At 71.1% G+C, this 55,800-nt stretch carries 56 protein-coding genes (2 of these 56 cut by a window edge); 37 read left to right on the top strand and 19 right to left on the bottom strand.

Going from position 1 to position 55,800, the window contains the following annotated elements; translation table 11 throughout:
• The 4 genes from ACZ7L0_RS34905 to ACZ7L0_RS34890 all read left to right on the top strand — a co-directional run.
• Window positions 1–132: the 3' portion of a helix-turn-helix domain-containing protein gene (locus ACZ7L0_RS34905; protein WP_004984898.1), read on the top strand. The gene continues 81 nt to the left of window position 1, outside the view; the window shows 132 of its 213 coding nt (coding positions 82–213); the start codon falls outside the window, past its left edge; the stop codon is at window positions 130–132.
• Window positions 133–266: 134 nt separating this feature from the next.
• Window positions 267–365, top strand: coding sequence for a 30S ribosomal protein bS22 (locus ACZ7L0_RS34900; protein WP_003948845.1), 99 nt, complete (start codon window positions 267–269; stop codon window positions 363–365).
• A gap of 183 nt (window positions 366–548) precedes the next feature.
• Entirely contained in the window at window positions 549–1,610 is a 1,062-nt protein-coding gene (locus ACZ7L0_RS34895) for an NAD-dependent epimerase/dehydratase family protein (protein ID WP_471246557.1), read from the top strand.
• 14 nt (window positions 1,611–1,624) lie between these two features.
• A complete protein-coding gene (locus ACZ7L0_RS34890) occupies window positions 1,625–2,686 on the top strand; it encodes a lysophospholipid acyltransferase family protein (RefSeq protein ID WP_471246556.1) in 1,062 nt (353 codons plus the stop codon).
• Between the two features lie 250 nt (window positions 2,687–2,936).
• Here the strand turns inward: ACZ7L0_RS34890 and ACZ7L0_RS34885 are convergent, their stop codons facing one another.
• The 3 genes from ACZ7L0_RS34885 to ACZ7L0_RS34875 form a co-directional block, all read right to left on the bottom strand.
• Complete coding sequence (locus ACZ7L0_RS34885) at window positions 2,937–4,163, bottom strand: DUF5667 domain-containing protein (protein ID WP_471246555.1); 1,227 nt, start codon at window positions 4,161–4,163, stop codon at window positions 2,937–2,939.
• A gap of 230 nt (window positions 4,164–4,393) precedes the next feature.
• Complete coding sequence (locus ACZ7L0_RS34880) at window positions 4,394–5,227, bottom strand: ECF subfamily RNA polymerase sigma factor, BldN family (RefSeq protein WP_471246554.1); 834 nt, start codon at window positions 5,225–5,227, stop codon at window positions 4,394–4,396.
• Window positions 5,228–5,477: 250 nt separating this feature from the next.
• Complete coding sequence (locus ACZ7L0_RS34875; RefSeq protein ID WP_471246553.1) at window positions 5,478–6,401, bottom strand: HAD family hydrolase; 924 nt, start codon at window positions 6,399–6,401, stop codon at window positions 5,478–5,480.
• Between the two features lie 94 nt (window positions 6,402–6,495).
• Here ACZ7L0_RS34875 and ACZ7L0_RS34870 point away from each other — a divergent pair, with 94 nt between their 5' ends.
• From ACZ7L0_RS34870 to hemB, 6 genes are all read left to right on the top strand, one after another.
• Window positions 6,496–6,777 (top strand): glutaredoxin family protein, encoded by a 282-nt coding sequence (locus ACZ7L0_RS34870; RefSeq protein WP_471246552.1) that lies wholly within the window; start codon window positions 6,496–6,498, stop codon window positions 6,775–6,777.
• A 236-nt stretch (window positions 6,778–7,013) separates the two neighbouring features.
• The gene (locus ACZ7L0_RS34865) at window positions 7,014–7,778 is read left to right on the top strand and encodes a redox-sensing transcriptional repressor Rex (RefSeq protein ID WP_471246551.1); all 765 of its coding nucleotides are present in this window, start codon (window positions 7,014–7,016) and stop codon (window positions 7,776–7,778) included.
• The gene (locus tag ACZ7L0_RS34860) at window positions 7,775–9,487 is read left to right on the top strand and encodes a glutamyl-tRNA reductase (RefSeq protein WP_471246550.1); all 1,713 of its coding nucleotides are present in this window, start codon (window positions 7,775–7,777) and stop codon (window positions 9,485–9,487) included. Before ACZ7L0_RS34865 ends, ACZ7L0_RS34860 begins: the two co-directional genes overlap by 4 nt.
• Window positions 9,484–10,446, top strand: a complete 963-nt coding sequence (hemC, locus tag ACZ7L0_RS34855) for a hydroxymethylbilane synthase (RefSeq protein ID WP_471246549.1) — start codon at window positions 9,484–9,486, stop codon at window positions 10,444–10,446. Before ACZ7L0_RS34860 ends, hemC begins: the two co-directional genes overlap by 4 nt.
• Entirely contained in the window at window positions 10,443–12,149 is a 1,707-nt protein-coding gene (locus ACZ7L0_RS34850; RefSeq protein ID WP_471246548.1) for a bifunctional uroporphyrinogen-III C-methyltransferase/uroporphyrinogen-III synthase, read from the top strand. The genes hemC and ACZ7L0_RS34850 overlap by 4 nt, the downstream gene beginning before the upstream one ends.
• Before the next feature lie 127 nt (window positions 12,150–12,276).
• Window positions 12,277–13,278 carry a porphobilinogen synthase gene (gene hemB / locus ACZ7L0_RS34845; protein ID WP_471246547.1) on the top strand — a complete coding sequence of 334 codons (1,002 nt, stop codon included), beginning with the start codon at window positions 12,277–12,279 and terminating at the stop codon, window positions 13,276–13,278.
• A gap of 18 nt (window positions 13,279–13,296) precedes the next feature.
• Here hemB and ACZ7L0_RS34840 read toward each other — a convergent pair whose 3' ends face one another.
• Window positions 13,297–13,980 carry a DUF4232 domain-containing protein gene (locus ACZ7L0_RS34840; protein WP_471246546.1) on the bottom strand — a complete coding sequence of 228 codons (684 nt, stop codon included), beginning with the start codon at window positions 13,978–13,980 and terminating at the stop codon, window positions 13,297–13,299.
• 213 nt (window positions 13,981–14,193) lie between these two features.
• Between ACZ7L0_RS34840 and ACZ7L0_RS34835 the strand changes: the two genes are divergently transcribed.
• Entirely contained in the window at window positions 14,194–15,492 is a 1,299-nt protein-coding gene (locus ACZ7L0_RS34835) for a helix-turn-helix domain-containing protein (RefSeq protein WP_471246545.1), read from the top strand.
• Between the two features lie 67 nt (window positions 15,493–15,559).
• Here the strand turns inward: ACZ7L0_RS34835 and argS are convergent, their stop codons facing one another.
• Window positions 15,560–17,326: an arginine--tRNA ligase gene (gene argS, locus ACZ7L0_RS34830; protein WP_471246544.1), complete on the bottom strand. Its 1,767-nt coding sequence runs from the start codon at window positions 17,324–17,326 to the stop codon at window positions 15,560–15,562.
• A gap of 145 nt (window positions 17,327–17,471) precedes the next feature.
• Between argS and lysS the strand changes: the two genes are divergently transcribed.
• On the top strand, window positions 17,472–19,220 hold the full coding sequence (gene lysS, locus ACZ7L0_RS34825) for a lysine--tRNA ligase (protein ID WP_471246543.1): 1,749 nt from the start codon (window positions 17,472–17,474) through the stop codon (window positions 19,218–19,220).
• A gap of 80 nt (window positions 19,221–19,300) precedes the next feature.
• Here the strand turns inward: lysS and ACZ7L0_RS34820 are convergent, their stop codons facing one another.
• From ACZ7L0_RS34820 to ACZ7L0_RS34810, 3 genes are all read right to left on the bottom strand, one after another.
• Complete coding sequence (locus tag ACZ7L0_RS34820) at window positions 19,301–20,641, bottom strand: DUF2637 domain-containing protein (RefSeq protein WP_471246542.1); 1,341 nt, start codon at window positions 20,639–20,641, stop codon at window positions 19,301–19,303.
• 72 nt (window positions 20,642–20,713) lie between these two features.
• Complete coding sequence (locus ACZ7L0_RS34815) at window positions 20,714–21,649, bottom strand: DUF3558 domain-containing protein (protein WP_471246541.1); 936 nt, start codon at window positions 21,647–21,649, stop codon at window positions 20,714–20,716.
• A 118-nt stretch (window positions 21,650–21,767) separates the two neighbouring features.
• Window positions 21,768–22,610 carry a DUF3558 domain-containing protein gene (locus ACZ7L0_RS34810; RefSeq protein ID WP_471246540.1) on the bottom strand — a complete coding sequence of 281 codons (843 nt, stop codon included), beginning with the start codon at window positions 22,608–22,610 and terminating at the stop codon, window positions 21,768–21,770.
• A gap of 205 nt (window positions 22,611–22,815) precedes the next feature.
• Between ACZ7L0_RS34810 and ACZ7L0_RS34805 the strand changes: the two genes are divergently transcribed.
• The gene (locus tag ACZ7L0_RS34805) at window positions 22,816–24,009 is read left to right on the top strand and encodes an RtcB family protein (RefSeq protein WP_471246539.1); all 1,194 of its coding nucleotides are present in this window, start codon (window positions 22,816–22,818) and stop codon (window positions 24,007–24,009) included.
• Between the two features lies 1 nt (window position 24,010).
• Here the strand turns inward: ACZ7L0_RS34805 and ACZ7L0_RS34800 are convergent, their stop codons facing one another.
• The 4 genes from ACZ7L0_RS34800 to ACZ7L0_RS34785 form a co-directional block, all read right to left on the bottom strand.
• Window positions 24,011–25,279 (bottom strand): GNAT family N-acetyltransferase, encoded by a 1,269-nt coding sequence (locus ACZ7L0_RS34800; protein ID WP_471246538.1) that lies wholly within the window; start codon window positions 25,277–25,279, stop codon window positions 24,011–24,013.
• A gap of 22 nt (window positions 25,280–25,301) precedes the next feature.
• The gene (locus ACZ7L0_RS34795; RefSeq protein WP_471246537.1) at window positions 25,302–25,475 is read right to left on the bottom strand and encodes a hypothetical protein; all 174 of its coding nucleotides are present in this window, start codon (window positions 25,473–25,475) and stop codon (window positions 25,302–25,304) included.
• Window positions 25,475–26,251: an SDR family NAD(P)-dependent oxidoreductase gene (locus tag ACZ7L0_RS34790; RefSeq protein WP_471246536.1), complete on the bottom strand. Its 777-nt coding sequence runs from the start codon at window positions 26,249–26,251 to the stop codon at window positions 25,475–25,477. The genes ACZ7L0_RS34795 and ACZ7L0_RS34790 overlap by 1 nt, the downstream gene beginning before the upstream one ends.
• Before the next feature lie 94 nt (window positions 26,252–26,345).
• On the bottom strand, window positions 26,346–26,684 hold the full coding sequence (locus tag ACZ7L0_RS34785) for a YnfA family protein (protein ID WP_471246535.1): 339 nt from the start codon (window positions 26,682–26,684) through the stop codon (window positions 26,346–26,348).
• A 122-nt stretch (window positions 26,685–26,806) separates the two neighbouring features.
• On the opposite strand from ACZ7L0_RS34785, the gene ACZ7L0_RS34780 reads away from it, so the two are divergent.
• On the top strand, window positions 26,807–27,274 hold the full coding sequence (locus ACZ7L0_RS34780) for a hypothetical protein (RefSeq protein WP_471246534.1): 468 nt from the start codon (window positions 26,807–26,809) through the stop codon (window positions 27,272–27,274).
• 73 nt (window positions 27,275–27,347) lie between these two features.
• The gene (locus ACZ7L0_RS34775; protein WP_471246533.1) at window positions 27,348–27,830 is read left to right on the top strand and encodes a MarR family winged helix-turn-helix transcriptional regulator; all 483 of its coding nucleotides are present in this window, start codon (window positions 27,348–27,350) and stop codon (window positions 27,828–27,830) included.
• Here ACZ7L0_RS34775 and ACZ7L0_RS34770 read toward each other — a convergent pair.
• Window positions 27,827–28,234: a winged helix-turn-helix transcriptional regulator gene (locus ACZ7L0_RS34770; RefSeq protein ID WP_471246532.1), complete on the bottom strand. Its 408-nt coding sequence runs from the start codon at window positions 28,232–28,234 to the stop codon at window positions 27,827–27,829. The two genes, ACZ7L0_RS34775 and ACZ7L0_RS34770, sit on opposite strands and share 4 nt — an antisense overlap.
• Before the next feature lie 135 nt (window positions 28,235–28,369).
• Here ACZ7L0_RS34770 and ACZ7L0_RS34765 point away from each other — a divergent pair, with 135 nt between their 5' ends.
• Window positions 28,370–29,260, top strand: a complete 891-nt coding sequence (locus ACZ7L0_RS34765) for an NADP-dependent oxidoreductase (RefSeq protein ID WP_471246531.1) — start codon at window positions 28,370–28,372, stop codon at window positions 29,258–29,260.
• Between the two features lie 4 nt (window positions 29,261–29,264).
• On the opposite strand, the gene ACZ7L0_RS34760 is transcribed toward ACZ7L0_RS34765, so the two are convergent.
• Window positions 29,265–30,695, bottom strand: coding sequence for an MFS transporter (locus tag ACZ7L0_RS34760; protein WP_471246530.1), 1,431 nt, complete (start codon window positions 30,693–30,695; stop codon window positions 29,265–29,267).
• Window positions 30,696–30,804: 109 nt separating this feature from the next.
• Between ACZ7L0_RS34760 and ACZ7L0_RS34755 the strand changes: the two genes are divergently transcribed.
• The 4 genes from ACZ7L0_RS34755 (at window position 30,805) to ACZ7L0_RS34740 (ending at window position 34,863) form a co-directional block, all read left to right on the top strand.
• Window positions 30,805–31,908, top strand: coding sequence for an LLM class flavin-dependent oxidoreductase (locus ACZ7L0_RS34755; protein ID WP_471246529.1), 1,104 nt, complete (start codon window positions 30,805–30,807; stop codon window positions 31,906–31,908).
• Window positions 31,905–32,510, top strand: coding sequence for an FMN reductase (locus ACZ7L0_RS34750; protein WP_471246528.1), 606 nt, complete (start codon window positions 31,905–31,907; stop codon window positions 32,508–32,510). Before ACZ7L0_RS34755 ends, ACZ7L0_RS34750 begins: the two co-directional genes overlap by 4 nt.
• A 199-nt stretch (window positions 32,511–32,709) precedes the next feature.
• Window positions 32,710–33,438 carry a response regulator transcription factor gene (locus ACZ7L0_RS34745; RefSeq protein ID WP_471246569.1) on the top strand — a complete coding sequence of 243 codons (729 nt, stop codon included), beginning with the start codon at window positions 32,710–32,712 and terminating at the stop codon, window positions 33,436–33,438.
• Window positions 33,439–34,863 (top strand): sensor histidine kinase, encoded by a 1,425-nt coding sequence (locus ACZ7L0_RS34740; protein WP_471246527.1) that lies wholly within the window; start codon window positions 33,439–33,441, stop codon window positions 34,861–34,863.
• A 16-nt stretch (window positions 34,864–34,879) separates the two neighbouring features.
• Here the strand turns inward: ACZ7L0_RS34740 and ACZ7L0_RS34735 are convergent, their stop codons facing one another.
• Together ACZ7L0_RS34735 and ACZ7L0_RS34730 are read right to left on the bottom strand one after the other, a co-directional pair.
• Complete coding sequence (locus ACZ7L0_RS34735) at window positions 34,880–36,706, bottom strand: phosphatidylglycerol lysyltransferase domain-containing protein (RefSeq protein WP_471246526.1); 1,827 nt, start codon at window positions 36,704–36,706, stop codon at window positions 34,880–34,882.
• 67 nt (window positions 36,707–36,773) lie between these two features.
• On the bottom strand, window positions 36,774–37,067 hold the full coding sequence (locus ACZ7L0_RS34730) for a hypothetical protein (protein WP_471246525.1): 294 nt from the start codon (window positions 37,065–37,067) through the stop codon (window positions 36,774–36,776).
• A gap of 229 nt (window positions 37,068–37,296) precedes the next feature.
• On the opposite strand from ACZ7L0_RS34730, the gene ACZ7L0_RS34725 reads away from it, so the two are divergent.
• From ACZ7L0_RS34725 to ACZ7L0_RS34710, 4 genes are all read left to right on the top strand, one after another.
• A complete protein-coding gene (locus ACZ7L0_RS34725; protein WP_471246524.1) occupies window positions 37,297–38,910 on the top strand; it encodes a hypothetical protein in 1,614 nt (537 codons plus the stop codon).
• A 226-nt stretch (window positions 38,911–39,136) separates the two neighbouring features.
• On the top strand, window positions 39,137–39,946 hold the full coding sequence (locus ACZ7L0_RS34720) for a hypothetical protein (RefSeq protein WP_471246523.1): 810 nt from the start codon (window positions 39,137–39,139) through the stop codon (window positions 39,944–39,946).
• A gap of 233 nt (window positions 39,947–40,179) precedes the next feature.
• On the top strand, window positions 40,180–40,872 hold the full coding sequence (locus ACZ7L0_RS34715) for a hypothetical protein (RefSeq protein ID WP_471246522.1): 693 nt from the start codon (window positions 40,180–40,182) through the stop codon (window positions 40,870–40,872).
• A gap of 149 nt (window positions 40,873–41,021) precedes the next feature.
• Window positions 41,022–41,621, top strand: coding sequence for a sigma-70 family RNA polymerase sigma factor (locus ACZ7L0_RS34710; RefSeq protein ID WP_471246521.1), 600 nt, complete (start codon window positions 41,022–41,024; stop codon window positions 41,619–41,621).
• An 81-nt stretch (window positions 41,622–41,702) separates the two neighbouring features.
• Here ACZ7L0_RS34710 and ACZ7L0_RS34705 read toward each other — a convergent pair whose 3' ends face one another.
• Window positions 41,703–42,602, bottom strand: a complete 900-nt coding sequence (locus ACZ7L0_RS34705; protein WP_471246568.1) for a LysR family transcriptional regulator — start codon at window positions 42,600–42,602, stop codon at window positions 41,703–41,705.
• A gap of 79 nt (window positions 42,603–42,681) precedes the next feature.
• Between ACZ7L0_RS34705 and ACZ7L0_RS34700 the strand changes: the two genes are divergently transcribed.
• From ACZ7L0_RS34700 to ACZ7L0_RS34690, 3 genes are read left to right on the top strand one after another with little or no spacing between them, the layout of a single operon-like run.
• Window positions 42,682–43,650: an EamA family transporter gene (locus tag ACZ7L0_RS34700; protein WP_471246520.1), complete on the top strand. Its 969-nt coding sequence runs from the start codon at window positions 42,682–42,684 to the stop codon at window positions 43,648–43,650.
• Window positions 43,647–44,336, top strand: a complete 690-nt coding sequence (locus ACZ7L0_RS34695) for an NAD(P)-dependent oxidoreductase (protein ID WP_471246519.1) — start codon at window positions 43,647–43,649, stop codon at window positions 44,334–44,336. The genes ACZ7L0_RS34700 and ACZ7L0_RS34695 overlap by 4 nt, the downstream gene beginning before the upstream one ends.
• A gap of 27 nt (window positions 44,337–44,363) precedes the next feature.
• Window positions 44,364–45,062, top strand: a complete 699-nt coding sequence (locus tag ACZ7L0_RS34690; protein ID WP_471246518.1) for a TetR/AcrR family transcriptional regulator — start codon at window positions 44,364–44,366, stop codon at window positions 45,060–45,062.
• Window positions 45,063–45,069: 7 nt separating this feature from the next.
• Here the strand turns inward: ACZ7L0_RS34690 and ACZ7L0_RS34685 are convergent, their stop codons facing one another.
• On the bottom strand, window positions 45,070–45,708 hold the full coding sequence (locus ACZ7L0_RS34685) for a hypothetical protein (protein WP_471246517.1): 639 nt from the start codon (window positions 45,706–45,708) through the stop codon (window positions 45,070–45,072).
• Window positions 45,709–45,991: 283 nt separating this feature from the next.
• Here ACZ7L0_RS34685 and hemL point away from each other — a divergent pair, with 283 nt between their 5' ends.
• The 10 genes from hemL (at window position 45,992) to ACZ7L0_RS34635 (ending at window position 55,782) form a co-directional block, all read left to right on the top strand.
• Window positions 45,992–47,311, top strand: a complete 1,320-nt coding sequence (gene hemL, locus ACZ7L0_RS34680) for a glutamate-1-semialdehyde 2,1-aminomutase (protein WP_471246567.1) — start codon at window positions 45,992–45,994, stop codon at window positions 47,309–47,311.
• Complete coding sequence (locus ACZ7L0_RS34675) at window positions 47,308–48,027, top strand: histidine phosphatase family protein (protein WP_471246516.1); 720 nt, start codon at window positions 47,308–47,310, stop codon at window positions 48,025–48,027. The genes hemL and ACZ7L0_RS34675 overlap by 4 nt, the downstream gene beginning before the upstream one ends.
• 133 nt (window positions 48,028–48,160) lie before the next feature.
• Window positions 48,161–49,456 carry a polysaccharide deacetylase family protein gene (locus ACZ7L0_RS34670; RefSeq protein ID WP_471246515.1) on the top strand — a complete coding sequence of 432 codons (1,296 nt, stop codon included), beginning with the start codon at window positions 48,161–48,163 and terminating at the stop codon, window positions 49,454–49,456.
• A gap of 78 nt (window positions 49,457–49,534) precedes the next feature.
• A complete protein-coding gene (locus ACZ7L0_RS34665) occupies window positions 49,535–50,122 on the top strand; it encodes a TlpA family protein disulfide reductase (protein WP_471246514.1) in 588 nt (195 codons plus the stop codon).
• Between the two features lies 1 nt (window position 50,123).
• Window positions 50,124–50,897 carry a cytochrome c biogenesis CcdA family protein gene (locus ACZ7L0_RS34660; RefSeq protein WP_471246513.1) on the top strand — a complete coding sequence of 258 codons (774 nt, stop codon included), beginning with the start codon at window positions 50,124–50,126 and terminating at the stop codon, window positions 50,895–50,897.
• A 4-nt stretch (window positions 50,898–50,901) separates the two neighbouring features.
• Window positions 50,902–52,629, top strand: a complete 1,728-nt coding sequence (gene resB / locus ACZ7L0_RS34655) for a cytochrome c biogenesis protein ResB (RefSeq protein ID WP_471246512.1) — start codon at window positions 50,902–50,904, stop codon at window positions 52,627–52,629.
• Window positions 52,626–53,726, top strand: a complete 1,101-nt coding sequence (ccsB, locus tag ACZ7L0_RS34650; protein ID WP_471246511.1) for a c-type cytochrome biogenesis protein CcsB — start codon at window positions 52,626–52,628, stop codon at window positions 53,724–53,726. Before resB ends, ccsB begins: the two co-directional genes overlap by 4 nt.
• A gap of 77 nt (window positions 53,727–53,803) precedes the next feature.
• A complete protein-coding gene (locus ACZ7L0_RS34645) occupies window positions 53,804–54,409 on the top strand; it encodes an RNA polymerase sigma factor (RefSeq protein WP_471246510.1) in 606 nt (201 codons plus the stop codon).
• Entirely contained in the window at window positions 54,406–55,338 is a 933-nt protein-coding gene (locus ACZ7L0_RS34640) for a CU044_5270 family protein (RefSeq protein WP_471246509.1), read from the top strand. Before ACZ7L0_RS34645 ends, ACZ7L0_RS34640 begins: the two co-directional genes overlap by 4 nt.
• A 39-nt stretch (window positions 55,339–55,377) precedes the next feature.
• Window positions 55,378–55,782, top strand: a complete 405-nt coding sequence (locus ACZ7L0_RS34635; protein WP_471246508.1) for an SRPBCC family protein — start codon at window positions 55,378–55,380, stop codon at window positions 55,780–55,782.
• Window positions 55,783–55,789: 7 nt separating this feature from the next.
• Here the strand turns inward: ACZ7L0_RS34635 and ACZ7L0_RS34630 are convergent, their stop codons facing one another.
• Window positions 55,790–55,800: the final stretch of an ABC transporter substrate-binding protein gene (locus ACZ7L0_RS34630; protein WP_471246507.1), read on the bottom strand. The gene runs 1,540 nt beyond the window's last position; only the last 11 of its 1,551 coding nucleotides appear in the window; its start codon lies beyond the right edge, outside the window; it ends in the stop codon at window positions 55,790–55,792.

The raw sequence follows: 55,800 nt of genomic DNA, 5'->3' as shown, positions 1-55,800 counted from the left end.
AAGATGACCGTGTACCGGCTGGTGCACAGCGGTCATCTGCCCGCTATCCGGGTGGGGCGGTCCTTCCGCGTCCCCGAGCAAGCGGTACACGAGTACCTCCGCGAGAGTTATGTGGGGGTGGAAACCGCCTGACGGCTTCCGCCGGAGCGTCCCTCCGGTCTCCTCGATTACAAGCTCGACGCTCGTGCGGGGTAGGCTAGCCCCTCGTAGGTCGTATGGGCCCATGGCGCCCAGCACCGAGTGATGAGAAGTGAGCGAGGGTAGTCGTGGGCTCTGTTATCAAGAAGCGGCGCAAGCGGATGGCCAAGAAGAAGCACCGCAAGCTGCTCAAGCGCACGCGCGTTCAGCGTCGCAACAAGAAGTAAGCGACGCCGAGAGCGTGTCTCGTGGCCCCCCACCCGACGGGTGGGGGGCCACAGTCATATTCCGACGGGGGAATTTCCGTCACCTCGCGCGTCGGGCGGTCATCACAGTGCAACATCGACCCGCTAAGTTGGCCGCAGACGGGGAACGCGGCTGGTGCGAGGTCTGGAAGGAAGGCGCTGATCTTGGGACAGGTCGTGCTCGTGACCGGAGTGGCCCGTCAGCTGGGGGGCCGTTTCGTACGACGTATCCAGCGCGATCCGGAAGTGGACCGGGTCGTCGCCGTGGACGCGGTGCAGCCCGAGCACCACCTGGGCGGAGCCGACTTCATCCAGGCCGACATCCGGCACCCCACCATCGCGCGCGTGCTCGCCGAGACCGGCGCCGACACGGTCGTCCACATGGACGTGACCGGCACCGCGCTGGGCAGCGGCAGCCGGACCACGGTCAAGGAGACCAACGTCATCGGCACCATGCAGCTGCTCGGTGCCTGCCAGAAGTCCCCGAACGTGAAACGGCTGGTGGTGAAGTCCAGCACCAACGTGTACGGGTCCGCGCCCCGCGACCCGGCGGTGTTCACCGAGACCACGCCGCCCAAGTCCCTGCCCAGCGGCGGCTTCGCCAAGGACGCGGTCGAGGTCGAGGGGTACGTACGGGGCTTCGCGCGGCGGCGGCCGGACGTGGCCGTCTGCGTGCTCAGGTTCGCCAACATCCTGGGGCCGACCGCGGACACGCCCCTCGCCTCGTACTTCGCGCTGCCCGTGCTGCCGACCGTGTTCGGCTACGACCCCCGGCTGCAGTTCGTGCACGAGGACGATGTGATCGAGGTCCTCAGGATCGCCTCGCACGAGCCGCGCCGGGGCACGCTCAACAGCGGCACCTTCAACATCGCCGGCGACGGCGTCCTGCTGCTCTCGCAGTGCTCCAGGAGGCTGGGCCGCCCCACGGTGCCGCTGCTGCTGCCCGCGGTCACCTGGGCCGGGTCTTTGGTGCGTACGCTGGGTATGACGGACTTCTCGCCCGAGCAGATCCGGTTGCTCACCCACGGACGGGTGGTGGCCACGGACCAGATGCGCGAGACGCTCGGATTCCAGCCGAAGTACACGACCGCGGAGACGTTCGCGGACTTCGCCCGCAGCCACGGCCCCGGGCTGCTGCCGCCGGAGGCCCTCGCGGGGGCCGTCGACCGGATCGCCGTGCTGTCCCTGAGGGGCACCGGCCACCTCCCGACGCAGAGCGCCAACTGAGGAGCGCATCAACGATGGCGGACGCCAAGGTCATTCCGTTCGACGACGACCGGTCCCGCGGAGGCGCCGTACAGCGGCCGTCGCGGCGCCGGAGCGCGGGGAGCCGGCTCAAGAACGGCGAGGGCGGCGTGGTCCGCGAGGTCCAGCCCCTGCCGAACCGGGCACCCGCGCAGGATGATGTTCCCGTGACCGGTGAGGAGAAGCCGCTCGAGCAGCCCAAGGACGAGGGCGGCCCCGACGGCCTGGAACGGCGCGTCGCGGGCGGTCTCGCCTTCCTGCGCCGCCGCCTCACCGGGGACTACGAGGTCGATGACTTCGGCTACGACGAGGAGCTCACCGACCAGGTCCTGATGTCCCTGCTGCGGCCGGTGTACGAGAAGTACTTCCGGGTCGAGGTGAAGGGCGTCGAGAACATCCCGGCCGAGGGCGGCGCGCTGATCGTCGCCAACCACTCCGGGACGCTGCCGATGGACGGCCTGATGATGCAGGTCGCCGTGCACGACCACCATCCGGCGGGCCGGCACCTGCGGCTGCTCGCCGCCGACCTGGTCTTCGTGCTGCCGGTGGTCAACGAGCTCGCCCGCAAGCTGGGCCACACCCTCGCGTGCGCGGAGGACGCGGAGGCGCTGCTGGCGCAGGGCGAGCTGGTCGGGGTCATGCCGGAGGGCTTCAAGGGCATCGGCAAGCCCTTCAGCGAGCGCTACAAGCTCCAGCGGTTCGGCCGGGGCGGTTTCGTCTCCACGGCCCTGCGCAAGGGCGCTCCGATCATCCCCTGCTCGATCGTCGGGGCCGAGGAGATCTACCCGATGCTCGGCAACGCCAAGACCCTCGCCCGCCTCCTCGGCTTCCCGTACTTCCCGCTCACGCCCACCTTCCCGTGGCTGGGCCCGCTCGGCGCGATCCCCCTCCCGACGAAGTGGACCATCCAGTTCGGCGAGCCCATCCCCACGGACGGCTACCCCCCGGAGGCCGCCGAGGACCCCATGCTGATGTTCAACCTGACCGACCAGGTCCGCGAACAGATCCAGCACACGCTGTACAAGCTGCTGGTGCAGCGGCGGTCGGTGTTCTTCTAGGGGGCGCGGCCCTCGAGGTGGGGGCGCCGCGGGGCGCGGGATTCCGGTGCCCTGAGTCGACGGGCGGAGTCCGGCGCAGCTGTCCGCGGCCTGCGGAGCAGTGCGAGGGCAGCAGACGAGAGGGGCCAAGCTGCTGGTGCAGCGGCGGTCGGTGTTCTTCTAGGGGCTGACTTTCAGTAGTTCTGGTACGGCGATGGGGGCGCCCCCCTTCTGAGAGGGCGCCCCCATCCACGTACTGCTGCCGGTGTGTCTAGTCCGTGTCCTGGCCGTTGATGTTCAGGCCGGGCAGTAGGCCCGGCAGGAGTGGGGGAACGGTGACGTCCGGCTGGGTGGGGAGGGCTTTGCCGGTGGACGGGGAGGCGCTGCCGCTGGTCTTCGGTGGGTCGAGGAGGCCGCCTGTGCTGCCGCCGAGGAGGCCGTCGTTGGCGGTGCCGGAGGCGGAGCCGCTGGGGCTGCTGCTGGACTGGTGGCCGGAGGCGGAGCCGTCGCCGGGGCTGGGTGTGGTCGATCGCTGGGTGCCGGAGGAACCCGTGGGCGCGCTGCCGGTGCTCTGGTGCTTGCCGTCGGTGGGTGCGGTGGGCTGCTGCGGGAGCAGGGACTGCAGCGGGGCGACCTCTTCGTCTATGGCGTCGAACACCGACGAGACCTGCTCACTGACGTCCCCGAGCTGGACGGGCAGCTTGTCGCGGAGCGTGCCCCAGGCCTCGCGGTGGGACCGTGAGAAGGCGGAGAGGGCCTGGATGGGGCCCAGCGAGTCGGGGTCGCGCTGATACGCCGCGTGCAGCAGCCGGTGGCCTTCGGAGACGTCGTGCCGCATGCCGGACAGGGTGCGGCGGATCTCGACGATGGACTCGTGGTCGAGGTCGCCGCCGCGCCCGCGCTCCAGCAGCCGCCGGGCCTCGTTGAGCCGGGTGGAGGCCTGGTCGAGATAGGTCTCGCCGCGTTCGTTGTCCCCGTCGGCCAGGTAGTTGAGCTCGAAGTTCTCGATGCCGCGCTTGAGGCCGTACAGCGAGTCGCCCGGCAGGGCGTCGGAACTCGCGGCGGCGACTCCGCCGAACGCCCCCGCTGCCACGCCCACGCCGAGCCCGCCGGCGGCGAGCCCCTTGGCCAGCCGGGAGCGCGGTCGCAGCCGCCCCAGCGGGCTCGCCCGATGGGCCCCACGCCCTCCGGTCCGCTGTCCGGGCACCGAAGGATCTGCCGCATCGCCCGCGGTGCCCTCCCGCAGCATGGCCTCCATCGCGGCCACCAGCTGAGCCCGCTGGACGACCTTGACGTCGGGGTCGAGCTGCGGCCTGGGCAGTGCGCCGAGATTCGCCACGAGGGCCAACAGCTCGCCCCGCTGGGTCTGTTCCGCGGCGGCCGGGGCCGGCCGCGCCGGTCCTTCGGTCTGCTCGGCCGCCGGGTCCCGGTCGGACTGCTCCTCCAGGTCCTGGGCGAAGGCGTTCGCCCGCCGGTGCGCCGATACGTTCGCGATCACTGGCGGCACCTCCTCTCGTCATGACGGTCGACTCCCCAGGGGGTCCTGAGGGTTGCACGTCCTCGACCACTTCCACACGATCGAGTGACCAGGGTTGGCCAGGACGTGACCACAGGGAGCCTGTATCCCGCACAACGACTGGCGCGGCACTTGGGTTACGGACGACGGACGGCCGGATCGGAAAGGCAACGGACGTTCACGGAACGTGAGTTGAGGGTCGCCCAGCGTCGTCAGCGCGCGTCGTCCGGAAGGAGCCGGGCGAGCGTGCGGACGGCCCGGTACTGGAGGGTCTTGATGGCGCCCTCGTTCTTGCCCATCACGCGCGCGGTCTCGGCGACGGAGAGGCCCTGCAGGAAGCGGAGGGTCACACACTCCTGCTGCTGGGGATTGAGCCGTCGTACGGCGTCCAGGAGGGCGGCGTTGGAGAGGGACTCCAGGACGGAGTCCTCCGGGGAGCGCTCGACCTCGTTGGCGTCGAGCATCTCGCCGGTGGTCACCTCGAGGCGGAAGCGGCTGGACTTGAAGTGGTCGGCGACGAGGTTGCGGGCGATCGTGACCAGCCACGCGCCGAAGTCACGGCCCTGCCAGGTGAAGGTGCCGATCCGGCGCAGGGCGCGCAGAAAGGTCTCGCTGGTGAGGTCCTCGGCGGTGGCCCGGCCGCCCACCCGGTAGTAGATGTACCGGTACACCGTGTCGCTGTACTGGTCGTAGAGCCGGCCGAAGGCCTCGGCCTCGCCGGCCTGGGCGCGCTCCACGAGGTCCATCATCCGGGCGCTGTCGCTGTCCGCGGCCGGCCGGCGCGTGGTCGCCGAGCCGGACGGCCGCCCTCGTCTGCCAACCGCCCGCCCGTCACCCGACCGCCGCCCCTCAACGACGGCGCTGCGCGCCGGCACCTGTTCCATGCCATCGGCGAGTGCGTAGCACGGGCCTACGGGCGCTGCGGTGGCGAAGGCGGGGACGGCGTACGCGGTGGGGACGCAGCCGCGCAACGTCGCTTTGACCGACGCGACTGTCGCGCGCAGCGCAGCCAGGCCCGAGGCGTCAACCCCGACGTGTGGGTACACGGGACTCCCAGAGGCAGAGCTTCCATCACGTGCAGTGCGGAACCGTTCACCCGTCGTAGCGACGGAGGGGTACCGGTTTGCGTCCCAGGAGAATAACGCTTCGTACAGGCGCTGCTACGCCCAGTTGCTCAAATCGTCGATTACGTCGCTTCCGTAACCGATTGACGCCGCTTCAGCTTTCGCAGAGTGACCGCTTACTGATCGAAAAAGTGCGGGTTCCGGCGAAGTGCGGGACGTGTCGAGTGACGGGTCACCGACGGCGCCGGTGCAGCGCGATGGCCGCCGCGGTGCCACCGGCCACCGCGCCCACGCCCGCCGCCGCCGGGATGCCGACCTTCGCCGCCTTGCGGCCGGTGCGGTAGTCCCGCAGCCGCCAGTCCTTGTCGCGGGCGTGCTTGCGCAGCTTGGCGTCGGGGTTGATGGCGTAGGGGTGGCCGACGAGGGAGAGCATCGGGATGTCGTTGTGCGAATCGCTGTAGGCGGCGCAGCGGGTCAGGTCCAGGCCCTCCGCCGCGGCCAGCGCGCGGACCGCCTCCGCCTTGGCCGGCCCGTGCAGCGGCTCGCCGACCAGCTTGCCGGTGTAGACGCCGTCGACCGACTCCGCCACCGTGCCCAGCGCGCCCGTCAGACCCAGGCGGCGCGCGATGACCTGCGCGATCTCCACCGGGGCCGCCGTCACCAGCCACACCTTCTGGCCCGCGTCCAGGTGGGCCTGGGCCAGCGCCCGGGTGCCGGGCCAGATGCGCTCGGCCATGTACTCGTCGTAGATCTCCTCGCCGATCGACTCCAGCTCGGCCACCCGGTGGCCCTTGACGATCGACAGCGCGGAGTCGCGCGCGTCCTGCATGTGCTCGGGGTCCTCGACCCCGGCCAGCCGGAACCAGGCCTGCTGCCAGGCGAACCTGGCCAGGTCGCGGGTCTCGAAGAACTTCCGCTTGTACAGGCCCCGGCCGAAGTGGAACAGCGCGGCGCCCTGCATCACGGTGTTGTCCAGGTCGAAGAAGGCGGCGGCCCGGTCGTCGCCGAGCACCGGGAACTCCGGTTCGGTGACGTCCTTGGTGTCCTGGGCGTCCTGCGAGGACTTGCGCGCAGCCTCCGCCGAGGCCTCGCCTGCCAACACGCTCCGCGCCGTGGCGGAGCGCCTACGGGGAGTGAGCCATCCGAGAGCGGCCATGGCGTGAGCATAGCCAGTCTGTTCGGTGGTTCCGGAGTCGAGAGGTTTGGAGGCTGTGAACTCTCCGCGACCGAGCCGTTAAAGAAGGGCGACAATGGTCGGCATGAGTCCCCTCTTTCGGCGTAAGGCCGCCCCCGGTGACCGGCTCGTCACGCTCATCCGCAAACCCGGCTGCCACCTGTGCGACGACGCGCAGGCCGTGGTCGAGAAGGTGTGCGGCGATCTCGGCGTGCCCTGGGAGCGGAAGGACATCACCCAGGACCGGGCGCTGCACGACGAGTACTGGGAGCAGATTCCGGTCGTTCTCGTCGACGGCCGGCAGCACACCTTCTGGCGGGTGGACGAGGGCCGTCTGCGCAAGGAACTGACCGAGTAGTACAACGGCCTGCGGAAAGTCGCCTAGGATCGACGGCGTCTTGGTCTCGGGGGCGGGAATCACGAGGAGCGTGTGCGGTTTTGCCCCCAGGAGAGAAGCGCGTGACCCCGGTCACGTTGGCCGGGCAAATCGGACACCATCTTTGTGCACGCGTTCACAAAGACATAGCCTGCATTCGACGGGGCGGTCTGGGGACGTATGACCGCCTGCAGCCCCGCGCTACCCGCAGGAGCACCGTGGCAACTGGCCGAACTCACCGACCGGCGACCCGCAGCCGAGGGATTCCCGAGGCCACCGTCGCCAGGCTTCCGCTGTACCTCCGAGCCCTCACGGCACTGTCCGAGCGCTCGGTACCCACGGTCTCCTCCGAGGAGCTGGCCGCCGCCGCGGGAGTCAACTCCGCGAAGCTGCGCAAGGACTTCTCCTACCTGGGCTCCTACGGAACGCGCGGTGTCGGCTACGACGTCGAGTACCTCGTCTACCAGATCTCCCGCGAGCTCGGCCTGACCCAGGACTGGCCCGTCGTCATCGTCGGCATCGGCAACCTCGGCGCCGCCCTGGCCAACTACGGCGGCTTCGCCTCCCGCGGCTTCCGCGTCGCCGCGCTCATCGACGCCGACCCCGCCATGGCCGGCAAGCCCGTCGCGGGCATCCCCGTGCAGCACACCGACGACCTCGAGAAGATCATCGAGGACAACGGCGTCTCCATCGGCGTGATCGCCACCCCCGCGGGCGCCGCCCAGCAGGTCTGCGACCGCCTGGTCGCCGCCGGCGTCACCTCCATCCTGAACTTCGCGCCGACCGTGCTCTCCGTCCCCGACGGCGTCGACGTGCGCAAGGTCGACCTCTCCATCGAGCTGCAGATCCTCGCCTTCCACGAGCAGCGCAAGGCCGGCGAGGAGATGGCCGCCGGCGACGGCGCACTGCCCACCGCCACCGCCCGCGAGAAGTCCACCGACCAGGGACCCGACGGGGACGTACCCGCCGTGATGCCGGCATGAGTCTCCTCGTCGTCGGACTGAGCCACCGCAGCGCCCCGGTCAGCGTCCTGGAACGGGCCGCGCTCACCACGGACGCCCAGATCAAGCTGCTGTACGACACGGTCGCCGCCGAACCGGCCACCGAGGCCGCGGTGCTCGCCACCTGCAACCGCATCGAGCTGTACGCCGACGTGGACAAGTTCCACGCCGGTGTCGCCGAGCTGTCCACGCTGCTCGCCCGGCACAGCGGCGTCGGCCTGGAGGAGCTCACCCCCTATCTCTACGTGCACTACGAGGACCGGGCCGTCCACCACCTCTTCTCGGTGGCCTGCGGACTGGACTCGATGGTCGTCGGCGAGGGCCAGATCCTCGGCCAGATCAAGGATTCCCTGGCCAAGGCGCAGGAGCTGCACACCGCCGGACGCCTGCTGAACGACCTGTTCCAGCAGGCACTCAGGGTCGGCAAGCGCGCCCACTCCGAGACCGGCATCGACCGCGCCGGCCAGTCCCTGGTCACCTTCGGCCTGGAGCAGCTGGCCGTGGGCGCGCCGGTCGACACCTGGGCCCGGGGCAAGAAGGCCCTGGTCATCGGCGCCGGCTCGATGTCCTCGCTGGCCGCGGCCACGCTCGCGCGCGCCGGGGTCGCCGAGGTCGTCATCGCCAACCGCACCCAGGACCGCGCCGAACGCCTCGCACAGATCCTCACCGAGGGCGACGACACCGCCGTACAGGCCCGCGCGGTACCGATGGAAGCGGTCGCGCTGGAACTGACACGTGCCGACATCGCCGTCTCCTGTACCGGCGCGACCGGTCTCGTCCTGACCGCGGAGGCCATCGCGAACGCGGTCGACGGCCGCGTCGCGGAGCCCGGCGACGGCGCTCGTACGCCCACGGACACGGACATACGACCGGCCGCGCTCCCGCCCACCAGCCTCGGCACCGACGACGGCTGCCCGCTCGACCTCTCCGCCGTGCAGGGCGCCACCGGCTTCTCCGTGATGGGCGAGGCCGCCGTGGCCGGCATAGACGCGGCCACCCTGGAGCAGCACGCCGCCTGGGTGGACAACGGCACGGTCGACCGCCGCGAGACCGTCCGCCGCACGCCCGAGGCCGACGCCGAGCTGATCACCGCGCTCGCCGCCACCGCCGCCACCGTCGGCCGCATCCCCGAGCGCCGCAGGCCCGAGCCCGTCGCCGGGATCCCGCGCCCGGCCCCCGCTCTCTTCCTCCTCGACCTGGCCATGCCCCGCGACATCGACGCGGCCGTGCACCGCCTGGCCGGGGTGCGGCTGGTCGACATCGAGTCGCTGGCCGAGGCCTCCGCCGACGCGCCGATGGCCGCCGACGTCGACCAGGTCCGCCGGATCGTCTCCGACGAGGTCGCCGCCTTCGGCGCCGCCCAGCGGGCCTCGCACATCACGCCGACCGTGGTCGCCCTGCGCACCATGGCCGCCGACGTCGTCGCCGGCGAGATCGCCCGGCTCGACGGGCGCCTGCCCGACCTGGACGAACGCCAGCGCGGCGAGATCCGCCAGGCCGTGCACCGCGTCGTCGACAAGCTGCTGCACGCGCCGACCGTCCGGGTCAAGCAACTCGCGGCCGAGCCCGGCGGCGCCGGGTACGCGGACGCGCTGCGCACCCTGTTCGACCTCGACCCCGAGACGGTGGCCGCCGTCTCCCGGGCCGACCACGACTCTGAGAAGAACGGCAAGAACCGAGGGCCAGCATGAGTACCACCAAGGCACTGAGGCTAGGGACCAGGCGGAGCAAACTGGCCATGGCCCAGTCAGGGCAAGTGGCGGACGCCGTGAGCCAGGTGACCGGGCGGCCCGTCGAGCTCGTCGAGATCACCACGTACGGCGACGTCTCCCGCGAGCACCTCGCGCAGATCGGCGGCACCGGCGTCTTCGTCACCGCGCTGCGCGACGCGCTGCTCAAGGGCGAGGTCGACTTCGCGGTGCACTCGCTGAAGGACCTGCCCACCACGCAGCCCGAGGAACTGGCGCTGGCCGCCGTCCCGGTCCGCGAGGACCCGCGCGACGTGATCGTCGCCCGGGACGCGCTGAAGTTCACCGACCTCCCCCGGGGCGCCCGCATCGGCACCGGCTCGCCGCGCCGCATGGCGCAGCTGAACGCGTACGCGCGCGGCCACGGGCTGGACATCGAGACGGTCCCGATCCGCGGCAACGTGGACACGAGGATCGGATACGTCCACGACGGCGCACTGGACGCCGTCGTCCTCGCCGCGGCCGGCCTGAGCCGTATAGGCCGCATCGACGAGGTGACCGACTTCCTGTCGGTCGACACGGTTTTGCCCGCCCCCGGCCAGGGGGCCCTGGCGATCGAGTGTGCCGCGGACCACGCGGACCTGATCGCGGCGCTCGGCGAACTCGACGACCCGCTCACCCGGGCCGCCGTAACGGCCGAGCGATCACTGCTCGCCGCCCTGGAGGCCGGCTGCAGCGCCCCCGTGGGCGCGCTGGCCGACTTGCTGGCCGACGGGCAGTTTGTCAAGGAAATGCGCCTGCGCGGCGTCGTCGGCACGACCGACGGCACCCGCATGGTGCAGCTGTCCACCACCGGTCCCGTGCCCGAGACACACGACCAAGCGCTGGCGCTCGGTCGCGAACTCGCCACCGAGATGCTTGCCCAGGGCGCGGCCGGTCTGATGGGGGAGCGAGCACATTGAGCCCCACCACCCTTCCCGCCGCCGGTCCTGAACACGGGCACGTCACCTTCCTCGGTGCCGGACCCGGGGATCCGGGACTGCTGACTCTGCGCGCCGTCGAGGCGCTGGCGAACGCGGACGTCCTCGTCGCCGAGCACGAGGTGCTCGACGTGGTCCGCGGTCACGCCAGACAAGGCGTCTCCGTAGTGCGTACGGACACGGATCCATCCTCGGACACGTATCCGGGCACAGGCACGCCTCAACTGACGGTCGTTGACGGCACGTCAACAACCGCCGCGGTCCCGGCCTTGCGGGATGCCGTTCATCTTGTCATGGAGGCCGCGCGGAGCGGCAGGCGGGTCGTACGTGCCGTGTCCGGGGACCCCGGGCTCGACACGTACGCCGCCGAGGAGATGCTCGCCTGCGCCGCCGCCGGGGTCCCCTTCGAGGTCGTCCCCGGCATCGCGACCGCCGTCGGCGTGCCCGCGTACGCCGGTGTGCCGCTGCGCGACGCGCAGGGCGCGGACGTCCGCTTCGTGGACGCCCGTACGGCGTCGGACCGCTGCTGGACCGAGGTCGGAGCCTCCGACGGCACGGTCGTCGTCTCCACCACGCTGGACTCCGTGGCCGCCGCCGCGGGCGAACTGGTGGCCGCCGGCCGCAAGCCGGACACGCCCCTGACGGTGACCGTCGCCGGTACGACCACCCGGCAGCGCACCTGGACCGCCACCCTCGGCACCGTCGCGCAGACCCTGAAGCAGGCCAAGGTCCTGCCGTCCCCGGACGGCGGCCGGCCGGTCATAGCCGTGGTCGGTGAGCGTTCCGCCGCCGCCCAGCGCGACCAGCTGTCGTGGTTCGAGTCCAAGCCGCTGTTCGGCTGGAAGGTCCTCGTACCGCGCACGAAGGAGCAGGCGGTCTCGCTCTCCGACCAGCTGCGCTCCTACGGCGCCGTCCCGCACGAGGTCCCGACGATCGCCGTCGAACCGCCGCGCACGCCCCAGCAGATGGAGCGCGCGGTCAAGGGCCTGGTCACCGGCCGCTACGAGTGGATCGCCTTCACCTCGGTCAACGCCGTCAAGGCCGTCCGGGAGAAGTTCGAGGAGTACGGCCTCGACGCCCGCGCCTTCGCGGGGATCAAGGTGGCCGCGGTGGGCGAGCAGACCGCGAAGGCGCTCGTCGCCTTCGGCGTGAAGCCGGACCTGGTGCCGAGCGGCGAGCAGTCGGCCGCGGGCCTGCTGGAGGACTGGCCGCCGTACGACCCGGTCTTCGACCCCATCGACCGCGTCTTCCTGCCCCGCGCCGACATCGCCACGGAGACCCTCGTCGCCGGGCTCATCGAGCTGGGCTGGGAGGTCGACGACGTCACCGCCTACCGCACCGTGCGCGCGTCGCCGCCGCCGGCCGAGACCCGGGAGGCGATCAAGGGCGGCGGCTTCGACGCCGTGCTCTTCACCTCCTCGTCGACGGTCCGGAACCTCGTCGGCATCGCGGGCAAGCCGCACAACGTGACGGTGATCGCGTGCATCGGCCCGGCCACCGCCAAGACGGCGGAGGAACACGGCCTGCGCGTCGACGTCATGGCCCCGGAGCCGTCGGTGCTCAAGCTGGCCGAGGCGCTGGCCGACTTCGGCCTCAGGCGCAGGACCGCCGCCCTGGAGGCCGGGGACCCGGTGACGCGACCGAGCGAGCGCAGGCCGGGGGCGCGCAGGCGCCGTACGACCTAGAGCGGATCGTCTCCTCGAACGCCGGACGGGCTGAATCACTCAGCCCGTCCGGCGTTTCGGGATCGAGGCCGTCCAGCCCGACGGGCCGTCGGCAAAAGGACTCCGGGGCGGGCGTAGCGTAGACGGCATGACGAAGTACGGATCCTTCCCCGGTACGCGTCCCCGGCGCCTGCGGACCACGCCCGTCATGCGCCGTATGGTCGCCGAGACCCGACTCCACCCGGCCGACTTCATCCTGCCCGCCTTCGTGCGGGAGGGCGTCAGCGAGCCGGTGCCGATCACGGCGATGCCGGGGGTCGTGCAGCACACCCGGGACAGCCTGAAGAAGGCCGCGCTGGAGGCGGTGGAGGCCGGAGTCTCCGGGATCATGCTGTTCGGAGTGCCGGAGGAGTCCAAGAAGGACGCGCTCGGCACACCCGGCACCGACCCCGACGGGATCCTCCAGGTCGCCCTCCGCGACGTCCGCGCCGAGGTCGGTGACGACCTGCTCGTCATGTCCGACCTGTGCCTCGACGAGACGATCGACCACGGCCACTGCGGTGTACTGGACGCCGAGGGCCGCGTCGACAACGACGCCACCCTGGAGCGCTACGCCGAGATGGCCCAGGTCCAGGCCGACGCGGGCGCCCACGTCGTGGGCCCCAGCGGCATGATGGACGGCCAGATCGGCGTCATCCGCGACGCCCTCGACCAGATCGGCCGCGAGGACGTGGCGATCCTCGCCTACACCGCCAAGTACTCCTCCGCCTTCTACGGCCCCTTCCGCGAGGCGGTGGGCTCCTCCCTGAAGGGCGACCGGAAGACCTACCAGCAGGACCCCGCCAACTGGCGCGAGTCCCTGCGGGAGCTGGCCCTGGACCTGGAGGAGGGCGCCGACATGGTGATGGTCAAGCCCGCCGGCCCCTACCTCGACATCCTCGCCCGCGTCGCCGACGCCGTGGACGTGCCCGTCGCCGCCTACCAGATCTCCGGCGAGTACTCGATGGTCGAGGCCGCCGCCGAGAAGGGCTGGGTCGACCGCGACCGGGCGATCATGGAGACCCTCACCGGCATCAAGCGGGCGGGTGCGCGCAACATCCTCACCTACTGGGCGACCGAGGCCGCCCAGAAGCTGCGCCGGGGCGACTGACCGAGTCGCCGCTCACCGTCACCAGTTGACGGCGTCGTCCATGTCCCGCTGCCAGTAGGTCACCGCCAGCGAGCTGTCGTAGTACACGCCCTTGGAGGGCAGCGACGGGGTCGCGGACGCGCCACCGCTGCTGTTGGGGGTCGCGCCCTGGAAGGCGACCGTCAGCTTGTGGCCGGTCGTGCCGCCGTCCCCGCTCCCGTCGGCGGCGGACAGCAGCACACCCGCGTAGCCCGACTCACCGGGCGCCAGCGTGGTCACGGCCTGCGGCTTGGTCTCCTCGGCGCCCTGCGGCACCCACTGCATCTCGTCGAAGCGGAGGACGGGGTAGTAGGTCAGGTCGCAGGTCCTGCTGCCGGTGTTCTTCACCGTCAGCAGCATGTGGTTGAGGGGCCGGGACAGCACCTGGGCGGTGACAGTGGTGTTCGAGCCGTTGCACAGGACCCGGGCGGCCGGGGCCTTGGCGGCGGGCGACTTGGCGCTGGAGCCGCTGGACGCCGAGGAGGACGCTGCGGAGGACACCGAGGCTTCTGAGGCGACCGGCGTCGAGGACGTGGCGGGCACCGGAGCGGAGGCGGACGTCGAGGCACCCTCGTCCTTCGTGCCCGTCCCGCCCCCGCACGCCGTGAGGGCGAGCGCGGCGAGGGCGACGCCGGTGACCGCGAGGACGGGCGTGCGGCGGGTACGGGCAGTGCGGATGCGCATGGCGAATTCTCTTCCGTGAAAGTGGAGTTGAGGCAGCCGCTCGACCGTTCGGCGGGAGCGGCGTGCTTGGATGTCCACAGCTTGTGGGGTGCTCCGTCCCGCCCGCCACGCTCGGCGGACGATCAGGGACACGGGAACGCCCACACCGGCTCTGAACTGGGGAAACGACCGTTCCCTGGAACGCGGGTATGGAACACGGGGGATGGAGGAAGCGTGTCGGAAGGTGCTTCGGGGGGCGTTTCGGAAAGCGGTTTCGCCGAGTTGCTGCGGGAGTTGAAGGACCGCTCCGGACTCAGTTACGGGACGCTCGCCAAACGGCTCCACATGAGCACGTCGACGCTGCACCGCTACTGCAATGGGGAAGCCATACCCACGGACTACGCCCCCGTGGAACGTCTGGCCCGCCTCTGCAAGGCGACGCCCGAGGAACTGGTGGAGCTGCACCGGCGATGGGTGCTGGGGGACGCGATGCGAAGGCGGAAGGCCGAGGCGGTCACGCCTCAGCCGGCGGTGGAGAAGGAACAGGCGGACGGAGAAGGGGAACCAGCGCCGGCCGAAGGGACGACAGCGGCCCCGGACGCCCCTGGCCGTACCCGCCGCAACCGCCGTACCGCCGTCGTCACCGGCATAGCGGTGGCCGCAGTCCTCGGGGCCGCCACACTGGCCGTGACGCTTCCCTCCGGCGGCTCGGACGACGGTGACGACAGCCCGGTCACGGCAGCGTCGGCTCAGGGCCGGGCGAGGTCCGGCGGTGATGCCGCTACGGCCACCCCCGGCGCCCGCACCTCACGGTCCGCCTCGCCCAGCGCCTCCGCGTCCCGCTCGGCCACCGCCTCCGCGACTCCCACGGACGAGTCCACCCCGTCGGCCGACGGCGGCGGTCCCAAGGCCCGGGGCACCGTCACCGGACCTGTCCCGCTGACGGTCACCACCCGCCCGTACGCCTGGACAGACCCCTGCTCCCAGCACTACCTGATCGACCGGAAGCCGGACCAGGTCGCCCCGCCGCCCGGCGAGGACTACGCGCCCGCCTGGGTCGCGACCCACGGGGCGATCTCGGCGGAGGAGCAGTTCGTCGCGCTCACCGTGCAGGGCACCGGCAAGGAGACGGTGGTCATCGACAGCCTGGCCGTCGTGCCCGTGGCCAAGCGCTCGCCGCTCGCCTGGAACGACTACGCCATGGGCTACCCCGGGGTCGGCTGCGGCGGCGGCGTACCCACCCGCACCTTCACCGTGGCCCTGGACGCGGCACGACCCGCCGTCATCCCCGTCGCCGGCCACCGGGACTTCCCGTTCAAGGTGAGCGAGTCCGACCCGGAGGTCTTGTACATCAAGGCCGACGCCTCCGCGTACGACGTGAGCTGGAGCCTGGCGCTGAAGTGGTCCAGCGGCTCCCGCCACGGCACGCTCCGGATCGACGACCACGGCCGCCCCTTCCGCACCAGCGGCAACAACGGACGCCCCGCCTACGAGTTCCCGCTGGGTGGTTCGGCGTGGAGGACGGCGGACTGAGCAGCGGCGGGACGGTCCGTGGACCACCACGTTCGACCCGCCCGCGGGGCGACACCTACCGCCCGCCTCAGAGGCGCTCAGGCGTCCGGATTCCCAGCAGGCCCATGCCCTTGTGGAGCGTGCGGGCGGTGAGGTCGACGAGGAAGAGGCGGTTCTCGATCTGTTCCGGGGTCTCGGCCTTCAGGACCGGGCACTGGTCGTAGAAGGAGGTGAGCAGGGTCGCCAGCTGGTAGAGGTATGCGGCGAGTTTGTGGGGCTCGTAGGCCGAGGCCACTTCCAGGACCGTCTCGGCGAAGCGGTCCAGGTGGAGGCCGAGGGCGCGCTCCGCCGGAGCCAGCTCCACCTCCGGGTGGGCCGCCGGTCGGGCCTCGCCGGCCTTGCGGAGGATGGACTGGATGCGGGCGTAGGCGTACTGGAGATAGACGGACGTGTCGCCGTTCAGGGAGACCATCTGGTCGAGGTCGAACTTGTAGTCCCGGACGGCCGACGTCGACAGGTCGGCGTACTTCACGGCGCCGATGCCCACGTACCGGCCGTTCTCCTCGATCTCCTGCTCGGTCAGGCCCACCTTCTCGGCCTTCTCCCGGACGACGGTCGTCGCGCGCTCCACCGCCTCGTCGAGGAGGTCCTCCAGCCTGACCGTCTCGCCCTCACGAGTCTTGAAGGGCTTGCCGTCCTTGCCGAGGACCGTGCCGAAGGCGAGCTGGTGCGCCGTGACGTCGTCGCCGAGCCAGCCCGCCCTGCGCGCCGTCTCGAAGACCATCTTGAAGTGCAGCGACTGGCGGACGTCGACCACGTACAGCAGCGAGTTCGACTTCAGGTTGAAGACGCGGTCGCGGATGGCCGAGAGGTCGGTCGCCGCGTAGCCGTACCCGCCGTCCGACTTCTGGACGATCAGCGGGACCGGGTTGCCGTCCGGGCCCTTGACGTCGTCGAAGAACACGCAGAGGGCGCCCTCGGAGCGGACCGCGACGCCGGACTCCTCCAGGAGACGGCAGGTCTCGGCGAGCATGTCGTTGTAGCCCGACTCGCCGACGATGTCCGGGTCCCGGATCTCCATGTCCAGCTTCTCGAAGACGGAGTAGAAGTAGATCTTCGACTCGTCCACGAACTTCTGCCATGTGGCCAGCGTCTTCGGCTCGCCCGCCTGGAGGTCGACCACCTTGCGACGGGCCCGCGTCTTGAACTCCTCGTCGGAGTCGAAGAGCTTCCGCGCGGCCTTGTAGAGGCGGTTGAGGTTGGACATCGCCTCCTCGCCGGTCACCTCGGTGTCCTTGTGGTCCAGCTCGTGCGGGTGCTCGTCCAGGTACTGGATGAGCATGCCGAACTGGGTGCCCCAGTCGCCGATGTGGTGGCGGCGGACCACGTTCTCGCCGGTGAACTCCAGGAGGTGGACCACCGCGTCGCCGATGACGGCGGAGCGCAGGTGGCCGACGTGCATCTCCTTCGCCACGTTCGGCTGGGCGTAGTCGATGACCGTCGTACCCGGGTTCGCGGCGTACGGGACGCCGAGGCGGCCGGTGTCGTCGGCGTAGCGCGCGGCCAGGTTCCTGGTGATCGCCTGGTCCGCGATCGTGATGTTCAGGAAGCCGGGGCCGGAGACCTCGATGTCCTTGATCACGTCACCGGACTCGACCCGCTCGACGACCTGGGTCGCCAGTTCCCGCGGGTTCGCCTTCGCCTTCTTGGCGAGCGCCAGAATCCCGTTGGCCTGGAAGTCGGCCCGGTCGCTTCGTCGCAGCAGCGGGTCCGCGGAGGCCTCCGGCAGGGCGGCGGAGATGGCGGAGGTGAGGTGCTGCTGGACGATGTCGCTGAGGGACGTGACCGAGGCCATAGGAAGGGGTGCCGTTCTCCTCGTGGGGATGGATAGACACGCCCAGTATCCCATGGGGGGTAAAGCGGTTTTTGGGTCGCGGGCCCGTCTGGGAGTATGGGGGTGCCAGTACTTCATGACTGCCCGAGCTCAAGAACAAGAGGACGTGCCGATCGTGGCTCAGAGCACCGAGACCACCGACTGGGTCTCCCGTTTCGCGGATGAGGTCATCGAGGAGTCGGAGCGTCGGGCCCCGGGCAAACCGGTCGTCGTCGCGTCCGGGCTCTCGCCCTCCGGCCCCATCCACCTGGGGAACCTGCGGGAGGTCATGACCCCGCATCTCGTCGCCGACGAGATCCGGCGGCGCGGCCACCAGGTCCGGCATCTGATCTCCTGGGACGACTACGACCGGTACCGGAAGGTCCCCAAGGGCATCGAGGGGGTCGAGGAGGACACGTACGCGGAGCACATCGGCAAGCCGCTGACCTCCGTGCCCGCCCCGCTCGGCTCGCCGTACCCGAACTGGGCCGAGCACTTCAAGGCCGCGATGATCGAGTCGCTGGCCGAGCTGGGTGTGGAGTTCGACGGGATCAGCCAGACCGCGCAGTACACCTCGGGCGTCTACCGCGAGCAGATCCTGCACGCCATGAAGCACCGCGGCGACATCGACGCGATCCTCGCCCAGTACCGGACCAAGCCCAAGGCCGCCGCCAAGAAGCAGCAGCAGAAGCCCGTCGACGAGGCCGAGCTGGAGGCCGAGGAGGGTTCGGGCGCGGCGAGCGAGGACGACGGCAGCTTTGGCGTCGCCGGGTACTTCCCGTACAAGCCGTACTGCGGGAACTGCGAAAAGGACCTCACCACCGTCACCTCCTACGACGACGACACCACCGAGCTGGCGTACACCTGCACCGTGTGCGGCTTCTCGGAGACCGTCCGGCTGAGCGAGTTCAACCGCGGCAAGCTGGTGTGGAAGGTCGACTGGCCGATGCGGTGGGCCTACGAAGGGGTCGTGTTCGAGCCGTCCGGTGTCGACCACTCCTCGCCGGGCTCCAGCTTCCAGGTCGGCGGGCAGATCGTCGGGATCTTCGGCGGCGAGCAGCCCATCGGCCCGATGTACGCCTTCGTGGGCATCTCCGGCATGGCGAAGATGTCGTCGTCGCGCGGTGGTGTGCCCACCCCGGCCGACGCCCTGCAGATCATGGAGCCGCAGCTCCTGCGGTGGCTGTACGCCCGGCGCCGGCCCAACCAGTCCTTCAAGATCGCCTTCGACCAGGAGATCCAGCGGCTGTACGACGAGTGGGACAAGCTGGCGGGCAAGGTCGCCGACGGCTCCGCCCTCCCGGGTGACGTCGCCGCGTACACCCGCGCCGTCGGCACCGCCGCCGGTGAGCTGCCGAGGACGCCCCGCCCGCTGCCCTACCGCACCCTCGCCTCGGTCGCCGACATCACCGCCGGCCACCAGGACCAGGCCCTGCGCATCCTGTCCGAGCTCGACCCGGCCGATCCGCTCGGCTCGCTGGACGAGGCCCGGCCGCGGTACGACAAGGCCGAGGCCTGGATCAACACCCACGTGCCGGCGGACCAGCGCACCATCGTCCGCGAGGAGCCCGACGCCGAGCTGCTGAAGTCGCTCGACGAAGCCTCCCAGCAGTCGATCCGGCTGCTGCTCGACGGCCTGGCCGAGCACTGGTCCCTCGACGGGCTGACCCACCTCGTGTACGGCGTGCCCAAGGTGCAGGCCGGGTTCTCCGCCGACGCCACGCCCAAGGAGCTGCCGCCGGAGATCAAGAGCGCCCAGCGGTCGTTCTTCGCCCTGCTGTACCACCTGCTGGTGGGCCGGGACACCGGACCCCGGCTGCCCACGCTGCTGCTCGCGGTCGGGCAGGAGCGGGTGCGGGCCCTGCTCGGGGAGTAGTAGGGAGTAGGCCGTTCTACGACGAGGGGGCGCCCAGTGCTGAAAGGCACTGGGCGCCCCCTCGTCGTACGCGCCGGTGGTTACGCGATGTGGTCCTCTTCCAGTTCCGCGTTGAAGCGGTTGGAGAAGCGATTCACCATCCGCTTGGCGTCCTGGTCCGGCAGCGTGATGCCGTAGGTCGCCTCCACGCCGTCCTGGAACTCTCGGGGGGTGGGGAGGCTGCCGTTTATCGACTGGCGGAAGACCTGGTAGTAGGCCTCCTCGTCCGGCTCCGGAGGTGGGGTGCCGCCGCCCTCGCCGAGCTGGCGGGTGCGGCCGGGGCCGGACGGGATGGGAAAGCTGCCGGTCTCCTCCGGGGAGGGCTGCTGCTCCTCGTACCAGTCCTCGTACTGCTCCTCCGGGACGTACTGAGGGTCGTAGGAGGGGTCGTACGTGGGGTCGTAGCCGCCGTGGTAGTCGCTGCTCTGCAGAGGTGCCTGGAACCAGGGGCTCGCTTCGGGGTCCTCCGGGATGTCCGGCTGCCCGGGGTTCTGGTGGGCGGGGTCGGGGCGCTGCCCGCCGAGGGGTGCCGCCGTGCCCACCCGTGCCGCCCCGGCGGGGTTGACCGCGGCGGCGCCCGCCGCGCCCGCCGCGACGGCCGCATTGGCCGCGGCCGCCGTCGCGAGTTCGGCCGGTCGGGCGGTCGTCAGTTCCGGCTGTGCCGGTGTGGGGGCCGGGGGCAGGAGGGCGGGCTCGATGCCGGCGGCGGCGAGACCGGCGGGCGCGGTCTCGGCGAGCGGGACGCCGTAGCGGGCCAGACGCAGGGGCATCAGCGACTCGACCGGGGCCTTGCGGCGCCAGGCGCGGCCGAAGCGGGAGCGGAGGCGGGCCTGGTAGACGAGACGTTCCTGCTCCAGCTTGATCACCTGGTCGTAGGAGCGGAGCTCCCAGAGCTTCATACGGCGCCAGAGCAGGAAGGTCGGGAGCGGGGAGAGCAGCCAGCGGGTGAGCCGGACGCCCTCCATGTGCTTGTCGGCCGTGATGTCGGCGATCCGGCCGACCGCGTGGCGGGCGGCCTCGACCGCGACCACGAACAGCACCGGGATCACCGCGTGCATGCCCACGCCCAGCGGGTCCGGCCAGGCGGCGGCGCCGTTGAAGGCGATCGTCGCCACCGTCAGCAGCCACGCCGTCTGGCGCAGCAGCGGGAAGGGGATGCGGATCCAGGTCAGCAGCAGGTCCAGGGACAGCAGGACGCAGATGCCCGCGTCGATGCCGATCGGGAACACGTAGGAGAAATTCCCGAAGCCCTTCTTGATGGCCAGCTCACGGACGGCCGCGTACGAACCGGCGAAGCCGATGCCGGCGATGATCAGGGCGCCGGCCACGACCACGCCGATGAGAACGCGGTGCATCCGAGTCAGCTGCAGTGGCGCGGCCACTCGTACTCCCCTCCCATTGCGTGTTGTTGCGCGCAACAGGGTGGCACACCTGTACGGCGAACGTGATGCCGGTCAGTCCTTCTTGGCTGCCGACTTGGACGGGGAAGCGCTCGCGGACGGCTTCGCGGAGGCCGAGGCCGACTTCGAGGGAGACGCCGACTTCGACGCCGACTTCGAGGGCGAGGAGCTGGCGTCGCCCGAGCCCGAGTCCGAACTGCCGCCGGAGCTCTGCCCGTTGGCCTTCGACACCGCGGCCACCACTTCCTTGGCCGCCTTCTCCGCCGCCTTCGTCAGGTCGCCGGAGCTCGGGGTCTTCGCGCCGGCCAGGCCCGCACCGTTGTAGTCGAGGGTGACGACGACGTTCTCGACGCGCGCGACCACGGTCTGCTGCTTGAAGCTGCCTTCCTTCTTCTTCAGGTCGTAGCGCACCGCCGTCGCCTCGTCGCCCGTCCCGGCGACCGGCTCCGTGGCGGCGTTCTTCGCGCCCGTCACCGACTGCGCGGCCTTGACCTGGTCCGCGTAGTACACCTGCGCCTGCTTGTCGGCCGCACCGCGGTTGGCGTCCGAGTCGAAGCGGAGGAGGGAGACGTTGAGCCAGCGGAACTGCGAGCCCTTCACGCCGTTGCTGTCGAGGCTGTCCCAGGAGCAGCTCGACCGGGACGCGGTGTCGTTTGAAGTGCCCTCCTTGCCCGACTTCGCACCCTTCGGTACGAGTTCGCCCAGAGTCTTCTTCGACAGCGCCGCGCACGGCTCGGGAAGCTTCGCGTAGGCCGCCGCCTCCACGGTCGGAGAGGCGCTCGCGGAGGGGCTGCCCGCGTCCGCGCCGGCCGCCGCGGTCTGCCCCGCGCTCTTCGCGCCGTCGTCGGAGCCGGAGTCCGAGGAGCAGCCGGCGGCGACGAGCATCACGGGGACCGCCGCCGCGCCGACGAGGAGGCGGGAGAGGAGCTTGGCTCGCTGGGCACGCTGGTCGTCTCGCTGGGCTGCTCGCTGCATGGTTCCTTCACTCATGACGCTAGTGGTTCCTGCGGTCGGATCGGGTCCGAGGGGCCACGGTACGCGGTGAGCGAGCTGTGCGGTTCCGGTTCACGGGCTTTGCGCACGGCCGCGCAGGGGTCCGGCGGACCCGCTAGCCGCCCAGTGTGTCGTCCAGCCGGGCGGCCAGATCACGTGCCCTGTCCTGCATTTCCTTGCTGTCCGGGACGACACCGATCGCCGTCGGCTGCTCCGCGTACTCGATGGTCACGACGACGTTGGACGTGCGGAACACCACAGTCACCGTTCGCTGTTCGGCCGTCGAACCGGAGCTCGTGAGCTCGTCGTCGACGTACGCCTCGTCGCCGAGGTCGTCGAGGACGCGGGGCTGGAGGTCGACCGGGGTGGCGTCGGGCGACTCGGTGGAGGAGGCGGCGGAGGTGGAGTCGGAGGACGCGGAGGGCGAAGCGGAGGACGACGCCTCGGCGCCGGCGGCCGACACGGAGGGGGACGGGGACGAGGAGGCGGACCCGGACGTGGGGGCGGGCTCGGGCAGGTCGGCCGCGGTCTCCTGCTCCGAGAAGAGCCGCTCCGCCTCGCTGTCGTCGCTGACGGCGTTGTCGTACGACACCACCCGCTCGAAGTCGACCAGGAGATGGTCGGTGGCGTCGGCGGACTCCACCTTCCAGCGGCAGCCGACCTTGCGGTCCGTGTCGAAGGTGAGTGTCGCCGCGCCCTCGTAGGCCTTGTCCCGCTGGTCCTGGTCGGTGATCTGCCTGATGCCGGGCAGCAGGGAGTCGAGGGTGTCGTGGCCGACCGCGCCGCAGGGTTCGGGGAGCGTGCGGTACTTGCCGGGCTGGGCCGCCGGGGTCGCCGTACTGGCGTCACCCGGGTTCGCGTTGTCCGTCGTGCCCTTGTCGCCCGAGCCGCTCGTGCAGCCGGCCAGCAGCGCCGCGAGGAGGGCGGCGATGCCGGTTACGTATGCCTTCCGGTGCACGGTCAGGCTCCTCTCGACGGTGTCGGTGCTTCAGTGTCCCCGCTGGTAATTCGCTTGCCGCGGCGGGTCGCCTGCTGGAGACAATGTGTATCGCACGCACTGCCGTAAACGCCGGTCCGTTGTCCCTTTTCGCCGACCTTGGCGCCGCATTTGCGTTTTGAGCCTATTAATACTTTTGTTGTATCCCCGGGGGAATGAGGAAGAGATGTCGTACGTGGAAATGCCGGGCGCGAAGGTCCCCATCCGTATGTGGACGGACCCCGCGACGGTCGAGGACGTGGCGCTCCAGCAGCTCCGCAACGTCGCCACCCTGCCGTGGATCAAGGGTCTGGCGGTCATGCCGGACGTCCACTACGGCAAGGGCGCGACGGTCGGTTCCGTCATCGCCATGCGGGGGGCCGTGTGCCCCGCGGCGGTCGGTGTCGACATCGGCTGCGGGATGTCGGCGGTGAAGACGTCACTGACGGAGAACGACCTTCCCGGCGACCTGTCCCGGCTGCGGTCGAAGATCGAGCAGGCCATTCCGGTGGGGCGGGGGATGCATGAGGACCCCGTCGACCCGGGCCGGCTGCACGGGTTCGGGACCAGTGGGTGGGACGGCTTCTGGGGGCGGTTCGACGGAGTGGCCGATGCGGTCAAGTTCCGTCACGAGCGCGCCGAGAAGCAGATGGGAACGCTCGGATCCGGCAACCACTTCATCGAGGTGTGCACGGACTCGACCGGCGCCGTCTGGCTGATGCTCCACTCCGGTTCCCGGAACATCGGCAAGGAACTCGCCGAGCACCACATCGGCGTCGCCCAGAAGCTCCCGCACAACCAGGGCCTGGTCGACCGCGACCTCGCCGTGTTCGTGTCGGACACCCCGCAGATGGCGGCGTACCGCAACGACCTGTTCTGGGCGCAGGAGTACGCCAAGTACAACCGCACGATCATGATGGCGCTCCTGAAGGACGTGGTCCGCGGGGAGTTCAAGAAGGCGAAGCCGACCTTCGAGCCGGAGATCTCCTGCCACCACAACTATGTGAGCGAGGAGCGCTACGAGGGCATGGACATGCTCGTGACCCGCAAGGGCGCGATCCGCGCGGGCTCCGGCGAGTACGGCATCATCCCCGGCTCGATGGGCACGGGTTCGTACATCGTGAAGGGCCTCGGCAACGAGCTCTCCTTCAACTCCGCCTCGCACGGCGCCGGCCGGCGCATGAGCCGCAACGCGGCCAAGCGCCGCTTCTCCACCAAGGACCTCGAAGAGCAGACGCGGGGTGTGGAGTGCCGCAAGGACTCCGGCGTCGTCGACGAGATCCCCGGCGCCTACAAGCCGATCGAGCAGGTCATCGACCAGCAGCGGGACCTGGTGGAGGTCGTGGCGAAGCTGAAGCAGGTCGTGTGCGTGAAGGGCTGAGTCAGCTCAGCCGCTTCTCCAGCAGCGTCACCGCGTACGGGCTGCCCGAGCCGCCGTCCTTGGCTGCCTGTTCGCCGACAACCGTGTAGCCCGCCGCCTCGTAGTACGCGCGCAGGCGGGGGTTGCCGGCCAGGCAGTCCAGGCGGGCGTAGCGGCGGCCTTCCGCGGCGATCCGGGATTCCGCCTCGGCCAGCATCCGGCGGCCCGTGCCGGGTGGGGCCGTGTGCGGGGTCGTCATCAGGCGGTGGATGTAGCCGGCGTCCGGGGGGCGGGGGCCCCAGGCCGCCGGGTCGTCCCACCAGAGTTCCCAGGCGCCCGCCAGGTGGTCGCCGCTGTGTGCCAGCCAGACCTCGCCGTCCCTCATCCGGGCGCGGAAGTGGGCCTCGTCCTTCTCTCCCGGCTTCCACTGGTCGATTCCGCGGGCGAGTTGCCACAGCGCGGACGTGTCGCGCAGACGGGCCAGGGCGCGGGCGTCGACGGGGGTGGCCTTGCGGTGGGTGAGGGCGGGCCAGGTCGTCGGCGCCGGCTCCAGGAGGCGGGTGCGCAGGGTCACCGAGAGGGACTCCGCGTCCAGGCCCAGGGCCCCGCTCACGTATGCCTCGACCGAGCCGTACCGGGTGGAGAGGGCGGCCAGGAACAGGCGCATCACCGAGGCGGGGGCGTGGCCCCAGGCCGGCCAGGCGGGGGTGCGGCCGGCGTTCCTCGCCCGCCAGTCGGACAGGAGGGCCGGGGTGGCCAGTTCGGTGAGGCTGAAGTCCTCGACGATCACCGGCTCGGGGATGCCGAGGAGGGAGAGGACCAGGGCCGCCAGCTGGCCCGTGCGGTCCTTGCCGGAGGCGCAGTGGAAGACCAGGGCGGCATCCGACTCCACCGACTCAGCTATCAGTTCCAGGGCCCGGCGGATCTCCTTGGTGCCGTCCTTCGCGACCTCCATGTACCGCTCGGCCAGGTAGGGCCCGGGGTCGACGTCGGGGGTGAGGACCGCCTGGTCGTAGGGGCGGTGCTCGATGCTGAGGTTGTGGTACGCGAAGGAGGCGTGCACCGGGACACGGCCCCGCCGCTCCACCTCCCAGCCGTGGCGCAGGTCGATCACCGTGCCGATGCCCAGGGACAGGAAGCGGCCCCAGTCGGCGGTGCCCTCGCTCAGCCTGCCGAGCGCGTCGGCGCGGTAGAGGCGGCCGGGGCGGATGCGGTGGCGGCCGTCCGGGGTCGGATAGCCGCCCAGGTCACGGAAGTTGTGCAGGCTCTCGAAGGGTATGTGTCTGTCCACGCCCCGAGTCTGCCCGTCGCGTTCAGTGTCCGTGCCGTACCGCGTAGATCATGACGAACGCCACGATGTGGATGCCGAAGAGGAAGTACGCGAGGCCGTACCAGACCTTGCGCTCGTCCTTCGTCTCCTGCTCCAGGCGGCGCCTCTCCAGCGCCCTGTCCTCGTCCGTCCTGTCCTCCCTGTCCTCCGCGGGCATCACAGTTCCCGGTGGACCTTGGTGTTGGACGCCTGCGCGCGCGGGCGGAGCACCAGGAGGTCGACGTTGACGTGGCTGGGGCGGGTCACCGCCCAGGCGATCGTCTCGGCCACGTCCTCGGCGGTGAGGGGCTCGGCGACGCCCTCGTACACCTTGGCCGCCTTCTCCTGGTCGCCGCCGAAGCGGGTGAGGGCGAACTCGTCGGTGCGGACCATGCCGGGCGCGACCTCGATGACCCGGACGGGCTGTCCGACGATCTCCAGGCGCAGGGTCTCGGCGAGGACGTGCGCGCCGTGCTTGGCGGCGACATAGCCCGCGCCGCCCTCGTAGGTGCCGTGGCCGGCGGTGGAGGAGACGACCACGACCGTGCCGTCGCCGCTCGCCACCAGCCTGGGGAGCAGGGCCTGGGTGACGTTCAGGGTGCCGATGACGTTCGTCTCGTACATCGTGCGCCAGTCCGCCGGGTCGCCGGTGGCGACCGGGTCGGCGCCGAGCGCGCCGCCGGCGTTGTTGACCAGGACGCCGATGGTCTTGAAGGCCGTCGCGAACTCGTCGACCGCCGCGCGGTCGGTGACGTCGAGCTGGTACGCGGTGGCCGAGTGGCCGGCCGCGGTGAGCTCCTCGGCGAGCGCCTCGATGCGGTCCTTGCGGCGGGCGGTGAGGACGACGCGGTATCCGGCCGCGGCGAGCTGCCGGGCCGTGGCGGCGCCGATTCCGCTGCTCGCACCGGTGACGACGGCGATGCGGGAGGCGGCGGACGGGGCGGCGGTGGCCATGGGGCGACTCCTCGTGCGTACGGGCGATCGTTCCCGCCCAGGGTAGGCGACGGGCCCTGGGGCGCGGCCGGGTGTTCCGAGGGGCGGGTGGGGCTCAGCCGCCGCCGCGGGGCGCCCACATGATGACGGCCATCCCGGCCAGGCAGACCAGCGCGCCGGTGATGTCCCAGCGGTCGGGGCGGTAGCCGTCGGCGACCACGCCCCACAGGATCGAACCGGCGACGAAGATCCCGCCGTAGGCGGCGAGGACGCGGCCGAAGTGGGCGTCGGGCTGGAAGGTGGCGACGAAGCCGTAGGCGCCGAGGGCGAGCACGCCGCCGGCCGCCCACAGCCAGCCGCGGTGCTCGCGGACGCCCTGCCAGACCAGCCAGGCGCCGCCGATCTCCAGGACGGCGGCGACGGCGAAGAGCGCGGCGGAGCGCAGGACGAGCATGCGGGCAGCTTCGCACGGGCGGGACCGTGCCCGCGTCACCTGATGGACGGCGCCTGCCGCCCGCTCCCAGTGGCATACATCCCTCACGTGCTTCTAGTACTTCTATATGAGGAGTGGGTGCGATGCGGAGTATGCGAAGTCTCGCCGTGTGCGGGGCGGCCGGTCTGGCCGTGGTCGCGGGCGGTGGCGCGGCCCGGGCGGACGGTCCCGAGGCCGATCTGACCTATCACGGCTCCGCGCTCCTCACCGGTGACCAGGTCGAGGTGCGGCTCACCCCGCACGACGGCGGCCCGTCGGCGGTCGCGGACGCGAGTGTGCGGCTGCGCTGGTCGGTGCCGCTCGCGGAGCGGCAGCGGTTCCCGGCCGGGTGTGTGCGTACGGAGGACCGGGCGGTGGTGTGCGCGACGGGACCGCTGGCCGTGGGCGAGCCGGGACAGCCGCTCGCGCTCTCGGTGCGGCTGAAGGAGCGGCCGTCGGAGGTGACGCTGGAGATCGAGACGGCGTGGAACGGCGGCGCGGTGGACGCCGACAAGGCGAACGACCGGGCGCACGTGCTGGTGCTGGCCACCGGGGACACGTACGCGTTCTGAGCCGTGGCGCCCCGGGGCGGGCAGGGCTGCTGCGTCGTACGATCTCTGCACGGCGCAGACGAAAGGGGCTCGCATGTCCGGTAACGGTGACGGGGACGGCCGGTCGCGGCTGCTGGCGGAGCTGTCCACCGTCTCCCGCCGGTACATGGCCTCGTACGCCCTGTTCAACCAGGCCGTCGCCGACCACCTCGGCCTGCACCCCACCGACCTCCAGTGCCTGAACCTCCTCACCCTGGAGGAGGTCCCGGTGACGACCGGCCGCATCGCGGAGCTGACCGGGCTGACGACCGGGTCGGCGACGCGGCTGGTGGACCGGCTGGAGAAGGCCGGGTACGTCGTCCGGCAGCGGGACGCGGTGGACCGGCGGCGGGTGCTGGTGGCGACCGTGCCGGAGAAGGTCGCCGAGTTCGGGCGGATGTGGGACAGCCTCGGCGGCACCTGGGAGGCGCTCTTCGACGACCTGGACGACGCCGAACTCGCCGTGATCGTCCGGCATATGAGGCGGACGGTGGAGCTCAGCGGGGAGCAGATCGCCCGGCTCAGGGAAACCCCCTAGCTCTCCGGGTTCTCCGCGTCGTACCGCTCCCGCGCCGCCCGGACGTCGTCGAAGTGGGTCTCCGCCCAGTCCTTCACCGCGGTCAGCAGAAGGGCGAGGTTGCGGCCGAGCGGGGTGAGTTCGTAGTCGACGCGGACCGGGACGGACGGGGTGACGGTGCGGGAGAGGATGCCGTCGCGCTCCAGGGAGCGGAGTGTCTGGGTCAGCATCTTGGGGCTGACGCCGGCGATCCGGCGGCTGAGGTCGCTGTAGCGCTGGGGGCCGGTCGAGAGTGCGGCGACGACCAGGCTGACCCACTTGTCGCTGAGCCGGCCCAGGAGCTGGTTGGTGGGGCAGCTGCGCAGGAAGGCGTCGTACTCGATGCGGGCCTGTTCGCGTCGCTGTGCCGCCGTCGTGGTCGCCATGGCTCTCCTCCGGGTCACCTACGCACCTTCGGGTAACTACTTACCAATGGATAGTAGCTCTTCCTAGGGTTGTCGCAGCGGTCGGGAAACCGGCGCAAATGATGACGAACAACCCATTGGACGGGGAGAGTTGACATGCGTGCTGCTGTGGTGAAGACGTTCGGCGGGCCCGAGGCCGTGGAGATCGTGGAGGCCGAGGTGCCGGAGCCGGGCGCGCGGCAGGTGCGGATCAAGGTCGGGGCGAGCGCGCTGAACCCGGTGGACGCGGGGACGCGGTCCGGGGTCTTCGGCGGGGCCGGCCGGCAGATCGGGCTCGGCTGGGACATCGCCGGGACGGTGGACGCGGTGGGCGTGGCGACCGCGTGGCACGTGGGTGACGAGGTGATCGCCCTCGACTACGGCATGGCGGATCCGCTGGGCGCGCACGCCGAGTACGTCGTCGTGGACTCCGACGCGGTGGCCAAGGCACCCGCGACGGCGGACGTGGTGCACGCCGCCACCCTGCCGCTGAACGCGCTGACCGCCGCACAGGCCCTGGACCTGCTGGAGTTGACGCCGGGTCAGTCCCTGCTGGTGACGGGCGCGGCGGGCGCGGTCGGCGGGTACGCCGTCCAGCTCGCCGCCCACCAGGGCATCTCGGTGACCGCGCTGGCCCGCGAGGGCGACGAGGACCTCGTCCGCTCCTTCGGTGCCGCTCACTTCACGGCCGGGGGCATCGCGCCGGGGAGCTTCGACGCGGTGCTCGACGCGGCGGTGCTCGGCGAACCGGCCCTGGAGTGGGTGCGGGACGCGGGCGCGTACGCCGGTGTCATTCCGCAGGCCCAGCCCGCGCCGGTGCGCGGGGTGCGGACGACGGCCGTCGAGGTGTCCGCCGACGGCGCCCGGCTGGCCGAGCTGGCCCGGCTGGCGGACGAGGGCGTGCTGACCCTCCGGGTGGCCGAGACGTACAGCCTGGACGAGGCGGCCAAGGCCCACGCCCGGCTGGCGGAGGGCGGCGTGCGGGGCCGGCTGGTGATCGTCCCCTGAGGCTCTAGTGATGCTGCTCCCGGGGTGCCGTGCGCGGCAGGAGCGGTACGAGGGTGAAGCACAGGGCGACGGCCCCGGCGACCACGGTGAGGCTCACGTTCATGGCGTGGGCCTCACCGGCGTGTGCGGTGTGGAAGTACACGGTGGTCACGGCGGCGGCGCCGATCGCGCCCGCGACCTGCTGGACCGCGTTGAGTGCGCCGCTCGCGCTGCCCGCCTCCTCGGGGGCGATGTCGCCGATGGTCATGTCGTAGACCGTGCCGAAGCAGATGCCCATGCCGACGCCGGTCACCAGCAGCGGCGGGACCAGGGCCCAGGGGCCGGTGGTGCCGGTGGCGTCGAGGAGGAGCAGGTGGCCGCACCCGGCGAGGAGGATCAGGAGTCCGGCGGTGACCAGCCGGCGGCCGTAGGTGTGGATGAGCCGGTAGCAGGCGACGGAGGCGAGGACGATCCCGGCGGAGAGCGGGATCAGGCCGAGCGCCGTGCCCGCCGGTGAGCGGCCGAGGCCGCGCTGGAAGTAGAGGGAGACGGTGTAGAGGAGCCCTGCGACCGCGGCGAAGGCGACCACGCCGAGCACCAGGCCCGCGGTGAAGCCGCGGTTGTGCAGCAGGGACGGCCGGATCAGCGGGTGGGCGGCGGTGCGCTGGCGGTGGCAGAAGCCGGCGAACAGGGCGAGGCCGAGCAGCAGCAGGGCGACCGGGCGGGCGCCCCAGCCCCCGGCCGAGCCGTCGATGAGGCCGCCGAGCAGCGCCAGCAGGGCGGTGCCGAGCAGGGCCGAGCCGGGGGCGTCGATCCGGACGGCCGGGTCACCGGTGTCGCGGGGCAGCAGCCGGTGCGCGGCGAGCAGGGCGGCGCCGCCCAGCAGCAGGTTGATCAGGAACATCGGCCGCCAGCCGAGGCCGCCGAGGTCGGCGTCGATCAGGAACCCGGCGAGGGTCGGCCCGCCGGTCGCGGACAGCCCCATCACGGGGCCGAACATGCTGAACGCCTTGCCCATCTCCTCGCGGGGCCAGGTGGCGCCGAGGATCCCGAAGCCCTGCGGGACGACGAGCGCGCCGCAGGTCCCCTGGAGCAGGCGGGCGACCACGAGGAAGGCCGGGTTCGGGGCGAGTCCGCAGGCCACCGAGGCGGCGACGAACCCGGCGAGTCCGGCCAGGAACAGCCGTCGGCGCCCGTACTTGTCGCCGAGCCGTCCGCCGGGGACGAGCAGCACGCCGAGCGCGAGCGCGTAGGAGGCGCCGAGCCACTGGACGAGGCCGGGGCCGCCGCCGAGGTCGTGGGTGATGGTCGGGGCGGCGACGTTGGTGATGGTCGCGTCGAGCAGGTCGAGGACGTCGGCGGCGAGGACGACGCCGAGGATCGCCCAGCGGGTGCGGGCGGGGAGCGGCGACCGCTCGCGGGCAGGGGTATCTCCGTCGTGCAGTATCTGTGTCACGCAGGTAAATGTGCACCCAGGGATCAGGAAGGTCAAGCGGAATACCCGGACACTGGGGGCCGTTAGAGGGCTATAGTTGAACGGTCAACAACTTGGAGGTTGAGCGACCATGCAGTTCGGGATCTTCAGCGTCGGCGATGTCACTCCGGACCCGACCACGGGCCGTACGCCGAGCGAGCGCGAGCGCATCAAGGCCATGGTCGCCATCGCGCAGAAGGCCGAGGCGGTCGGCCTCGACGTCTTCGCGACCGGCGAGCACCACAACCCGCCGTTCGTCCCCTCGTCCCCGACCACGATGCTCGGCTACATAGCCGCGCGCACGCAGAAGCTGATCCTCTCCACCTCGACCACCCTCATCACCACCAATGACCCGGTGAAGATCGCCGAGGACTTCGCGATGCTCCAGCACCTCGCGGACGGCCGGGTGGACCTGATGATGGGCCGCGGCAACACCGGCCCGGTCTACCCCTGGTTCGGCCAGGACATCCGCCAGGGCATCAACCTCGCCATCGAGAACTACGCCCTGCTCCACCGCCTGTGGCGCGAGGACGTCGTCGACTGGGAGGGCAAGTTCCGCAGCCCGCTCCAGGGCTTCACCGCCACGCCCCGCCCGCTGGACGGCGTACCCCCGTTCGTCTGGCACGGCTCCATCCGCTCGCCCGAGATCGCCGAGCAGGCCGCCTACTACGGCGACGGCTTCTTCCACAACAACATCTTCTGGCCGGCCGACCACACCAAGCGGATGGTCGAGCTGTACCGCGCCCGGTACGCCCACTACGGCCACGGCACGCCCGAGCAGGCCATCGTCGGCCTCGGCGGCCAGGTGTTCATGCGGAAGAACTCGCAGGACGCGGTGCGCGAGTTCCGCCCGTACTTCGACGTCGCCCCGGTCTACGGCCACGGCCCGTCCCTGGAGGACTTCACCGACCAGACCCCGCTGACCGTCGGCTCCCCGCAGCAGGTGATCGAGAAGACCCTCGCCTTCCGCGAGTACGCCGGCGACTACCAGCGCCAGCTGTTCCTGGTGGACCACGCCGGGCTGCCGCTGAAGACGGTGCTGGAGCAGCTCGACATGCTGGGCGAGGAGGTCGTGCCGGTCCTGCGCAAGGAGTTCGCCGTCGGCCGCCCGGCGGACGTGCCGGACGCGCCGACCCACCAGTCCCTGCTCGCCGCCGCCACCAAGGAAGTTCCGGGAGAGGTGACCGTCGCATGAAGCTCGTAGTCGTCTCGGCGGGACTGAGCGTCCCGTCCTCCACCCGCCTGCTGGCCGACCGGCTGGCGGGCGCGACCGCCGGCCGGACCTCGGCGGAGGTCCAGGTGATCGAGTTGCGGGACCTCGCCGTGGAGATCGCGCACAACTTCACCAACGGCTTCCCGGGGCGGGCGCTGTCGGCCGCGCTGGACGCGGTCGCGGCGGCCGACGGCCTGATCGTCGTCACCCCCGTGTTCACCGCCTCCTACAGCGGACTGTTCAAGTCGTTCTTCGACGTGCTCGACCAGGAGGCGCTCGCGGGGAAGCCCGTACTGATCGCGGCGACCGGCGGCACGGCCCGGCACTCCCTCGTGCTGGAACACGCGCTGCGTCCCCTCTTCGCCTACCTCCGTGCCGTCGTCGTACCGACCGCTGTGTACGCGGCCTCGGAGGACTGGGGCGCGGAGGGGCTGGCCGAGCGGATCGATCGGGCCGCCGGGGAGCTGGGGGCGCTGATGACGGGGCTGTCGGGCTCCGGTCCCGTCAAGGCGAAGGCCAAGGCCAAGGACGACGAGCTGGAGGTCGTACCGTTCGCGGAGCAGCTGGCCGCGTTGCGGGGGTGAGCCGGGGCGGGGCTACGCCGTTCGGGGACGAGGCCGTTCAGGCCGAAGCGGGGGTCCGGGGGCGGCAGCCCCCGGCCACGGCGCCCGCTCCAGGTTGCCCCCGTGACGGTGAGAGCCAGGTAAAAAGGGTGATCGTAGCCCCACTCGCCCCCGCCGAACCGCCGGAGGCCTTGGCAGACTGGGGGACGTGCCCCAGACAGTGCTGCTCGCCGAAGACGACCGTGCCATCCGTCATGCCCTGGAGCGTGCCCTGAGCCTGGAGGGCTACGAGGTCACCGCGGTCGCCGACGGCGTCGAGGCGCTCGCGCAGGCGCACAGGACCCCGCCGGACGTCCTCGTCCTGGACGTCATGATGCCCGGCATCGACGGCCTGCAGGTCTGCCGGGTGCTGCGCGCCGAGGGCGACCGTACGCCGATCCTGATGCTCACCGCGCTGGTGGAGACCGCCGACCGCATCGCGGGCCTGGACGCGGGCGCCGACGACTACGTGGTCAAGCCGTTCGACGTCGAGGAGGTCTTCGCCCGCCTGCGTGCCCTGCTCCGCCGCACCAGCCCGGTCCCCGCGGCCACCACCGGCGGCAACGGGGCCGCCCCCGAGGTGAGCAAGGCCGACCCCCAGCTCCCCGACCGCCAGATAGGGGCCGCCGGGCTGCGCATGGACCTCCAGGCCCGCCGGGCCTGGCGTGCCGGGCGGGAACTGGAGCTGACCCGCACCGAGTTCGAGCTGCTGGAGCTGCTCGTCCGCAACGCCGGGATCGTCCTGGATCACTCCACCATCTACGACCGCATCTGGGGCTACGACTTCGGCCCCGGCTCCAAGAACCTCGCCGTCTACGTCGGCTACCTGCGCCGCAAGCTCGACGAGCCCGGCGCGCCGCAGCTGATCCACACCGTCCGGGGCGTGGGTTACGTGCTGCGGGAGGACTGAGTGCGCCGCCTCGGGCGGCTGCTGGCCCGGCGCCGGCCCAAGCTGGTGTCGCTGCGTACCACCTTCGCCGTGTCCTTCGCGGCCGTCACCGCCGCCGTCACGATCCTCGTCGGCATCCTCTCCTACGGCGCCGCCGCCCGCCTGGTCCGCGTCGACCAGCAGTCCGTGTTCACGGAGGTCGTGCAGGACGTGCAGGGCGAGGTCCGGCAGCACAGGATGGTGCCGGACGACTTCTCCTCCTCCCGCCCCGGCCACGACGTCGTCCGGCCGGCCCGCACCGACGTCCAGGTGCTCGGCGCCCGGGGGGAGATCGTCGACCACGGCAGCCCCGTACTGCCGGTGACCGCCCGCGACCGGGCCACCGCCCGCGCGGCGGCGGCCGGGAAGCTGGTCGAGTACAAGGACGTCCGGGTCGGCGAGGACCTCTTCCGCATCGCGACCGTCGCGCTCGGCGACGGGCGGGGGGCGGTGCAGGTGGCGCAGGAGTTCAGCGACACCGAGGATCTGCTGCGGGCGCTCCAGCAGCGGACCCTGGCGCTGATGGCCGCGGTCGTGGTCGCCGCCGGCCTGTTCGGCTGGTGGCTGGCCCGCCGTATCACCCGCCGCCTGGTGATCCTCACCTCGGCCGCCGAGGACGTCGCCCGCACCCGCCGGCTGGGCATCGAGGTGCCCGTCGCCGGATACGACGAGGTGGGCCGCCTGGGCCGCGCCTTCGACCGCATGCTGGGCCGTCTCGCCCAGTCGGAGGAGGACCAGCGCCGCCTGGTCCAGGACGCGGGCCACGAACTGCGTACGCCGCTGACCTCCCTGCGTACGAACATCTCGCTCCTTCGCCGTATCGACGAACTCCCGCCCGCCACCCGTGAGGATCTCGTCGCCGACCTCACCCAGGAGGCCCGCGAGCTGACCGACCTGGTGAACGAGCTCGTCGACCTGGCCGCCGGCCAGTCCGACACCGAGCCCCCGCAGCGGGTGGACCTCGCCGACATCGCCGAGGACGTGGTGGGCCTGGCCCGCCGCCGTACCGGCCGCGAGATCCTGCTGCGGACGAGCGGTGACACCACGACCGACGGCCGCCCCGGCATGCTCCAGCGCGCCCTCTCCAACCTGGTCGAGAACGCCGCCAAGTTCGACCGCGGCGGCAAGGCCCCCATCGAGGTCGACGTCACCGGCCCGGCGCGGCCCGGACCGGTCCGCGTCGAGGTCCTCGACCGCGGTCCCGGCATCGCCGACGGCGACCTGATCCGCATCTTCGACCGCTTCTACCGCGCCGCCGACGCCCGCTCCCTGCCCGGCTCCGGCCTGGGCCTGTCCATCGTGCGGGAGGTGGCCATGGCACACGGCGGGGCCCCGTTCGCCTTCCGGCGGGAGGGCGGCGGCTCGGTGATCGGGTTCACCGTGGGCGGTACGCGGGGCGGGGCCTGAGGGCCGTACCGCTTCGTCAGCAGGGGTGCTCGGCCGGCCGTCCCCCGGCGGGCAGCCGGCGCCGGCCGGGCAGTCCCGGCAACGCGGGCGCCGTGAGGAAGCCCTCCGCCCGGGCGCTCGCCAGACCGATGCGCGGGATGTCGCTGCTCTTGGCGAAGAGCAGGAAACGGGGCTCCCACACCGGCCGGTACTTGGCGTTGGCGCGGTAGAGGGACTCGATCTGCCACCAGCGGGAGAAGAAGGTGAGGACCGAGCGCCACAGGCGCAGGACGGGCCCGGCGCCGAGGCGGGAGCCGCGTTCGAAGACCGAGCGGAACATCGCGAAGTTCAGCGACACCCGTCGTACGCCCAATGCGTCGGCCCGCAGCAGGAGTTCCACGACCATGTACTCCATCAGCCCGTTCTCGCAGGCCCGGTCCCGGCGCATCAGGTCGAGGGAGAGGCCGTGCTCGCCCCAGGGCACGAAGCTCAGCAGGGCGCGCGGTTCCCCCTCACCGTCCCGGCATTCGAGCATCACGCAGCGGCCGTCGGCGGGGTCGCCGAGGCGGCCGAGGGCCATGGAGAAGCCGCGTTCGGTGGCGCCGTCGCGCCAGTGGTCGGCTCGGTCGACGAGCAGGGCCATCTCGTCGTCGGGGATGTCCTCGTGGCGGCGGACGCGGACGGTGTAGCCGGCGCGCCGCACCCGGTTGTGGGCCTGCCGGACCACGCGCATGGGCCGCCCCTCCAGCGTGAAGTCGGCCAGGTCCACGATCGCCTCGTCGCCCAGTTCCAGGGCGTCCAGGCCGTGCCGGGCGTAGACGGTGCCGGCCTCCTCGCTCGCCCCCATGACGGCGGGCGTCCAGGCGTGCCGGCGGGCCTCGGCGAGCCAGGCGTCGATGGCGCCGGGCCAGGCCTCGGGATCGCCGACGGGGTCGCCGGAGGCGAGGCTGACGCCACCGACGACGCGGTAGGTGACGGCGGCCTTGCCGCTGGGGGAGAAGATGACCGCCTTGTCGCGGCGCAGGGCGAAGTAGCCGAGGGAGTCGCGTTCGCCGTGCCCCGCGAGCAGGTCCCGCAGCCGCTGTTCGTCGTCCTCGCCGAGCAGGGCCTGGCCGCGCGGGGCGCGGAAGCAGGCGTACAGGACGAGGAGGAAGGTCGCGGCCATCAGCACGTTGATGATCACGTCGGCCCAGCGGGGCGCGTGCACGGCGCCGACCCGGTCCGCGAGCGGGCCGACGCTGATGCCGCGCAGCAGCGTGTACGCGATCTTGTCCGCCAGGCCGGCCCCGTGCACCTTGTTCGTGGCGTCCACGAGCAGCGTGCCGAGGGCGGCGCTGACCAGTGTGCCGCCGGCCCCGACGGCCAGGGCGAGCCGGGGGTTGGAGCGGTCGCCGATGGCGTCGAACTCCCGGCGGCCGAGCAGCAGCGCTGCCACGAACAGGCCGGTGAGCAGGGCGGAGATCCAGTTGAAGAGGTGCTGGCGGTAGGGGTCGCGGGTGAGCGCGAGGACGTACAGGCCGAGGAGGGAGCCGGCGAGCAGCAGGTTGAAGACCCAGGCGGCCCGTTTGCGGCGCCGCATGACCACGGCGAGGAAGAGCGCGAGCGCCGCCGAGATCAGGCCCGCGGTGGCCAGGTACGGCGTGAAGTACTCGCCCGCGTTGTGTTCGTGTACCTCCTGGCGGAACGGCAGCGAGACGACGGCGGCGGTGTTCAGCACGGCGAGCAGCCGCAGATACCAGACGGTGGCCGTGGCCGCCCGCGCCCGCAGGCGCGGGCCGGGGAGGGAGGGGCGGCGGCGCGGGGTGCGCCGGACGGGGTCCTCAGGCGGTCGCTTGGTCGACTGCTGTGCGGGCAGTGGGGACATGCCGGAAACCCTACAACTTGTAGGGTGGTGAGGGTGGATGGATGCCGTCCCGTGCCGCGCGTCAGGGCTACCCCGGACGATCCTCCGTACGCCGGGCGGCCGTCAACAGCCATGCCAGATTGCCCACCGCGGCCCCGGCCGCCACCACGGCGGCGATCACTCCGGCCGTGGCCAGCCCGTCGCCGAACAGGTGCGGCCGGCGGTCCAGGCTGTGCAGCCCGAACCCGCACAGCTCGTACACCCCGGCGGCGGCGATCGCCAGGCTCACCACGAGCACCACGACCGTCGGCGCCAGCGCCCGTACGGCCGGCGGCCCGCCCGGCTGCGATGGACACACGTCCCGCGTGTCGGCGTCCCCCATGCTTCCCCCGTCCTGCGCACCCTTGCGTATGAATCGAGCTCCGGTGAATCCCTGCCGGAGGCAGTTGGGAACCTACAATACGTAGGGTCCGTCCCGGGGGGCCGTGAACGGCGACGCTCGCTGTGGGCCGTTCGGGGGGACTTGGCCCACAGCCCGAGTCCCCTGCCGCCCTGCGGTGTTGAGAGTTGAAAGGTTGGTGGAATTTCAACGGCTCGGCCACGGAGGAACCATGGGGCTTCGTACGATCACAAGCGCAACGCTGGTGGCGCTGGCGGCGGGAGGCCTTGCATCGGCGGGAGCGTCTGGGATCGCGTTCGCGGGTGACGACGGCGCCCGGGCGATCGGTGGTTCATCCGCAGCAGACCTGTCCCAGCAGAACACCGCCCAGCAAAGCAGGCAGAACAACCACTGCGGCGACACCAACGCGACCGGAGCGGACATCCTCCTCGCCGAGGACCGGGACGACACCGGTTGCCTGTCGGCCGACGCCTCCTACAACGAGCACGCCATCACCAAGGGGGGCGGCGCCCGCGCCGAGGGCGGCAACAGCACCGGGAGCCTGAACCAGCAGAACACCGCGCAGAAGGGGCGACAGAACAACAACTGCGCCAACTCCAACGACACCGAGGTCGACGTGACCGGGGGCGAGGTGAGCGGTGAGTGCGTGAACGAGGACCACTCCCGCAACAAGCACACGATCACCAAGAGTGACGGTGCCCGCGTCGACGGCGGCTCCGGCTCCCTCGTGAGCCAGCAGAACACCGCGCAGGAGGGGCGGCAGAACAACAACTGCGCCGACTCCAACAGCATCGAGGTCGACGTGACCGGGGGCGAGGTGAGCGGTGAGTGCGTGAACGAGGACCACTCCCGCAACAAGCACACGGTCACCAAGGGCGGCGGTGCCCGTGTCGACGGCGGCTCCACCGACGGCGCCCTGAGGCAGCAGAACACCGCGCAGGAAGGCCGGCAGAACAACAACTGCGCCAACTCCGACAACGCTTCGGTTGCCGTGACCGAGGGCGAGGTGAGCGGTGCCTGCCTGAACACGGACCACTCGCGCAACAAGCACACGGTCACCAAGGGCGGCGGTGCCAGCGTCGACGGCGGCTCCGGCGGCAGCAACCTGAACCAGCAGAACACCGCGCAGGAAGGCCGGCAGAACAACAACTGCGCCGACCTCAACTTCTCCGACGTCGCCGTGGAGGGAGGCGAGCTGAGCGGTGAGTGCGTGAACACGGACCACTCGCGCAACAAGCACACGGTGACCAAGGGCGGCGGCGCCCGCGCCGAGGGCGGCAACAGCACCGGTCTCATCGCCAACCAGCAGAACACCGCGCAGGAGGGCCGGCAGAACAACAACTGCAGCGACCCCAACAACACCTTCATCCCCGTGGCGGGAGGCGAGGTGGAGGGGGCCTGTGTGAACGAGGACCACTCGCGCAACAAGCACACGGTCACCAAGGGGGGCGGCGCCCGCGCCGAGGGCGGCAGCAGCACCGGGGTCCTGAACCAGCAGAACACCGCGCAGGAGGGACGGCAGAACAACAACTGCGCCGATCCCGACTTCGCTGAGATCGGGTCGAACGGCGGCCAGGCGGAGAACCTGTGCACGACGGTCGACCACTCGAAGAATGTGAAGACTGTCGAGGTCAACGACGGCGCGCAGGCAGAGGGCGGCTCCAGCGCAGCAGGCCTGTTCCAGCAGAACACCGCTCAGTCCGGGCGGCAGAACAACAACTGCGGCAACCCCAACGGTGTGACGGTCACCGGCTCCGGCAGCCACCTGCAGACCCAGTGCGTCGCCGTGGACCGGTCCACCAACATCGGCTCCGTCTCCCGCTAGTGCTCTGACCGGAACGGTTTGCCGGAACGCTCGCGGCGTCCGGTGAATTTTTCCGGTCACAACACCAGGCGAGGGTGCCAAGTGCGGGGCCATGGGATTTCGGGCAGGCCGGTACATATCGGCGAGTCGAGCGTTTCCCTCAATGCATGAGGCGACAGCCGCCGATCGAGCAGAAGACCGAGGACGTATGGGACAGCGGGGACGGCACGCGGCAAGCGGTGCGGGGATGAACAAGATCTGCAAGGCGGCGGCCGTCGCGCTCGCCGCCGGTGTGCTGATCTCCGCGAACAGCCACGCAGCCGTCGCCGACATGCTCGAAGACCTCCCGTTGAGCGGGGAGGAGAACACCGACCAGGAAGGTCGGCAGAACCTGTCCTGTGGCAACTCCGCACGGTTGGTGCGGCTCAACGTGGCCCAGGACGCGCACCGGGAGAGTACGTGCGTCGATGACGGTGACCACGTGCGACGTGACGGTTCCCATGACGGCGGCGCCCGGGTCGCGGGCGGTACCACCGTCGGACCCCAGGTCAACACCGCCCAGACCGGCCGCCAGAACCTCTCCTGCGGGAACTCCGCCGACCTGCTCACCGTCAACGCGGTGGGCTCCATGAACTGGGACACCACCTGCGCCGCCACCGACCACGGCGGCCCCTCCGGCGCCGGCCGGGGGGACCGCGAGTACGGTGACGGCGCCCGCGCTCTGGGCGGTACGACGCTCGGGCCTCAGGTCAACACCGCGCAGGTCGGCAGTCAGAACCTCTCCTGCGGCAATTCCGACGACACCGTCACCGTGAACGTCGTCGGCACCATCCGCAAATCCGCCACCTGTACGGCCACCGACCGTGGCGGCCTTCCCCGCGGCGGCGATACCCGCGAACGTGCCGCCGCCGAAGCCGGCGATGCCATCGGCCCCGAGACGAACACCGCCCAAAGCGGCCGACAGAACCAGACATGCGGCAGTCCCGGCATGCTCGTCGACATCCCCCTCGGCGAAACCGAGCGCACGACTCGGTGCACCGCGCTTCGTAACCCCTGAAGCGTCTTGAACCCTCGCCGTCCGCCGCCAGTCCTCCTCCGTGGCCACCACCCTGCCGGGCGTCCCGGGGGGTGAGGTGCCCAACTGGTCGGCATCGCTGCCTTGGTGGCTGGGGTCGTCGGATCCGGCATGCCGCGGTGGCCTGGATCACACTCCTCGGGTTGAGTGTGGGCCCGGGGCGATTTCCGTACCCCCGCATGACGAACCACGTCCGGATGCGAGGATGAGGCGCCATGACAGCAGGGTGGTGTTCTCGCACGATACGGGCCGCGGTGTTCGCGGCCGTCTGCGTGCTGCTCGCCGCCCTGGGCCACGTCATGATGTCCGGAAGTCGTGTGCCCGCGTGGGCACTTGCCTCCGGGCTGGCCGCGACCGGTGTCGCGGGCTGGTGCCTGACGGGTCGTGAGCGCGGGCTGCCGCTGGTCGTGACGGTCGTGGTCGCCGCCCAGACGGCCCTGCACTCGGCGTTCTCGCTGGCGCAGTCGGCGTGTGCGGGAGTGGCCGGACCGGCGTCCGGAGGCATGGCCTCGATGGACATGGATGCCATGGGCGCCATGGGCGGCACGGGTTCCGCGGACCCCATGTCCATGGACTCCATGGACATGGGGCACATGGGCATGACCCACATGGACCACATGGGGCATCCCGCGGCCGGCTCCTCGTCGTTCGGCATGCTCGCCGCCCACCTGCTCGCCGCCGTGCTGTGCGGTCTGTGGCTGGCCTACGGAGAGAAGGCGGCCTTCCGCATCCTGCGGGCCGTGGCCGGATGGCTGGCGGCGCCGCTCCTGCTGCTGCTCGCCCTGCCCGTTCCCCCGGACCGGCCGCGCGCGCGTGTGCGCCGGCGCCGCTCGGAACGGGCGCCGCGTCTCCTTCTCGTCCACGCGATCACTTCTCGGGGTCCGCCTCAGGGGACCGCTGTCGCCTAAGACAGCCGATGCCCCGAGGCTGCCCCTGCGCGCCTCGGGCCACGGACGTACGCCCGCACAGGTGCCGTACGTCCGTCTCCCCATTCACCGGACCGCCCGCGCGTTCCCGCGCCCCGGTCCGGTCACGGATGAACCGAGAAGGACACCAGGTGATCACCTCTGTTCTGCCTGCCTCGCGCGATGAATGCACCGACGAGTCGGTGACCGCATGGGCGCTCGCCGCCCGGGGCGGTGACCCGGACGCGGTCGAGCACTTCGTACGCGCCCTGCACCGCGACGTCCAGCGCTATGTAGCCCACCTCTGCGCCGACCCCCAGGCCGTCGATGACCTCGCGCAGGACACGTTCCTGCGCGCGCTCGGCAGCCTGCACCGGTTCGAGGGCCGCTCGTCGGCCCGGGCGTGGCTGCTGTCCATCGCCCGCCGCGCGGTGATCGACAGCTACCGGTACGCCTCCGCGCGGCCCCGCCCGGCCGACGTGCCGGACTGGCAGCTGGCCGTCGAGTCGGCCCAGCCGCGGGACCTGCCGGGCTTCGACGACGGTGTCGTACTGCTGGACCTGCTGGCCGCGCTGCCGGACGAGCGCCGGGAGGCGTTCGTCCTCACCCAGCTGGTCGGACTGCCGTACGCGGAGGCGGCCGAGGTCAGTGACTGCCCGGTCGGCACGGTCCGCTCACGCGTCGCCCGGGCCCGGGCGACCCTGATGGATCTGCTCGACGAGGCTGACGAGCCCGCCCTGCAGGCGGCCTAGCCCGGCAGGAGGATGCCGGTGCCGAACGGAACCCTTCGGCACCGGCACCTCGCCGCCCCGTGCCGGGCGCGCCGAACAAACTCACTCCCGCTGTCGACGCGGACCTACCCCGAGGACGTCGAGCATGGCTCGGGTGGCCGGGCTGGGGTTGAACCGGCTCCACGCCAGATACTCGATGCGATGCGGTCCGTCGACCACCGGGACCAGCGCCAGTCCGGGGTCGGTGGCGGCCAGCGGCCGGATGAACGCCGACGGCAGCAGCGCGACGCCGAGTCCGCGCGCGATCAGCCGGGTGATCAGCTCGACCACACCCGCCTCGTACGCGACGTCGCGGACCAGACCCGCGGCGGCGAACGCCTGATCGGACTGGGCCCGGGCGGGTGTCCCGTTCACGAAGTCCACGAACGTCTCCTCGGCGATCTCCCGCAGCGTGACCCGGGGAACACCCGCGAGCCGGTGCCCGGTCGGCACCACCAGTACGTGCTCGTCGTGATCGAGGACGACGGTCTCCACGCCGGACGGCCGTTCTCCCTCCGGCAGGCCGAGGAAGGCGATGTCCAGATCGCCGTCGCGGATCGCCGCCGCCAGGTCGTCGCTGCGTCCGGAACGGAGGTGGACGCGGACGTCCGGGTGCTGGGCGCGGTACCGCTGCAGCAGCTCGGGTACGTCGACGGCGGCCGTGGTCACGATCACGCCGACGGCGAGCCGGCCGCGTACGACGCCGGTCGCGGCGGCGGCGTCGGCGACCGCGCGATCGGCAGCGGCCAGGCACTCGCGCGCTCCGGCGACGAACGCCGCTCCGGCGCTGGTCAGTTCGACGCGGCGGCTGGACCGGGCGAACAGCTTGACGCCGAGCTCTCGTTCCAGACCGGCGATCCGGTGACTGAGCGACGACTGCACCACGCGGCAGCGCTCCGCGGCGCGGGTGAAGTTGCGGGTTTCGGCGACGGCCACGACGTACCGCATCTGCTGGAGATCCACCCAAGCATCGTTCTCGTTCATGGCTGCGATGACAACCATGCTTTGGAATCATGAGGAGCTGCCGCCGAGACTTCAGCCCATGCATTCCTCGACCGAGCGCTCACCGGGCCCGCCGCGGACCTCGTCGGCAGGGCGGGTGGCAACCATCGCGCTGACCGCACTCGCCCCCGCGTCCTGGGGCACCACGTACGCCGTGACCACGCAGCTGTTGCCACCCGGGCATCCGCTGTTCGCCGGGCTGATGCGCGCCCTGCCCGCCGGGCTGCTCGCACTGGCGATCACCCGCGTCTTCCCGCGCGGGGACTGGTGGTGGAAGGCCACCGTCCTCGGCGTCCTCAACATCGGCGGCCTCCCCCTGCTGTTCCTGGCCGCCGAACGCCTCCCCGGCGGTGTCGCCGCCACCCTCGGCGCCGCCCAGCCGCTGCTGGTCGCCGGCTTGGCCGTCGCGGTGCTCCACGACCGGCCTACGGCCTGGCGCCTCGCCTGGGGCGTGATCGGCGTGATGGGCGTGGGACTCGTCGTGCTCGGTCCGCAGGCCCGGCTGGACGCCGTCGGGGTGCTCGCCGGCCTCGGCCATACGGCCACCATGGCCGGCGGGGTCGTCCTCACCAAGCGCTGGGGCCGTCCGGCGGGGGTCGGCCCACTGGCCCTGGCCGGCTGGCAACTGACGGTCGGCGGCCTGCTGCTGCTTCCGCTCACCCTCGCGGTGGAGGGGGTGCCGCGGCGGATCGACGCCGGAGCGGTCGGTGGCTACCTGTGGCTCGGCAGCATGGGTGGGCTGATCGCGTACACCCTGTGGTTCCGCGGGATCGGAAAGCTGCCGGTCGGCGCGTCCGCACCGCTGGTACTGCTGTCTCCGCTGGTCGCGACCGTCGTCGGCATCGTGCTGGGCGAGTCGCTGAGCCCGCTGCAGACCCTTGGTTTCGTCCTCGCCCTGGCCGCCTTGCTCGCGGCCCAGCTCAACAGCCCGAACCCGGTCGCCAGTGCAGCGCGCGGCCGTCGGGAAGCCCGTATCCGAGAAGACCACATACAGGGAGAACAGGCATGACCATCGCCGTACTCGGCGCCACCGGGATGGTCGGCGGCCGGGTGATCACCGAGGCCGGTGCGCGCGGACACCAGGTGCTCGCCCTGTCCCGGAAACCCGTCAGCGCTGACCCGAACGTGACACCGCTCGCGGTCGACGCGAACGACCCGACCGCCGTACGCGAGGCGCTGGCAGGCTCCGCCCAGCACAACGCCCTGGACGCCGTCGTGCTGACCGTGCGCCGCACCCCGGTCGACCAGGAGTTCCTGGTCGGCGCCACCCGTACGGTGCTGGACGTCGCCGCACAGCTCGGGCTGCGCGTCCTCGTGGTCGGCGGCGCCGGCGCGTTGCGCAGCCCCGACGACCCCGATCTGCGGGTCGCCGACAACCCCGCATATGTGCCCGCCGAGTTGAAGACCATCGCCGCCGCCGGGATCGCCCAGCTACGGACATGCCAGGCCCACACCGGCGCCGACTGGGTCTACCTGAGCCCCCCGGCCCTGCTCGAACCCGGCGTACGAACCGGCCGCTATCGACGAGGCACCGACACCTTGCTCACCGGCGCCGACGGCCGGTCCTGGATCAGCGCCGAGGACCTGGCCGTCGCCGTGGTCGACGAACTCGAAACCCCCGGCCCCGAACACCACATCACCGTCGTCCACCGCGAGAGCGGTGTCGGCCGCCAGAGCAGCGCCAAAACTGGATAGGCCATTCCGATTGCTAGACTGGCCCGCATGAACCCTGGCGCCCAGCACCCCGACGCCCCCGCCGCCCAGCCTCTGCGCAGCGACGCCGAGCGCAACCGGGAGCGGATCATCGCCGCCGCGCGCACGGTGTTCGGACGGGACGGGCTGGGCGCCTCCATGGCCTCCGTGGCCCGCGAGGCGGGTGTCGGGATCGCCACCATCTTCCGCCGCTTCCCCACCAAGGAGGAGCTGGTCGCAGCCGTCTTCTCCGACCGCATGGACGCCTACGCCGACGCGGTCGCCGCAGCCCTCGACGACCCCGACCCCTGGCACGGTTTCACCGGCTACATCGAGGCCGCCTGCGCGATGCAGGCCGCCGACCACGGCTTCGCCGACGTACTGACCATGACCTTCCCCACCGCCAAGGCCCTGGAGCGGCGCCGCAACGAGGCGTACGAGGCCATGGTCCGCCTCATCGACCGCGCCAAGGCCGCAGGCCGTCTGCGTGCGGACTTCGACCCCTCGGACCTGGTGCTGCTCCACATGGCCAACGCCGGCGTCGTCAACGCCTGCGGCGACGCCGCCCCCGACGCCTGGCGACGCGTCGTCGCCCTGATGATCCAGTCCTTCGAGGCCCCCGCCCGCGGCCCCCTCCCCGACCCGCCCGAGCACAGCGCCCTCTACCAGGCCATGCTCCGCGTCAGCCCGGCGGGCCCTGCGGCGGCGGAGCCGGGGAAGCGCGGGTGACCTCGGGTCACGGCCACACCAGGCAATAAGGCTGATGCCCCGCCTCATGCAACCGATGCGAGAAGTCCTGCCACTCATGCAGCAACTGGTACACGTTGAACGCATCCCGAGGCCCACCCCGGTCCGGCACCGTGGACCAGATGAACGCCGCCGCGCCCACCGCTTCCTCGCCGATTCCTCTGAGGGGGTCGACGACGGTCATCGGGAGTTTCACGACCGCGTAGTCGGGGTGCAGGACGACCAGTTCCAGGGGCGGGACCTTGTGCAGGGGGACGCCCTCGATGCCGGTGAGGACCATCGCGGCCATCGTCTCCGGCTTGATCTTGGTGAACATGCCGTTCATGCCGAGCTCGTCGCCGCCGAGCTCCTCGGGGCGCATCGAGATCGGGACGCGGGCCGCGGTCGCGCCGTCCGGCGCGCCGAAGTATTTGTACGTCACCCCCACCCGACCACCATTCCTGCTCTCCGCCCTCAACCGGTCCACTCGACGATCAATACGTCGGTCGAGCCCTTCCGGCTCACTCGGTACGCCCTGTGCCTGTCGCGCCTCGGTCGCTTCCTCCGCTTCGCGCCGGTGCCTTCCCCGCCGGGCACGTCGAGGACCCAGGTCATCAGTCCCCTCGCCCAGTCCGCCACCGCGATGCATATCTCCACCCGACTGCTTTTCTAGGACGCGTGGCCCCCGCCGCGCAACCCGATCATCGTGTCAGTGACCTCCCCCACGGCCGCCCGCCGAAACGTGCGGGGAAACAACAGTCCGCAGGATCACGTCCCAGTCTCGCAGATGGCGGAGGTTCGACCGCTTGTTTGCCGGAGCCACCCCCGCTTTGTCGGGGCCGCTCCCGCGTCGGCCTACCCTGAGGAGGTCACCCTGTCAGAGAAGGTCGGAGAAGCCGCAGGTCATGAGTGAAGCCAACTCGTCCGGAGCGCTGCCGGCAGCGCCCTACCCCTACGAAGCGCCCGTCTCGCAGGCACTGTTCGACCGCGCGGCAGCCGTCACGCCGGGCGGCGTGAACTCCCCGGTGCGCGCCTTCCGCGCCGTGGGCGGTACACCCCGGTTCATGGTGTCCGGCACCGGCCCGTACCTGACCGACGCCGACGGGCGGGAGTACGTGGACCTGGTCTGCTCCTGGGGACCGATGATCCTCGGGCACTCCCACCCCGAGGTCATCGCCGCCGTACAGGAGGCCGTCGCACGCGGTACGTCCTTCGGCACGCCCGGTGAGGGCGAGGTCGCCCTCGCCGAGGAGATCGTCGCCCGGGTCGAGCCGGTCGAGCAGGTGCGGCTCGTCTCCAGTGGGACCGAGGCCACCATGTCCGCCATCCGGCTCGCCCGCGGGTTCACGCGGCGGTCGAAGGTGATCAAGTTCGCCGGGTGCTACCACGGACACGTCGACTCGCTGCTCGCCGCCGCGGGCTCCGGCGTCGCCACCTTCGCGCTGCCCGACACGCCCGGCGTCACCGGCGCCCAGGCCGGCGACACGATCGTGCTGCCGTACAACGACCTGGAGGCCGTGCACGCGGCCTTCCACGCCCACCCCGGCGAGATCGCCTGCGTGATCACGGAGGCCTCGCCCGGCAACATGGGCGTCGTACCGCCCGCGCCCGGGTTCAACCAGGGCCTGAAGGACGCGTGCGCGCAGAACGGGGCCCTGTACGTCTCCGACGAGGTGATGACCGGGTTCCGTACCAGCCGCGCCGGCTGGTACGGCATCGACGGGGTCAGGCCGGACCTCATGACCTTCGGCAAGGTCATGGGCGGCGGCTTCCCGGCCGCGGCCTTCGGCGGACGCGCCGACGTCATGGCGCACCTCGCCCCCGCCGGGCCCGTCTACCAGGCCGGCACCCTCTCCGGGAACCCGATCGCCACCGCCGCGGGCCTGGCCCAGCTGCGGCTGCTCGACGAGGCGGCGTACGACACCGTCGACGCCGTGTCCGCTCAGATCCAGGCGCTGGTCACCGAGGCGCTCGGCAAGGAGGGCGTGGCCCACCGCCTGCAGTCCGCCTCCAACATGTTCTCCGTCTTCTTCACCGACCGCGCCGTGCGGAACTACGAAGACGCCAAGGCGCAGGAGTCCTTCCGCTTCACCGCCTTCTTCCACTCGTTGCTGGCGAACGGCGTCTACCTGCCGCCGTCGTCCTTCGAGTCCTGGTTCGTGTCCACGGCCCATGACGAGCGGGCCATCCAGCGGATCGCCGACGCCCTTCCGGCGGCGGCCCGAGCGGCGGCGGAGGCCACCCCGGCATGAGCGACAACACCAACGGCAACGGCAGCGCGAACGGCACGAGCGACCGCGACATCACCGTCGTCCACCTCATGCGGCACGGCGAGGTCGCCAACCCGACCGGTGTCCTCTACGGGCGGCTGCCCGGCTACCACCTCTCGGAGCTCGGCCGGCAGATGGCCGAGCGGGTCGCCGAGCACCTCGCCCCGCGCGATGTGACGCACGTCGTCGCCTCCCCGCTGGAGCGGGCACAGGAGACCGCGACCCCGATCGCGAAGGCGCACGGCCTGGACCTGGACACCGACGCGCGGCTCCTCGAGGCCGAGAACGTCTTCCAGGGCAAGACCTTCGGCGTGGGCGACGGCGCGCTGCGCCGGCCGGAGAACTGGAAGCACCTGGTCAACCCCTTCAAGCCGTCGTGGGGGGAGCCGTACGTCGACCAGGTCGTGCGGATGATGGGCGCGCTGAACGCGGCCAAGGACCGGGCGCGCGGGCACGAGGCGGTGCTGGTCAGCCATCAGCTGCCGATCTGGATCGTGCGCTCCTACGTCGAGCGGCGGCGGCTGTGGCACGACCCGCGCAAGCGGCAGTGCACGCTCGCGTCCCTGACGACTTTCACATTCCAGGGCGACAGGATCGTCTCCGTCGGCTACAGCGAGCCCGCCCGCGACCTCGTCCCGGCCCATCTGCTGGCCGGCGCGAAGCCGGTGAAGGGTCAGGGCAAGGCCTTCGGTGCCTGACCCTGTTACGAGAGTGCACTAAGACGCTTTTGCCGGGAATTCTGAGAATTATCTGAGAAGTAGCGGAACCTCCCCCTTCGTCACGCCCTCTGAGTGGGTGACCACCAGCAGGACGTGACGAATCGGGGTTCTCATGCGCACTCTTTCCCGACGGGGAATACTCGGCCTCGGCGCGGGCGCCGCTGCCGCCGCCTCACTCGCGGGCTGCGGGACGCTCAGCGCGTCAGACGGCGGCGGCCATGATTCCGGTTCCGGTTCCGGTTCGGGTCACGGCAAGGGGCGTTCCCGCGGTCACGGCGGCAGCAGTGCGCACCCGGCCCGCCCCCTCGGTGACGGCTCCACGTCCTTCACCGGCAAGCAGCCCCACCAGCCCGCCAAGCCCGAGCCGCTGGAGCCCGGCCAGACCCCGCCGCAGTTCGTGATCTTCTCCTGGGACGGGGCCGGCGAGGTCGGCAACGGTCTCTTCCCGCGCTTCCTGGACCTCGCCAAGGAGCACGGCGCGAGCATGACCTTCTTCCTCTCGGGGCTGTATCTGCTGCCCGAGTCGAAGAAGCGGCTGTACGACCCGCCGAACAACCCGCGCGGCGCCTCCGACATCGGCTACCTCAGCGACGACCACGTCAAGGCGACGCTCACCAACGTCCGCCGCGCCTGGCTCGAGGGCCACGAGATCGGCACCCACTTCAACGGGCACTTCTGCGGGGACGGCTACGGCTCGGTCGGCCACTGGACCCCGCGGCAGTGGAAGAGCGAGATCGAGCAGGCGAAGTCCTTCGTGAAGGAGTGGCGCACGAACACCGGCTGGAAGCACCTGCCGTCGCTGCCCTTCGACTACGAGAAGGAGCTCGTCGGCGGCCGTACGCCCTGTCTGCTCGGCCAGAACAACCTGCTGCCCACCGCCCGTGAGCTCGGCTGGCGCTACGACGCCTCCTCGCCCGGCGGCCGGCAGGTGTGGCCCGGCAAACGCATGGGGATCTGGGACCTGCCGCTGCAGCAGATACCTTTCCCCGGGCATTCGTTCGAGGTCCTCTCGATGGACTACAACATGCTCGCCAACCAGTCGATCAACTCCACCAAGGCCCCCGCCTACAACTACCCGCGCTGGCGGCAGCAGTCCGCCCAGGCCTACATATCCGGCTTCCGGCGGGCATACGAGACAAACCGGGCACCCTTGTTCATCGGCAACCACTTCGAGCAGTGGAACGGCGGCATCTACATGGATGCCGTGGCGGAGGCCTTCAAGCACATGGCCCGGGAGAAGGAGAAGGGCGGGGACGTACGGCTGGTCTCCTTCCGGCAGTTCGTGGACTGGATGGACGTACAGAAGCCGGAGGTGCTCGCCAAGCTGCGTACGCTGGAGGTCGGGCAGCGGCCGGCGGGCGGCTGGAAGGGCTTCCTGGGGGACTCCAAGGCCGCGGCGGCCTCCTAGAACCGCGCCTGAAATGCGGGTTTCCGCCCGCAAGGGGGGTGCGCGAGAGCCACAGAACGGGCATGCGAAACTTTTCACATGAGTATCCGTAGCCGCGCCCTGCTCGCCGCCACGGCCGCCGCAGCGGCTCTGACCCTGTCCGCGTGCGGCTCCGGCGGGACCTCCGGCGGAGGCGGCAACACCAACTTCGTCACCGGCAACAACGGCATCGACACGGTTCCCCAGGGCAAGCGGGTCGCCGCCCCCGACCTGTCCGGCAAGACGGTCGACGGAAAGAACCTCGACGTCGCGGACTACAAGGGCAAGGTCGTCGTCATCAACGTCTGGGGCTCCTGGTGCCCGCCCTGCCGGGCGGAGGCGCAGTACTTCGCCAAGGTCTCCAAGGAGTACCAGGACAAGGGCGTGCAGTTCGTCGGACTCAACACCCGGGACACCAGCACCACTCCCGCGCTCGCCTTCGAGAAGGATCACGGGATCACCTTCCCGAGCCTCTACGACCCGACCGGCAAGCTGATGCTGCGCTTCAAAAAGGGCACGCTCAACCCGCAGCTGATTCCCTCCACCCTGATCCTCGACCGGGACGGGAAGGTCGCCGCGCGGGCGTTGCAGGCGCTCAGCGAGGAGAGCCTGCTGAAGATGCTCAAGCCGGTCCTCGCGGAGAAGTGACGTGAGTGCGTTTGTGACGCTCGCCGCTGCGACGGGACCCAATCAGACCGTCCTCAACGGCGCCCTGCTGGTGGCCCTGCCCATCGCCCTGCTCGGTGGTCTGGTCTCCTTCTTCTCCCCGTGCGTGCTGCCGCTCGTCCCCGGCTACCTCTCCTACGTCACCGGGGTGGCCGGCACCGACCTGGCCGATGCCCGACGGGGACGGATGATCACCGGTGCCTCCCTGTTCGTCCTGGGCTTCACCGCGGTGTTCGTCTCGGGCGGGGCGCTGTTCGGGTACTTCGGCGCGACCCTTCAGGACCACGCGGGCGTCCTCAACAAGGTGCTCGGCGTGCTCATGATCCTCATGGGCGTGTTCTTCATGGGGCTGATGCCCTGGCTCACCCAGCGTGAGTTCCGCTTCCACCGGCGTCCGGCCACCGGACTGGTCGGAGCGCCCATCCTCGGTGCCCTGTTCGGCATCGGCTGGACGCCGTGCATCGGCCCGACCCTGGCCTCCGTCACCTACCTCTCCTTCCAGCAGGGCAGCGCCGGGCGCGGTGCCATACTGACGGTCGCCTACTGCCTGGGCCTCGGCATCCCCTTCGTCCTCACCGCTGTCGCCTTCCGCAAGGCCCTCGGCGCGTTCGACTGGGTCAAGCGCCACTATGTCTGGGTGATGCGCATCGGCGGCACGATGATGATCGTGACCGGTGTGCTGCTGCTGACCGGCGCGTGGGACCGTCTCGTGCAGGAGATGCAGACCTGGTCCGACGGCTTCACGGTGGGGATCTGACGCGATGAGCACGACTGAGAAGACCGGGCCCGACAACGCCCCGGGCGGAGCCGAGGAGCAGGACCTGGGGGCGGCCGGCTCCCAGCTGTCCACCGCCCCGCGGGAAGAGGCGGTGAGCCTGCCCTCGCTCGGCGTCATCGGCTGGGTCCGCTGGTTCTGGCGCCAGCTCACCTCGATGCGGGTGGCGCTGCTGCTGCTCCTGCTGCTGTCGCTCGGCGCGATCCCCGGCTCGCTGATCCCGCAGACCGGCATCGACGCCGCCAAGGTCGCCGACTTCCGCAAGACCCACACCGCGCTCGCGCCGATCTACGACAAGCTCGGCCTGTTCAACGTCTACAGCTCGGTGTGGTTCTCCGCGATCTACATCCTGCTGTTCGTCTCCCTCATCGGCTGCATCGTGCCCCGCACCTGGCAGTTCGTGGGCCAGCTGCGAGGCCGTCCCCCGGGCGCCCCCAAGCGGCTGACCCGGCTGCCCGCCTACACCACCTGGCGCACCGAGGCCGACCCCGAGCAGGTCCACGAGACCGCGCTCGCCCTGCTGAGGAAGCGCCGCTTCCGCGCCCATGTCACCGGCGGCTCGGTCGCCGCCGAGAAGGGCTACGTCCGTGAGCTGGGCAACCTGGTCTTCCACATCGCGCTGATCGTGCTGCTGACCGCCTTCGCCTCGGGCCAGCTGTACAAGTCGGACGGCACCAAGCTGGTCGTCGAGGGCGACGGGTTCTCCAACGCGATCCCGATATACGACGACTTCAAGTCCGGCAGCCTCTTCAAGAGCGACGACCTGGTCCCGTTCAGCTTCGACCTGAAGGACTTCAGGGGCACCTACGAGGCCAGCGGCCCCAACCGGGGCACCCCGCGCACCTTCCAGGCGAGGATCACCTACAGCGAGGGCGCGTACGGCAAGAAGCAGTCGACCACCGTCAAGGTCAACGAGCCGCTGAAGATCGACGACTCCAAGGTCTACCTCGTCAGCCACGGCTACGCGCCCGTGATCACCGTCCGCGACGCCAGGGGCGAGATCGTCTACCGCGACGCCGTACCGCTGCTGCCGCTCGACGGGAACGTCACCTCGCAGGGCGTGGTCAAGGTCATGGACGGCTACAAGAACGCCGAGGGCGTCAGCGAGCAGCTCGGCGTCCAGGCCTTCTTCGTGCCGACCTACGGCGGGGGCGCCTCGGTGCTCTCGCAGTTCCCGGCGCTGCTGAACCCGGTGCTGAACCTGACGCCGTACTACGGCGACCTCGGTGTGAACTCGGGCGTCCCGCAGAGCGTGTACCAGCTCGACAAGACCCATATGAAGGGGTTCAAGGACGCCAAGGGCAAGCAGCTGAGGGACAACCTGAAGCCCGGGCAGACCATGCGGCTCCCGAACGGAGCCGGCTCGATCACCTTCGAGAAGGACGTCAAGGAGTGGGCCGGCTTCGAGATCGTCCAGGAGCCCGGCAGCGGCTGGGCGCTCGGCGGTGCCGTGGCCGCGATCTTCGGCCTCGCCGCGTCCCTGTTCATCCAGCGCCGCCGCGTCTGGGTGCGCGCGGTACGCGGCGCCGACGGCGTCACGGTCGTCGAGATGGCGGGCCTCGGCCGCAGCGAGTCCGCCAAGGTGCCCGAGGAACTGGGCGAGCTCGCCGGGATCCTCTACGACACGGCGCCGGGGGCACCCGACCCCGACGACGACCCTTCACCGACCCCCGACCCCGAAGTCGTACCTGCCGAAGGGGCTGAGCAGCAGTGACTCTCGCCGCCGCAACCGATCTCGCCGCCGCGACCAACGAACATCTCGCGAGCGTCAGCAACACGCTGATCTACTCGTCGATGGCCGTCTACACCCTGGCCTTCTTCGCGTACATCGCCGAATGGCTCTTCGGCAGCCGCAGCAAGGTGGGCCGTACGGCCGCCGCGCTGACCGCCGACGCCGGGAAGAAGGCGGCCGGGCCGGCCGTCACCGTGCAGCAGGCCGGGGGGACGGCCGTGCTGGAGCGGCCCAAGGTCGTGGTGCGCTCCACGTCCGGTGCCCGGGACGTGCCGGACGGGCCCGGCGCGCACGGCGGCGACGAGCAGGGCGACCTCTACGGCCGGATCGCCGTGTCCCTCACCGTGCTCGCCTTCCTCGTGGAGCTGGGCGGCGTCGCCACCCGCGCGGCCTCCGTGGAGCGGGCGCCGTGGGGCAACATGTACGAGTTCAACATCACCTTCTCCACGGTCGCGGTCGGCGTGTACCTCGGGCTGCTGGCGCTGAAGAAGAACGTCCGCTGGCTCGGCCTGTTCCTGGTCACCTCGGTCCTGCTCGACCTGGGCCTCGCGGTCACCGTCCTCTACACCGCCAGTGACCAGCTGGTCCCCGCCCTGCACTCGTACTGGCTGTACATCCACGTCTCCACCGCGATCTTCTGCGGCGCGGTGTTCTACGTCGGCGCGGTCGCCACGATCCTGTACCTCTTCAAGGACTCGTACGAGAACAAGCTCCTCGCCGGCGGCAAGCCCGGCTCCTTCGCGACCTCGGTCCTGGAGCGGCTGCCCGCCTCCGCCTCGCTGGACAAGTTCGCCTACCGGGTCAACGCGGCCGTCTTCCCGCTGTGGACGTTCACGATCATCGCGGGCGCCATCTGGGCGGGCGACGCCTGGGGCCGGTACTGGAACTGGGACCCCAAGGAGACCTGGTCCTTCATCACCTGGATCGCCTACGCCTGCTACCTGCACGCCCGCGCCACCGCCGGCTGGAAGGGCCGCAAGGCCGCCTACCTGGCGATGCTCGCCTTCGGCTGCTGGCTGTTCAACTACTACGGCGTCAACATCTTCGTCAGCGGCAAGCACTCCTACGCGGGCGTGTAAGTCCCCGCGCCGAAAGGCCGGTTCCTGTGACGCGGGTCACAGGAACCGGCCTTCGTCGTACGGACAGGGAAGAGGGCGTGGATACGAATCTGCGGAAACGCATCCGCGTGGGGGATCACGACGCCTTCGGCGAACTCTTCGACGCGTACGCACGCTCCGTCTACAACCACGCCTTCCGGCTCACGGGCGAGTGGGCGATCGCCGAGGACGTCGTCTCGCTGACCTTCCTGGACGCCTGGCGGCTGCGGGGCAAGGTCGACGAGGAGGGCGGCTCGCTGCGCCCGTGGCTGCTCGGCATCGCGACGAACGTCACGCGCAACACCCGCCGCGCCGCCCGAAGACACACCGCAGCCGTCGCCCGACTGCCCCGCGAGGAACCGGTGCGCGACTTCGCCGACGAGGTCGCCGGACGCATGGACGACACCGCCCAACTGGCCCTCGTGCGCACCGCCCTGGCGAAACTGCGGCGGCCCGAGCGGGAGGTGCTGGCGCTGTGCGTCTGGTCCGGGCTGGACTACCAGGCCGCCGCCGAGGCGCTCGGGGTGCCGGTCGGAACCGTGCGGTCGAGGCTCTCGCGTGCCAGGGCAAAGCTCGCAAAACATATGGAACCGCCCCTGGCGCGCGGACAGATGAGAGGTGACCGCGCCACCGCGGTCGGGCCCCAGAAGGAGGGAAACCGATGAACCAGCTTCCGGAGCAGGACCTTCCGCCGGGCCGTCACCGACTCCTCAAGGAGCATCTGATGACCGAGATCCGGCGCACCGACGAAGCCCCCGCACCGACCAGGCGGAAGTGGCTGCGCCCCGCGCTCGCCGCGGCGGCCGTGGCGACGGCGGCGGCCGTCACCCTCGTCGTCCTGCCGTCCTCCGGCGGCACCGACGCGAGCGCCCAGCCGCCCAGCAGGGCGACGGTCGCCCTGCTTGAGGACATCGCGCTGGCCGCCGAGCACGAGGACTCCTACGGAAAGATCCGCGACGACCAGTTCGTGTACGTGGACAGCAAGGTGTCCTACTCGATGTCCGGCGAGGGCATGAAGACGAAGATCCCCCCGCTGCACCGGCAGGAGATCTGGTCCTCGGTCGACGGTCTGCACGCCGGGCTGAAACGGGAGGCCGGCCAGCAGCCCATGGTCCTGGAACCCGACGTCAAGCCCGGCGAGCGCGCCTGGGAGGTGTCGGCGGCCTACCGGAACGTGGAGACGCTGCCCACCGACGCCGACGCGATGTACGCCTGGCTGCGCAGGACCGCGCCGAAGTACAGCGGCCAGGAGCCGAACCAGGCCATGTTCGTGCTGGTGGCCGACCTGATCCGGGACGCGATCGTGCCCCCGAAGCAGAGCGCCGCGCTGTACCGGGCCGTGGCCCGCATCCCCGGCGTGACGGTCGTCGAGAACGCCGTCGACGCCGCCGGACGGCACGGCGTCGCGATCGCCCGCAAGGACCCCGACAACCCCAGCCGGGACGAGTGGATCTTCGACAAGAAGACCCACCAGTTCCTCGGCGAGCGCGAGGTGGCCACCGAGGACTACTCGGACGTGAAGGAGGGCACGGTCACCAGCAACACCGCCGTCCTGCGCCGGGCGGTCGTCGACAAGGCGGGCCAGCGCCCGTAACCGCGTGCACAACCCCGGGCCAAGGGTCAGGCTGGTGTCATGACCGGTTCCATCGAACAGGGCACCAGCCAGACCCACGGGAACACGCACATCCTCCACTTCCTGGTGCGGCTCCCCAGGCCCGTGGAGAAGGTCTGGCCGGTCCTGGCCACCCCGGAGGGCCTCGCGGGCTGGTTCACGGACGTCGACGTGCTGGAGCCACGCCTCGGCGGGACCGTCGCGCTGCGCGGGCTGGGCGCCGGGGAGGTCACCGCGTGGGACGTGGACCGGGTCGCCGAGTACACCGTGGCGGGCGGCGGCCGGCTCCGCTTCCATCTGGAGCGGGACGGGGAGACGGGTACCGCGCTGCGGTTCACCCACGAGTTCCAGGGCGAGGGGGAGACCGAGCCGGGCTGGCGGGCCCGTTTCGAACGCCTGATCGAAAAAGTCGAGGGGGTTTCCTAGGGCAACCTCAGGACGGCG

The sequence above is a fragment of the Streptomyces sp. NPDC039424 genome, assembly GCF_055639495.1.
This window is presented reverse-complemented; position numbering and strand designations above follow the sequence as displayed.

Coding starts and splice junctions, on each gene's coding strand:
- ACZ7L0_RS34890 (WP_471246556.1), top strand. CDS start 1,625: ATGGCGGACGCCAAGGTCATTCCGTTCGACGACGACCGGTCCCGCGGA.
- ACZ7L0_RS34875 (WP_471246553.1), bottom strand. CDS start 6,401: ATGGCCGCTCTCGGATGGCTCACTCCCCGTAGGCGCTCCGCCACGGCG.
- ACZ7L0_RS34870 (WP_471246552.1), top strand. CDS start 6,496: ATGGTCGGCATGAGTCCCCTCTTTCGGCGTAAGGCCGCCCCCGGTGAC.
- ACZ7L0_RS34860 (WP_471246550.1), top strand. CDS start 7,775: ATGAGTCTCCTCGTCGTCGGACTGAGCCACCGCAGCGCCCCGGTCAGC.
- hemC (WP_471246549.1), top strand. CDS start 9,484: ATGAGTACCACCAAGGCACTGAGGCTAGGGACCAGGCGGAGCAAACTG.
- hemB (WP_471246547.1), top strand. CDS start 12,277: ATGACGAAGTACGGATCCTTCCCCGGTACGCGTCCCCGGCGCCTGCGG.
- ACZ7L0_RS34840 (WP_471246546.1), bottom strand. CDS start 13,980: ATGCGCATCCGCACTGCCCGTACCCGCCGCACGCCCGTCCTCGCGGTC.
- argS (WP_471246544.1), bottom strand. CDS start 17,326: ATGGCCTCGGTCACGTCCCTCAGCGACATCGTCCAGCAGCACCTCACC.
- ACZ7L0_RS34815 (WP_471246541.1), bottom strand. CDS start 21,649: ATGAGTGAAGGAACCATGCAGCGAGCAGCCCAGCGAGACGACCAGCGT.
- ACZ7L0_RS34805 (WP_471246539.1), top strand. CDS start 22,816: ATGTCGTACGTGGAAATGCCGGGCGCGAAGGTCCCCATCCGTATGTGG.
- ACZ7L0_RS34795 (WP_471246537.1), bottom strand. CDS start 25,475: ATGCCCGCGGAGGACAGGGAGGACAGGACGGACGAGGACAGGGCGCTG.
- ACZ7L0_RS34790 (WP_471246536.1), bottom strand. CDS start 26,251: ATGGCCACCGCCGCCCCGTCCGCCGCCTCCCGCATCGCCGTCGTCACC.
- ACZ7L0_RS34785 (WP_471246535.1), bottom strand. CDS start 26,684: ATGCTCGTCCTGCGCTCCGCCGCGCTCTTCGCCGTCGCCGCCGTCCTG.
- ACZ7L0_RS34780 (WP_471246534.1), top strand. CDS start 26,807: ATGCGGAGTATGCGAAGTCTCGCCGTGTGCGGGGCGGCCGGTCTGGCC.
- ACZ7L0_RS34775 (WP_471246533.1), top strand. CDS start 27,348: ATGTCCGGTAACGGTGACGGGGACGGCCGGTCGCGGCTGCTGGCGGAG.
- ACZ7L0_RS34770 (WP_471246532.1), bottom strand. CDS start 28,234: ATGGCGACCACGACGGCGGCACAGCGACGCGAACAGGCCCGCATCGAG.
- ACZ7L0_RS34765 (WP_471246531.1), top strand. CDS start 28,370: ATGCGTGCTGCTGTGGTGAAGACGTTCGGCGGGCCCGAGGCCGTGGAG.
- ACZ7L0_RS34755 (WP_471246529.1), top strand. CDS start 30,805: ATGCAGTTCGGGATCTTCAGCGTCGGCGATGTCACTCCGGACCCGACC.
- ACZ7L0_RS34750 (WP_471246528.1), top strand. CDS start 31,905: ATGAAGCTCGTAGTCGTCTCGGCGGGACTGAGCGTCCCGTCCTCCACC.
- ACZ7L0_RS34735 (WP_471246526.1), bottom strand. CDS start 36,706: ATGTCCCCACTGCCCGCACAGCAGTCGACCAAGCGACCGCCTGAGGAC.
- ACZ7L0_RS34730 (WP_471246525.1), bottom strand. CDS start 37,067: ATGGGGGACGCCGACACGCGGGACGTGTGTCCATCGCAGCCGGGCGGG.
- ACZ7L0_RS34725 (WP_471246524.1), top strand. CDS start 37,297: ATGGGGCTTCGTACGATCACAAGCGCAACGCTGGTGGCGCTGGCGGCG.
- ACZ7L0_RS34720 (WP_471246523.1), top strand. CDS start 39,137: ATGAACAAGATCTGCAAGGCGGCGGCCGTCGCGCTCGCCGCCGGTGTG.
- ACZ7L0_RS34715 (WP_471246522.1), top strand. CDS start 40,180: ATGACAGCAGGGTGGTGTTCTCGCACGATACGGGCCGCGGTGTTCGCG.
- ACZ7L0_RS34700 (WP_471246520.1), top strand. CDS start 42,682: ATGCATTCCTCGACCGAGCGCTCACCGGGCCCGCCGCGGACCTCGTCG.
- ACZ7L0_RS34695 (WP_471246519.1), top strand. CDS start 43,647: ATGACCATCGCCGTACTCGGCGCCACCGGGATGGTCGGCGGCCGGGTG.
- ACZ7L0_RS34690 (WP_471246518.1), top strand. CDS start 44,364: ATGAACCCTGGCGCCCAGCACCCCGACGCCCCCGCCGCCCAGCCTCTG.
- ACZ7L0_RS34685 (WP_471246517.1), bottom strand. CDS start 45,708: ATGCATCGCGGTGGCGGACTGGGCGAGGGGACTGATGACCTGGGTCCT.
- ACZ7L0_RS34675 (WP_471246516.1), top strand. CDS start 47,308: ATGAGCGACAACACCAACGGCAACGGCAGCGCGAACGGCACGAGCGAC.
- ACZ7L0_RS34670 (WP_471246515.1), top strand. CDS start 48,161: ATGCGCACTCTTTCCCGACGGGGAATACTCGGCCTCGGCGCGGGCGCC.
- ACZ7L0_RS34665 (WP_471246514.1), top strand. CDS start 49,535: ATGAGTATCCGTAGCCGCGCCCTGCTCGCCGCCACGGCCGCCGCAGCG.
- resB (WP_471246512.1), top strand. CDS start 50,902: ATGAGCACGACTGAGAAGACCGGGCCCGACAACGCCCCGGGCGGAGCC.
- ACZ7L0_RS34640 (WP_471246509.1), top strand. CDS start 54,406: ATGAACCAGCTTCCGGAGCAGGACCTTCCGCCGGGCCGTCACCGACTC.
- ACZ7L0_RS34635 (WP_471246508.1), top strand. CDS start 55,378: ATGACCGGTTCCATCGAACAGGGCACCAGCCAGACCCACGGGAACACG.